The sequence below is a fragment of the Burkholderia sp. 9775_39 genome (assembly GCF_015712225.1).
Lineage (GTDB): Bacteria > Pseudomonadota > Gammaproteobacteria > Burkholderiales > Burkholderiaceae > Burkholderia > Burkholderia cenocepacia.
The window spans coordinates 55,641-112,272 of the sequence record NZ_JACCQC010000005.1; the positions used below are offsets into that span (position 1 = coordinate 55,641).

Consider the following 56,632-nt stretch of genomic DNA (forward strand, 5'->3'; position numbering starts at 1 on the left):
TGGCCGCAGCCTGCTCGCGCAGGCTTTGAACGAGAGTGTCATCCACGTTACGCACCAGAAGATTTGCCATGATTACCTCCATCCAGATTTGCTATCAATGATAGCGTCATGAAGGTAAATTGCAAGCATTGCTATCACCTTCCTGACCGGACGGACCCTGGAGTCGGCGTGAGCCCGTGGCAGCGGACGACAGGAATTCGTCCCCCTTCCGCCGCTGGCCCGACGCATCGAACTGCTGTTGCTCAAGGTAAGCCGGAGCGCGACGATCCGGAAGCCGGCCAAATGGCCAGTCGGGTGGCGTCGACCACGATGAAGGTCCGGCGGCAAGGAACGGAATTTGCGGCGCGACCCGCCGTTGGCGACATCGGCGACCGATACGCGCGTCGCACCGGTTCGCGCTGAAACATCATGTTGCACAACGAGCCGCGACCGTCGCACATCGTTTGATACCATCGAACGACAAGACCGGCGATCGAACGCCGTGCGAAGCGCGCAGAAGACCTTGCATCGACGCGGACCCTCCGTGCCTGAAATCCCGATCCAAGACACGAGACGCTCTTCAGTGGACCTTGTTACGCCTGCCCTGCAAACCCTGTTCTCCCCGACACCCGACAAACTCTACTTCCCGGCATGCCTGGCGGCCGTGGCGATCATCGCGTGGCGCGTCGCCCGGCACGTGCCGTTCTACCGGGCGGCCGTCGACAAATCGCTGTCGATGCGCTACCGCAATCTCGACGGCTTCCGAGGCATCCTGGCCACCTCCGTGGTGTTCCATCACTTCGCGTGCAACCAGGCATTGCTGTCGACCGGCGTCTGGGGCGCCGGCACCGATTTCCTGCGCAATCTCGGGACGATTCCCGTCGCGATGTTCTTCATGGTCACCGGGCTGCTGTTCTGGGAGCGCGCATGCAGAGGCACGCTCGACGTGCGGACCTTCTTCGTCGGGCGCGTGCGACGCCTCGCGCCGCTCTATCTGTTTTATGCGGCCGTCATCGTCATCTGCACGCTTTACTGGTTTCCCCGCAACGCCGTCGGCGCACCGGTGCAGTTGCTGGCCGATCTGCTCAAGACCGTTTCGCTCGGCTGGTTCGGCGCGTTCCCGATCAACGGAGCGGCGCGCACGCCCTATCTGAGCGGCGTCTGGTGGACCCTCGCGTACGAATGGCGGTTCTACGTCGCCGTTCCGTTTCTCGCGTGGTTCGTCGCCACGCGTGCATGGCGCAAGCTGCTCGCGCTCGCGATCGTCCTCGCCTGCGCCGCGCTGTTCGGGCCGCCCGGCGGGATGGCGCTGCTGTTCGCGTTCGGCGCCGTGGCCTACGAGGTGTCGCGGCACCCCGCGATCCGCGCGCGGCTCGCCACGAAGGCGGCGGCGACCGTCGCGCTGCTGATCCTCGCGATGTCGCCGTCGCCAGCCGAACGCTATTCGATCGCAGGCGCGCTGCCGCTGCTTCCGGTGTTCTTCTGCATCGCATGCGGGAACACGTTCTACGGCGTGCTCAAGACCCGCCCGCTCGCGCTGCTCGGCACCGCGAGTTTCAGCATCTACATGATCCACATGGTGATCGTGTACATGATCATTCACGCATTCAACAAGTTCGTGTTCCCGATCAATTCGACCGACGACTCGGGCATCTGGGCGCTCGCGCTCGTCTGCGCGCTGGTTGCCGTCCTGTGTTCGCTGCTCACTTACCGCTACGTCGAGCATCCGTTCATCGCGAAGCGCAACGACGCACGCGCGGCACGCCGCGCGGCCGAACCCGCTCGCGAGCGCCAAACGGTCGCGCCGTGACCGGGCGCGTTCAGAAGCGGTACGAGATGCCGATCTGCAGGACCGGATACCACCGGTAGCGCGACATCATCTGCCGCAGCGAGTCGAGCCCGCTCGCGACCAGTACCTGGCTCTTCGCCGGTCCGGCCGCGGCGGCCAGTTCCGGCGACAGCGTGTACGAACATTTCGGTATCCCGTACGCGACGCCGATGTCGGCGACGAACCCGAGCCCTTTCGACGCCGGCCGATGTCCGTAGCCGATCCCGACATACGGCATCACGGTCGGATAGCGCGCTTCCGCGACCGCGTACATCCCCGGCAGCGCCGGATAGCGCTTGCCGCCGAACACGTAGGTTCCGTTGGTCGGCACCGACACGCCGTGAAGCTCGTCGTCGTTGAAGCGCAGCCCGAGCGTCGCGCGAAAGCCGCTGCCTCGCCACGGGAAGATGTCCGCATAGATGCCGCCCTGGCGCAGCGTCAGGTCGTCCTGATAGCGGTTGCCGGCCACCGTGAAGTCATGCGTCAGATTGATCGCGTTGAAATCCGCGTGCGCGCCCAGCATCGAATTGAAGCTCACGGCCGCGCCGATGCCGACGCCCTGCGTGCCGCCCTGCAGGTAGATTTCCTGCGCGTGCGCGCTCGCGACGAACATCACCGCGACCGCTGCCCATTGGTTCGCTGTCGTTTTCACGGGCGTCTCCCCCGACATGTGCCGGGCGCGACGCGACGCACACGCGACCTTCGTCGCGATGCGCGATGCGAGCCCCGGCACGACACCTTGCAAGCACGCTTGCTGTTCGACGGATCGGGGACGCGTTGCGCGGTGCGCATGACCGATACGACATGCGCTGCGCAAGCGCCGTGGCACACGGCGCGCGCGACCCGATCCGATTCCCCGTCTGTTTCGATGTCGTTACATGCCGCCGATGCGCGGATCGTTCTGGCGAAATGCGTCTGCGCGGGCGACATCGGGGGAACCGCAAAGGGCGTGCCATGCGGCGCGGACCGAAGCGGAAGAAGCGCTACCCATCGGGACGGGGCGTGGCGCGGATCGCAAACGAGGGGAAATGTTTCAGGAACGTATCCGTATTCGGCGAGCGGCACCGAAACACGCGAAAGGCGGCCTCTCGCGCCGATCGCGCGACGCAGGCACGACGAGGCCGGACGGCCGTCAGCGCACGCGGATCGCCGTTGCGATCACTCGTGCGCGGAGGAATACGTTGAAAAAGCGTTGCAAAAGTGCGACCTCGTGCCGGTCGCAAGCGGCGCTGATGCGCGCTCGTGCGTGACGAGGCAGGGTGAATACCGATGCGTGCGCATGCATCTGGTCGGCGTCACGCGCAACGGAGATACGCGGTTACAACCCGTACCCGCCCGAGACGTTCAACTGCTGCCCGGTGATGTAACCCGCCCGGTCCGACGCGAGAAACACCGCCGCGCGCCCCACGTCGTGCGCCTTGCCCCAGCGCTTGAGCGCGAGCATCTTCCGCGTCTCGTCGATCCACGCCGGGTCGAACTGTCCCTGTTCGAGCAGCACCGGAAACATCCCGGCCTCGATCACGCCGACCAGGATCGAATTCGCGCGAATGTCGTAACGCCCTTCCTCGCGCGCCAGCCCCTTGATCAGCGCCTCGTTCGCCGCCTTCGGCGCGACCGACAGCCCGTCGCGATCGGGCCAGCGCAGATGGCCGGCCGAGCCGAGCGTCACGAACGAACCACCGCCCGACGCACGGAAATGCGGCAGGGCGGCTTTCGCGGCGACGAAGAAGCCGATCGTCTCGACGTCGATCGCGCGGCGCCAGTCGTCGTGCGTCATGTCGCCGATATGGCGCTGGTTCACGAATGGCCCCGCCGCCCAGACGACCGTATGCACGCGCCCATGCGCGTCGATCGCCGCTGCGAGCGCGGCATCGACCTGCGCGGGATCGGTCACGTCCACGCAGTGCGTGGTGGCCGCGACGCCCTCGCCGCGAATATCGCGCGCCACGCGCTCGGCGACGTCGGCCTTGCTGCGGTAACCGACCGCGACCGGCACACCGGCGCGCGCGAACTCGAGCGCGACGCCCTGCCCGATGCCGCCGCTGCCACCGAACACGAGTACCGCGCCCGCCGGAAATCCGTTGTCGTTCATGCGTTCATCCCGTTCAGGGTGGTGGCTTCTTCGCTCAGGCCGCCGCCTCGGTCGCCGCGCGCAGCCGGTACTTCAGCACCTTGCCGGCCGCGCTCGTCGGCAATTGCGCGACGAACGTGAAATACCTCGGCACCTTGTAGTTCGCCATGTTGCGGCGCGCCCAGTCGTTCAGTTCGTCGGCATCGACGTGCGCGCCGGGCCGCAGCACGACATAGGCGTGCCCGACTTCGCCGAGCCGCGTGTCGGGCACGCCGACCAGCGCGACCTGCGCGATCGCCGGATGCGCGGCGAGCAGCCGCTCGATCTCCGCCGGATAGCAGTTGAAACCGCCGACGATGAACATGTCCTTGATACGGTCGGTGATCTTCAGATTGCCGTTCGCGTCGACGCAGCCGAGATCGCCCGTATGCAGCCAGCCCGCCGCATCGACGGTCTCGCGCGTGGCGTCCGGCTGGTTGAAGTAGCCGCGCATCACGTTGTAGCCGCGCACCCAGATCTCGCCGGTCTCGTCCGGCCCGAGCGGCTCGCCGCCCGGCCCCGCGATGCGCAGCTCGACGTCCGGCATCGGCCGGCCCGACGTACGGGCGACCGTCTCGGCATCGTCGCCCTGGCGGCACAGCGTCGCGAAGCCGCACGACTCGGTGAGCCCATAGCCGGTCAGCACCGTCTCGAAACCGAGCTCCGCGCGCATCCGCTCGATCAGGCTCGGCGCGATCGCAGCCGCCCCCGTCACCGCGATCCGCAGCGACGACAGATCGCGCGTCGCGCGATCGGGCGCGTCGAGCAGCGCGTAGTACAGCGTCGGCGGGCCGGGCAGCACCGACACGCGGTCGGCGGCGACGCGCCGCAGCACGTCGTCCGGCTGGAACACCAGATGCGGCAGCACGGTCGCGCCGCTCGACAGCGCGGCGAGCCAGCCGGCCTTGTAGCCGAACGTATGGAAGAACGGATTGACGATTAGATAACGGTCGTCCGGGCGCACGCCGGCGATCGCCGCCCACGCCTGCGCGGCACGCAGGTTCTGGCCGTGCGCGGTCATCACGCCTTTCGGGCGCCCCGTCGTGCCGGAGGTGAACATCAGGTCCATCACGGTGTCGGGCGTGACCTGCGCCTCGCGTTCGCGCACCGCAGCAAGCGGCACCGCCGCGCCGCGCGCGAGAAACGCGTTCCAGGTCTCGTCGTGCGCCCCCGAAGGCGGTTCGCCGTCGAACACGACGACGCGCTCGAGCGTCGCCGGCCGATGCGGCGCGAGCATCGCCGGATAGGATTCGCCGAGGAAGGTGCCGCAGCAGAACAGCAGCCGCGCACCGCCGTCGTGCAGGATGCCGCCGACCTCCATCCCCTTCATCCGCGTATTGACCGGCACGAGAACCGCGCCGACGGTATGGATCGCGAGCGCCGCGACGATCCATTGCGGCAGGTTCGGCGCCCAGACCGCGATGCGGTCGCCGGGATCGATGCCGCTCGCGAGCAGCGCGCGGGCCGCATCGATGCGCGCGGCGTCGAGTTCCGCGTAGGTCAGCCGGCCGTGCTCCGACTCGATCGCCGGATGCGCGCCGTGGCGCGCGGCTGCCCGCGCGATCAGCGCGGGCGTGGTCAGGATTTCGTTGTCCATCGTCATAGATCAGGTTGCCGCGCGCGCCGCCGGCGCGCCACGGCTCAGTCGGGAAACACCACGCGCAGCGCATCGCTCGCGGGCCGCGCGCAACAGGCGAGCGTCCAGCCGGCCGCGATCTCGTCGTCGTCGAGCACGTGGTTGCGGTCGAGCGCGACCGCGCCGCGCTCGATCCGGCACATGCACGCGCCGCATTGCCCCATCCGGCACGAATTCGGCGCCGGGACGCCCGCGCGCAGCATCGCGTCGAGCAGCGTTTCGCCGGGCTCGCCGTCGAACGCGAATGCGTCGCCGTCGAGCACCGTCTCGATCGCGGCAGCTGCACCGGACGTCGACGTTGCCGGCGCCGCGTCCACCGGCGCGCCGCCTGCCTGCGCCGGCGCATCGGGCAGCGACGCGAACCGCTCGACGTGCACGCGCGCACGCGGCAGCCCGAGGCCGAGCATCGCGGCCAGCGCGTTCTCCATGAACAGCGCGGGCCCGCAGATGAACGTCTCCTGCTGGCTGAACGGCCGCGCGAGTTCCTCGAGATGGCGCTGTTGCGGAATGCCCTGCACGCTGTCGAGCCAGTGCATCACGCGCAGGCGGCCCGGATGGCGCTGCGCGAGCTGCTGCAGTTCGTCGCGGAAAATCACCGCACGCTCGTCGCGATTCGCATAGATCAGCGTCAGCATCCCGCGGCCGTGCACGAGCGCCGATTTCAGGATCGACAGCACGGGCGTGATGCCGCTGCCGCCCGCGAACAACAGCAAATCGCCGTCGAGCGTGCGCGGCGTGAACACGCCGGCCGGCGGCAGCACGTCGAGCGCGTCGCCCGCCTTCACGCGATCGCACAGCCAGTTCGATGCGCGACCGTCACGCACGCGCTTGACGGTGATCTTCGGCGCCGCATCGATGCCGGGTGCGCTGGACAGCGAATAGCAGCGCGCGACGCTCGCATCCGCGCACGGCACGTTCAGCGTCAGGAACTGCCCCGGCCGGTACGCGAACGCGTCGCGCAACGCGGCCGGCACGTCGAACACGAACGAGCACGCGTCGTCGCTCTCGGCAATCACGTCGGCCACGGTCAGCCGATGGAAGCGTGAATCGCTCATCGCCGGTTCCTTGCGTCACGCGGCCGCATGGGCCACCGGCGCGCCGGGTGTCGTATAGGCGCCGTCGAGATAGACGAGCGGATCGACGTCGCCGCTCATCAGCACCTCGCGGATGCGCCCGATGAACACCGTATGCGTGCCGTATTCGAAGCGGCCGTCCTGCTCGCACACGAGGCTCGCCTGCGAATCGCGCAGATACGGCACGCCGTGCGGCGACGTGTGCCAGTCGCCGGTCGTGAAGCGCGCTTCGCCCTTCAGGCGGCCGCTGCAGTCGATCGCGATGCCTTCGTGGCGCGCGGACAGCACGTTCACGCAGAACAGCGCGCCCGCATCGAGCGGCGGATACAGCGACGCGGTGCGGTTGATGCAGATCAGCAGCGACGGCGGATCGGTCGACAGCGAATCGACCGCCGTCGCGGACATCGAGTAGCGCCGGCCGTCGTGCGCGCTGCTGATGACCGTGACCGAACGCGCGAGGCGACGCATCGCGAGCAGCATGTCGGTGCGCAGCGGATGGGGGGTGAGATCGCTCATGATCGGACTCCGTCAGGTTCTGTCGTGGATGGCCGGGCGGACCGCCCGCCGGCGTCGGCCGCGCGGGCGGCCAGGTGATCGGCGGCGAGATACCCGAAGGTCATCGCCGGACCGAGCGTCGAGCCCGCGCCGGGGTAGCTCGCGCCCATCATCGATGCGCTGGTGTTGCCGATCGCATAGAGGCCGTCGATCGGTTCGCCGTCGGCGCGCAGCACGCGGGCGTGCGCGTCGGTGACGAGCCCGCCCTTCGTGCCGATGTCGCCGGCGTCGATCCGCACCGCATAGAACGGCGGCTGGTCGACCGGCCCCAGGCACGGGTTCGGCTGGTTCCGCGGGTCGCCGTAATACGTGTCGAACGCGTTGTCGCCCTTGCCGAACGCTTCGTCGACACCGGTGATCGCGTAGCGCGCCATGTCGCGCAGCGTGTCGTGCAACCCCGCCGCGTCGACGCCGATCCGCGCGGCCAGCGCGTCGATCGTGTCGGCCTTCACGAGCACGTCGCGAAACGCATCCGGAATCCTCGAATCGGGCATCATCGACGCCGGCATGATCGGCCCGCACGGATACTTGCGGCGAAAGCGCGCGTCGAACACCATCCATGCCGGCACGCTCGCGCCGGTGCGCGCATGATCGCGATACATCGCGGGCACGAATTCGGAATACGGCGCGGCCTCGTTGACGAAGCGCCGGCCGAGGCCGTTGACGATCACGCAGCCCGGCAGGTTGCGTTCGACGAACAGCGCGCGCTGCTTCTCCTCGCCCGCGACGCCGACGGTCGGCGCACCCCACACGTGCTCCATCAGCGCCAGCGCGCCGCCGAGCCGGTGGCCTTCGGCAATCGCATCGCCCGTGTTGGACGGCGGCGTCGCGCTCCACTGCGTCCGGGTCGGCTGCGGCAGGTAACGTTCGCGCATCGGCTGGTTGCGCTCGAAACCGCCCGCGCCGAGGATCACGCCGCGCCGCGCGGCGATCGTCACCGGCTGTCCGAAGCGCTGCACGCGTACGCCCGTCACGCGGCCGTCCACCTCGAGCAGGTCGCGCATCGGCGTCTCGAGCCACACGGGCACGTGACGGTCGAGCAGTGCGCGACGCAGCCCGCCGATCAGCGCATTGCCGAGCGTCAGGCGCCGGTCGCGCCGCGTGCGGCGGCGCATGCCGACATCGAGCCAGTAGCGGCCGAACTGCGCGATCGCGAGCCGCATGAAACCGGGGCCGCGCGAGAACAGCGTATGCGCTTCCTTCGACGTCACCGCGACGCGCCCGCCGATCAGCGTGCCGGGCGACGGCGGCCGCAGCCGCTCGAACTCGTCGCCGAGCAGCCCGCCGTCGAATGGCAGCGGATCGAGCGCGCGATACCCCGGCATCGCGCCCGGCAGCTTCTGGAAATAGTCCGCATACATCGGCAGCGCCTGATAGCGCACGGGCGTCTTCGATTCCAGATAGCGCAGCATCTCCGGCGCGCGGTCGAGATACGCATCGAGCTTGTCGGGCGTCGAGGCGCCGGCCGTGCACGCGTCGAGATAGCGGCGCGCGGCGTCGCGCGAGTCGGTCGCGCCGAGTTCGGCGATATGGTGATTGCACGGCACCCAGATGCCGCCGCCCGATACCGCCGACGTGCCGCCGTACCGCGCCGTCTTCTCGATCACCACGACGGACAGCCCGTGGTCGGCCGCGCGGCACGCGGCGAGCAGCGCGCCCGCGCCCGAGCCGACGACCACCACGTCGAACGCGTATTGCCGTGCTTGCGTGTCGTTCATCCTGGCCCCGTCAGATGAAGAAATCGGTGTTCTCGCGGCCGAGCATCACCGCGCCGAGGTTCTGGCCGAAGCGGTCCACGTTGTTCGCGTAGTGCGCGCGGGCCGCATGCAGGTCGAGGAAGCGGCGCACCAGCGGATTGCGGTGATAGATGCCGTTGCCGCCCGCATAGCGCAGCAGCGCGTTCGCGGCCTGCGCGCAGCGTTCGGCGACCTGCGCGGACTGGTAGCGGAAATGCACGCGGCGCTCGATCGACACCGCCGGGCCGCCGGTCACCGACGCCATCAGTTCCGCGAAATTGCGCTGGAGCAACACCTTCATCTCGTCGATCGCCACCGCCGCGTTCGCGCATGCGTGCTGCGCGCCCGGATCGTCGGTCGTCTTCGCGCCGCTGTTGGCGGACACGCGCGTCGCCGCATAGCCGGTGAAATCGTCGAGCGCACCCTGCAGCGCGCCGATGCACGACGTGCACACCGCACGCACGAAAATCTGCGCGAACGGCAGCTTGAACAGCGGCGCGTCGTTGACCGCCAGCCCGGGGCTCGTGCCCATCATCCCGTCGATCGCCTTGTGCGTGCGGTACGCAGGCACGAACGCGTCGTCGACGACGATGTCGTGGCTGCCCGTCGCGCGCAGGCCGAGCACGTCCCAGTCCTGCTCGATCCGGTAGTCGGCTTTCGGCAGCAGGAAGGTGCGGTATTCGGGCGGCTGGCCGGCCTCGGCCGGCGGCACCAGCGCGCCGAGGAACACCCATTCGCACAGTTCGCTGCCGCTCGAGAACTTCCAGTGGCCCGACAGCCGGAAGCCGCCGTCCACCGGCGTCACGCGGCCGACCGGCATGTAGGTCGACGCGATCAGCGTCGCCGGATCGTTGCCCCACACGTCCTGCTGCGCGCGTTCGTCGAACAGCGCGAGCTGCCAGTTGTGCACGCCGACGACGCCGTACACCCACGCGGTCGACATGCAGCCGCGCGCGAGCGCCATCTGGATCTCGAAGAAGGTCTGCGGATCGAGCTCGTAGCCGCCGTAACGCTTCGGCTGCAGCACCTTGAAGAAGCCGGCGGCCTGCATGTCGGCGATCGTCTCGGCCGGGATGCGGCCCTGCGCTTGCGCGTGCGCGGCGCGGCCGGCCAGCGTCGGCGCCAGCGCCTCGGCCCGGGCGATCAGCGTGGCGGCCAATGCGTTCGAATCGTTGTCGCGATGCACGAATGTCTCCTGTGGAACGGGGGCGGCGCCGCGGCGCCCGCCCCGCTCCCGTTCAAAGTTGTTCGGCGCGGCCTGGCCGCGGGCGATGCTCGCCACCACCGATGGTCGGCTTCGCGCGAGCGCGCCGCATCGTCCGACCGGACGACGGGCGCGGCCCGGTGCATCACGCGCAGGCCCGTTCCTTCTCGCGATTGAAGAACGGGATCACGTGCTCGCCGATGTTGCGGATCGTCTCCATCTGCGCTTCGTGCGGCACCGTACCCATCTGGCACAGGAACAACACTTCGTCGACGCCGGCTGCCTGCAGGCGGCCGACATAGCCGATGCAGTCGTCCACCGTGCCGTACGCGTGGTTCGGGTTCATCATCGCGAGCGCCGGGTCGGCGAAGTTCACGACGACTTCCTCCGACGCGAAGCGCGAGCGGATCACCATCTCGCCGGTGTCGGCCTGCACGAGGTCGTCGCCCCACTTCGCCGGGTCCGGCCGCTCGCCGCCCGTGTACCAGTACGCGAGCGATTCCATGAAGTAGCGCTGGCCGCGGATGCCGATCTTGCGGGCCGCCTGGCCGTCCGCCATCACGACCGTCGGGCACAGCGCGGCGAGGTGCTGCGTCGGGCGGAAGCCGACCTGGTCTTCCGGCTTGCGGTTCGCCCATGCGTCGCGGTACACCGCGTTCTTCTTCGCGACTTCGTCGGGGCCGCCGAAGCCGAGCACCAGCGCGCCCATCCCGCGCTGGCCGGCGCGCAGCAGCGCGTCGGTGTTGGTGCATGCGAGGTACATCGGCGGGTGCGGGTCCTGGAACGGCTTCGGGTGGATCGGGCGCTTCGGAATCTTGATGTACTGGCCGTCGTGCTCGATCTCGTCCTGCACGAACATCTTCGGCACGAGGTACATCGATTCGTCGATCATCGGCTGCAGCGCGTCGAGGTCGTAGCCGAACGCGCCGGCTTCCTGCTGGCTGCCGCCCTTGCCGACGCCGAAATGCACGCGGCCACCCGACAGGATGTCGAGCAGCGCGACCCGCTCGGCCACCTTGATCGGGTGATTCATCGCCGGCGGCAGGCACACGACGCCGTGGCCGAGGCCGATGCGCGTCGTGCGGCCGGCCAGGTACGCGAGGAAGGTTTCCGGCGCGCTCATGTGCGCATAGTTGGTCAGCGACGTGTGTTCCACGCACCAGATCGTGTCGAAACCGACCTGCTCGGCGAGCAGCGCCTGTTCGACCGTTTCCTTGAACACCCGGTGGTCGCCCTCGCGCGACGCGTCGGTGGTCTGGGCTTCGTAGATGAGGGAAAACTTCATTGCGTGCGTCTCCATGTCTGTTGGACGAATCGGGGTCGCGCAGGCCGCCCGCACGATACGGACGAATAGCGACGGTCCACGAATGGGAGTGTCGGCGCGCCGGCTGGCGCGGGCATCATCTGTTCGGAGTAGCCGGACGCCCGCGGCGACAGAGGGGTTTCACGGTCATCCGATCGGACTGCGTGAGCGCGCGAGCGGCGCGCTAGCATCGGACGACGGCGCACTGCACGCCGCCCACATCAAGACAAGGGAGAACCGGGATGAAGGTATCGATGCTGCTGTATCCGGTCGACGACATCGACACGGCGTTGCCGCTGTTCGTCGACGGGCTCGGCCTGAACGTGAAGTTTCGCGACGGCGACCGTTATTGCGCGCTCGACGGCGGCCCGCTGACGATCGCGCTGGTCGCGGGCGACGAGCAGATCGTCGAGCGCGCGGCGCTCACGCTGCGCGTCGACGAGGACGACGACCTGTATGCGGCGATGGCGCGGGTCGTGAAGGCCGGCGCATCGGTGCGCGTGCCCGTGCAGGCCGGACCGCACGAATACCGCGCGGTGCTGGAGGACAGGAACGGCGCGTTGCTGGTGATTTCGCAGAAACGGCCGGCATGACGATGCACGGCGCGGCCGCCGGATGCACGCGCGCCGGATGCCGAGCGGGCGTAGCCGGCGTCACGCGTCCGCGCCCGACGCGCGCAGATCGCTGGTTTCCAGCAGCTCGAGCAACGTGCCGGCCGGCTGGCTGAGCCGCTTCGCGGCCAGCGCGATGAATTCGACGTCGGGCAGCGCGGGCAGCCCGTCGCCGTTCACGGGCGGCGCCAGGCCGCGCGCGGACAGGTACTGCGACGTCGCGGTCAGCCCGAGCCCCGCGCGCGCGGCCGCGATGCAGCCCGGCTGGCTGCTGCTCGAACACACGACTTCCCAGCCGATGCCCTTTTCCGCGAGCGCGTTCAGCACCACCGCGCGCGTGACGCTCGGCTCGGCCACCAGCACGAGCGGCAGCGGGCGCTCCAGATCGACGACGGTGCCCGGCCGCGCGACCCATTCGAGCCGCGCGCGCAGCAGCGGCGTGCCGCGCCGTTCGCCGAGCCGCCGCTTGCCGATCATCAGGTCGAGCGCGCCCGCGTCCATCAGTGCGTAGAGCCGGCTCGTCATGCCGGTGGTGATTTCCAGCGCGACATCGGGATGCGCGGCGCGGAACCCGGCCAGCACCTCCGGCAGCGCGACGAGCGCGAGATCGTCCGACGCGCCGAGCCGCACGCGCCCCTGCAGCCGCGGCTTGCGAAATTGCGATTCGGCGCGGTTCAGCGCCTGCAGGATCACGTTCGCGTGCACGAGCAGCGCCTCGCCGTCGGCCGTCATCGCGATCGAATGGGTATCGCGCACGAACAGCCGGCGGCCGACGCTCTCTTCGAGGCGACGGATGTGTTCGCTGACGCTCGACTGGTTGAGCCCGAGCTGCCGGCCCGCTTCGGTGAAGCTGCGGCAGTTCGTGACGGTCGCGAACGTCTTGAGCCAGACGGGATTGAGCATCCCGCATTGTCATCGTCATTTCCGATGACAGTCAATGCCTTGAGGCGGCTTCCCGATGACCAGCGGAATCGGTACCATCGAGCGCTCGACGTCCGGCACGCGCCGCGCGACCGCGCAGCGGCGCCGCCCGCCGGACTTTCGCCCACCGATTTCGCCATGTCCCGGGAACCCACACACTCCGCGCTGCTCTGGATCGTCGCCGCTGCGTTCTTCATGCAGTCGCTCGACACGACGATCGTCAACACCGCGCTGCCGTCGATCGCCCAAAGCCTGCAGGCGTCGCCGCTCGCGATGCAGCCCGTCGTGGTCGTCTACACGCTGACGATGGCGATGCTCACGCCGGCGTCCGGCTGGCTCGCCGACCGGTTCGGCACGCGCCGCGTGTTCTCGGTCGCGATCCTCGTGTTCGTGCTCGCGTCGATCGGCTGCGCGGCGTCGCATACGCTCGGCCAGTTGGTCGTCGCGCGCGCCGTGCAGGGCATCGGCGGCTCGATGCTGCTGCCGATCGGGCGGCTCGCCGTGCTGCGTCGCGTGCCGGGCGAACAGTACGTCGCGGCGATCGCGTTCGTGTCGATCGCCGGCCAGCTCGGCCCGATCGTCGGGCCGACGCTCGGCGGCTGGCTCACGCAGGCGATTTCGTGGCACTGGGTGTTCATCGTCAACGTGCCGGTCGGCGTGGTCGGCTTCATCGCCGTGCAGCGCTACCTGCCGCACGACCAGGCGACGCAGCCGCCGCCGTTCGACTTCGTCGGCTGCGCGCTGCTGTCGGCCGCGATGATCGCGCTGTCGCTCGCGATCGACCCGCCGATGTCCGCGCACCGCGCCGCGTGGGCGGCCGCGCTCGCGGTGCTCGGGCTGGCAAGCGCGCTCGCGTACCTGCCGCACGCGCGGCGACGCGCGCAGCCGCTGTTCCGGCTCGGGCTGTTCCGCGAGCCGAACTTCGGGTCCGGGCTGCTCGGCAACCTGCTGTGCCGGATCGGCACGAGTTCGGTGCCGTTCATGCTGCCGCTGTTGATGCAGGTGCAGCTCGGCTATACGCCGCTGCAGTCGGGGCTGATGATGCTGCCGGCCGCGATCGCGGGCGTCGTCGCGAAACGGTGGATCGCGCCGCTCGTGAAGCGCTTCGGCTATGCGACGTTTCTGGTCGTGAATACGGGGATCGTCGGCTGCGCGATCGCGGGGTTCGCGCTGGTGTCGGCGCGGCCCGCGCCGGTGCTGGAAGGCGTGCTGCTGATCGTGTTCGGCGCGGCGAATTCGATGCAGTTCGCGGCGATGAACGGCGTGACGCTCAAGGGGCTGTCGCATGCCGACGCCGGCAGCGGCAACAGCCTGTTCACGATGATGCAGATGCTCGCGATGGGTCTGGGCGTCTCGATCGGCGGCGGGCTCGTCAACCTGTTCGCCGCCTATCGCGGCTCGATGGCGCACGGGTTCATGCTGTCGTTCGCGTGCATGGGCGCCGTGACGCTGCTGTCGTCCGTCGTGTTCCGGCGGATCGATACGGCCGCGCCGCCGGCCCATGCGGCGGCGCGCCCTTCCGCGTGATCGCGGCCGTCAGTTCACCAGGCGGCGCTCGACGACGCGCTTGAGCACCCAGCGGATCGACGAACCGTCGGCCGGCGGCTGCGCGACGCGATATTCGTCGACTTCGAGCGTGTACAGGTAGCCGGGCTGGTACGCAAAGCCGTCGATACCCGCGTACCACAGGCTCCACGGCTCGCCCGGGCTGCTGCGCACCTGCAGGCACTCCATCGGCGCGACACCCGTGCAGCGCGCGGACTGCGGCGCGACGTAGACGGTCCGGGTCACGGGCTTGCCGTCGGCCGGGCGGGCCGCGGCCGGCGCGGTGGCCGCCGCATCGGTCTGGCATCCGGCGAGGAGCGTGCTGCCGGCAAGGATGGCCGCGCCAAGCAGCGTTCGGGAGGGGCGAATCATCTGATGTTCCTCTGGGAGCGTTGGAGGGCCGATTAGACGAGCCGCCCGGCGCGAAAGTTCACAAATACCTTACAAAACCGGTTCGACCACCCTCATTTATGGGATGTCGCGCGCGCGCCGATACGTTACCGTGTTCCGGTTCCGCTCTGCGCAGTCGCCGGCGGTCCGCACGTGCACGCCGAGCGCATCGCGACCCGGCGGCCGCAACAGGAGACAACCCGAATGACCACGGCGACCGCGGCCCTGCCGCCGCATCTTGCCCAGTCGAAACTGACGCTCGAGCAGTTCGACGCCTTGCTCACGAAGATCTACGAAGGCCCGCTCGAGGACGTCCCGTGGGGCGGCGCGCTCGAACAGATCCGCGTGCATCTGCACGCGAACTACGCGACGATGATCCTGCGCTGGCCCGCCAGCGGCCATGCGGGGCTGATGATCAATGCGTCGGAAAACAGCGCGCCGCTGCCGGGCGTCGCGTCGTACAACAGCTACTACTACGCGCTCGACCCGTTCGTGAACCTGCCGACCGATCGCGTCGTCACGGTCGACGAGTTGCTCGGCGCCGGCGTCTGGCGCAACAGCGCGATGTATGCCGAATTCCTGAAGCCGCTCGACGTCGGCCATCTGATGGGCGCCGACCTGCGCACGCACGACGGCGTCGAGTGCCGCTTTCGCGTGTGCCGTTCGCATCGCGACCACGCATTCTCGGCGACCGACAAGGCCGTGTGCAACGCGCTGCTGCCGCACCTGAAGCGCGCGGTGCGGCTGCACGCGAAGTTCGGGATGGTCGAATCCGAGCGCACGCTGTATGCGAGCACGATCGACCGCATGCTCGTCGGCACCGCGATCCTCGACGAGCGCGGCGCGATCATGAAGACCAATTCCGTCGCCGACGAGATCTTCGCCGAATGCGACGGCCTGCGCGTGCGCGGCGGCGCGCTCGAAGCGTCGTATCCGCTGGAGGACCGCAAGCTGCAGAAGCTGATCCGCCAGGTGCTCGCGGAACGCACGGGCAGCACGCCGTCGGTCGCGCACGCGATCGCGGTGCCGCGCCCGTCCGGCAAGCCGCGGCTCGGCGTGCTGATCCGCGCGGTGCCGCTCAGCGAGTGGTCGGAGGACAATCCGCGCCGGCCGGCGTGCGCGATCTTCATCCGCGATGCCGAGCGCAAGTCGCAGGCGTCGCACGAGATCGTGCGCAAGCTGTTCGACCTGACGCCGGCCGAGACCGCGCTGGCGCTCGCGCTCGTCAACGGACAGACGCTCGAGGAAGCGGCCGACGAGCTGGCGATCAGCAAGAACACCGCGCGCTCGCATCTGCGTGCGATCTTTTCGAAGACAGGTGTCACGCGGCAGGCGACGCTGGTGCGGCTGTTGTTGAACAGCGTGCTGTCGCTGGGGTGAAGCGTTCGCCGCAATGCCGCCACCGCCGAATCCGCCTAGTCCGTTTCAACGTCGAAGCATCGGCGCAGCCCGCCTAACCTGTCCGTCCGACCCGCGCTTCAGGAGACAGGAATGGAACGCTTCGCAGGACAAGTCGCCGTCGTGACCGGCGCGGCGACCGGCATCGGACGCCAGGCCGCGCTGTGCTTCGCCGAAGCCGGCGCGCAGGTCGCGCTGCTGGACACCGCCGTGGCGGCCGCGGAAGACACCGCGCACGAGATCGAGCGCCTCGGCGCGAAGGCGATCGTGCTGCGCACCGACGTGTCGCGCGACGCCGACGTGCGCCATGCGATCGACATGACGGTCGACACCTTCGACCGCCTCGACCTCGCGTTCAACAACGCGGGCATCGCGCCGCGCGGCGCACCGGCCGCCGAATTCGACGAGGACGAATGGGACCGCACGATCGCGGTCAACCTGAAAGGCGTGTGGCTGTGCATCCGGCACGAATGCCGGCACATGCTGCAATCGGGCGGCGGCGCGATCGTCAACACGTCGTCGATCATGGGGCTCGTCAGCGGCCCCGGGCTCGCCGCGTATTCGGCGTCGAAAAGCGGTGTCGTCGGCCTCACGAAAGCGGTGGCGCTCGACTATGCGAGCCGCGGCATTCGCGTGAACGCCGTGTGCCCCGGCGGCATCGCGAACACGGCGATCACCGACCGGCCGGACAACCGCGCCGACATGGCGCGGCTGATGCAGGCCACGCCGATGGCACGGCTCGGCGAGCCGCGCGACGTCGCGGAAACGGTGATGTGGCTGTGCTCGCCCGCCGCACGCTTCGTGACCGGCCAGGCGATCGCCGTCGACGGCGGCTTCACCGTGTGGTGATCGTGTACCATCGGCGCTTCCCGATACGCTTTGGCGCGCTGCCTTCGTCCGCCCGGCCACGCCCGCGCGGTTCGCGCAGCGCGTTTCCTTCGCATGACCTCATCCGCTTCGTCCGACGACACCGCGCTGCGCCCGCTGCCGATCGATACGCTGACCGTGCCGGCCGCGCTCGACGGACGCACGGGCACCAACCGCTCGGGCAGCGCGCATCCGCAGATCGCCGCGACCCATGACCTCGACGCCGTGCGCGCCTGGCTCGCACGCTTCGTCGATACGCCGACCACCTTCCAGAACTACCGCAAGGAAGCCGAGCGCCTGCTGTTGTGGGCCGTGATCGCGTGCGGCAAGCCGCTGTCGTCGCTCACGCACGAGGATCTCGTCGTGTACCGGCAATTCCTGCTCGCGCCCGCGCCGGCCGAGCTGTGGTGCGCGAACGGCGGCCGCAAGCATCCGCGCGACGATCCGCGCTGGCGGCCGTTTTACGGGCCGCTGTCGGCAGCCAGCCAGCGGCAGGCGCTGGTGATCCTGAACGTGATGTTCTCGTGGCTCGTGCAGGCCGGCTATCTGGCCGGCAATCCGCTCGCGTTGTCGCGGCAGCGGCAGCGCCGGCCCGCGCCGCGCGTCACGCGCCATCTCGGGCAGCCGCTGTGGCAAGCGGTGAAGGATGCGATCGCCGCGATGCCGCGCGACGATGCACGCGCCCGCTTCCATGCGGATCGCGCGCGCTGGCTGTTCACGTTGCTGTATCTCGGCGGGCTGCGCATCACCGAAGCGGCCGATACGACGATGGGCCGGTTCTTCTGCCGCCGCGATGCGGACGGGCACGAACGCTGGTGGCTCGACGTGACGGGCAAAGGCGGCCGGCAGCGGCTCGTGCCGGCCACCGACGAGATGATGACCGAGCTGGCGCGCTACCGGCGTGCGCACGGCCTGCCCGCGCTGCCGGTCGACGGCGAGCCGACGCCGCTCGTGCTGCCGGTCGGCCAGGCGCGCAAGCCGCTCACGCGTGCGGCACTGCACCGGATCGTGAAGCAGGTGTTCCGGCACGCGGCCGACCGGCTGCGCGCGAGCGGCGAAGCCGGCGAGCACGCGGCGCGCGTGCTCGAACAGGCGTCCGCGCACTGGCTGCGTCACAGCGCGGGCTCGCACATGGCCGACGGCCGCGTCGATCTGCGGCTCGTGCGCGACAACCTCGGCCATGTGTCGCTCACGACGACGAGCCAGTATCTTCACGCGGACGACGACTGGCGCCATCGCGAGACGCAAGCGAAGCACCGGATCGGGTGGGACTAGACTGCGTTCCGCCGCTCGACGGACGAGGTCGATCCCGCCGAGATCCGCCGTGGCTGCGGCACTTTGCATGGCCGCTTGCTCCGGCGCGTCGATCCCGCCGCGCGACACGTCGACACGCTTGCCGTGTCAGTACACCGCCACCCAGTGCCCGGGCACCCACGCCCAGTGATTGCCGGCCCACCGGTAATGCCCCCTGGCCCAGCGATAGCCGGGTGCGGGCGGCGGCGGGGCCACCTCGGCGACGGGCGCGGGCTGCGGCGGCCGCACGGGCTCGACCACGCACGCGGACATCAGCACGGCGCTCGCGCTCACCAGCATGGCGAGCGAAACAGACCGGATCTTCATTGTCGATGCTCCCTGTTGTGTCATCGGTTGTCGGCCGATCGCGGCGACACGACGCGTCACGCGGCTGCGCGAATCAGGCCGCTCATCGGCCGTGTCGCACCGCTTTCCGCGAACAGCGCGGATGCGGTGCGGCGCGGGTCGAGCCGCAGGCTGTCGGCGGCGGCGCCCGCGATCAGCGCATCGAGCGACGCAGTCGGCTTCAGGTCGCGCCCTTCGTACAGGTCGCCCGGCCGCAGCCCCGGCCAGTCGGCGATCACGCGGCCGCCTGCCACCGCGCCGCCCGCGAGCATCGCGACCGACGCCTGCCCGTGATCGGTGCCGCCCGTGCCGTTCACCGCGGCCGTGCGGCCGAATTCGGTCGCGACCAGCACCGTGGTCTGCTGCCACGCGGGCCCGAGGCCGTCGCGCAACGCGGCGAGCATCGTGTCGAGCGCCTTCAACTGATTCGTGAGCCGCGCGTTCTGCGCGCTATGGGTATCCCAGCCGCCCGTCTCGATCATCGCGATCCGCGGGCCGTCGTCGCGCGCGAGAAACGTCGCGGCGAGCTTGCCGACGCCGGCCGGGTCCTGTCGCGCATGGGCGTCGCCGGCGAGGCCGCGTGCTTCCATCGCGGATTGCCACAACGGGCCGAGCTGCGCATCGGCTTCGTAGAGCGCCGACACGCGCGTGAGCAGATCGTCCGGCGCGGCCGGCAAACCGGATGGCGCATACGACGCGGCCTGCACCGCGCCGCGCAGCGCGAGCGGTACGGTCGGCGCGAACGCGATTGCGTTGTCGCGCGTCGCCGGCAGCAGCGCGGCGAGCCGGTTCAGCCAGCCGTCCTTGACCTGGTACGGCGCCCGGCCGCCCGTTTCGAGCACGTTCTGGCCGTCGAAATGCGAGCGGTCGCGATACGGCGACGCGATCGCATGGACGAACAGCGCCTGACCGTCGCGGTACATCTGCGCGGTTTGCGCGAGCGACGGATGCAGCGCGAACGTGCCGTCGAGCCGCGTCGCGGCCGTCGTGTCGATCGCGAGCGGGCCGCGCAGCGACGCATACGCGGGCTCCGCATACGGGACGACGATGTTCAGGCCGTCGGCCGCGCCGCGCTGGATCACGAACACGAAGCGCCGGTCGGTCTCGACATTCGCGAACGCGAGCCGCGGCGCGACGAGCATCGCGCCCGCGCCGGCCGCGGCCACACTGAGGAATCGTCGGCGGGACAGTGCCATGGTCATCTCCGTTGGAAATCGGGCGAAACGAGCAGCAGTGCGAGCGACGTCGTCGCGCTTTCGGCGCGCGCGAGCGCGGTCGCGGTCGGCGCGCTCAGCGAACCGGCGAGCAGCGTGTTGCCGAGCGTGCGCGGATCGAGCCGGTCGCCCGTGCGTGCGGCCAGACGCTGCGCGATCTCGACGCGGCGCACCAGCGCATCGGGCGCGGCCCAGCTCGCGGCGACGTCGTCGTAGCCGGCCGGTGAACCCGGCCGCCACACCGGCTGGCCGAGCTGGGCGAGCAGCGGCGCGGCCTTGAGATCACCGGTGTCGCGCCAGCCGAGCCCGCGCAGCGACGACACGGCCCACTCCCACGGCGTCTTGAACTTGCGGTTGACCGGCGACCACGCGTCGGGCGCGTCGACGAGCGCGCGATAGACGGTCGGCAGGTCGCCGCCGCTCGCATCGAAGACGCGCGCGAGCCGCTCGGTCAACGCGGGCGGCGGATTGTCGGCGACGACATGACGGGCGAGCTGGAACGCGATGTGTCGGCCGGTCGCCGACGATCGCGCGAGGTCGCGCAGGATCGCGCGCGCCTGCGCTTCACCCGGTTGATCGTAGGTGCGCCCCATCACCGTGCGCGTGCCGGGTTCGTGCAGATTCGGCCGGAACACGAATGCGCCCGGCGCCGCATCGCCCGGTTGCGCCCCGCGCCCGCCGGCGATGCTCCAGCCGGTCAGCGCGCGGGCGAATTCCGTCACGTCGGCTTGCGTGTAGCCGGTGCGCACGCCGAGCGTGTGCAGCTCCATGATTTCGCGTGCGAGGTTCTCGTTGAGCCCGCGCTTCGCGGACGGATCGCGTGCCTGCGCACGCAGTGCGGCCGGGCTGTCGGGACCGACCGAGCGCGCCTGGTCGAGGAACACCTGCATCGCGGGATGCTGCTCGACGGCGACGAGCATGTCCTCGAAACGGCCGAGCACGTGCGGACGGATCGCGTCGCGTTCGAATGCGCCCGCGTACGCGGCCACCTGCCCCTTGTCGACCGACACCGCGAAATGATTCGCCCAGAAATGCACGAGACGCTCGACGAACGGCGTGGACGTGTTCAGCGCGCTGTTCATGCGCGCGGCGACGGCGCCGCGATACGCGTCGTAGCCGTCGCGGCGGATCGACTGCGCGGTGGCGCGCTTCGCGGCCGCGTCGTCGCCCGTCGTCGCGTTGCGGGTGTTCGCGAAGCGCGTGGCGAGCGTGACCGCGTCCGGCTCGCCGGCCCATGCGGCGGGTCGCGCATCGTAGCGGTCGAACTGGGCGAGCAATGCGGCCTTCGGGTCGGCGGGCGGGGCTTCGTCGGCGCGCGCGCCGAGACCGAAGCGGTTCAGCGCGATCGCGGCCGGCGTGGCGTCGTTCGGGTGGTCCATGACGGGCTCTCTTGCGGTGCGTATTCACGTTCAACGCAAGCACGCCGGGAAATCCGTCGCGGGGCGGGAAAATATTTTTTGCTGTGGAAGCGCCGGGCGGAAATCGCGCAACACGGCGGCGTGGATCGTCGACGGACAACGACCGCGCGATTCGCCGGAACCGGCGCACGCATGACGCACGAGCGGCGCGCAGATCGCGCGCCGCCCACGCGCGGCTTACTCGCTCGTCGACGCGTCCGGTTTCTTCTGCAGCCTCGGCGGCAAACGCCAGTTGCCGCTGTGCTGCAACCCGTCGACGAACTTCGCGCGCTCGTCGGGCGTCAGCGTCGCCGCGAAATCGACGACGCTGCGCTCGACCTGCGCACGCATCGCGGTGTCGGCCGCGCGCGTGCGGTCGAGCGCCGCATCGATCGCCGCGCGATCGAGTTGCGGCGCGGCGAGCAGGTCCAGCACGGTGATCCGGCCGTCGCGCCCTTCGCGCGCGAAATCGCGACCGCTCTTGCGAGCCGCCTTCAGCGCCGCGGCGAACTCGCGCTGCCGCGCATCGGGCAAGCCGTCCGCCGCGAAACGCAACGCGGTGCGCGATGCGGGCGCGCCCGCCGCGTGCCCGTCGCGGTGAGTCGAGAACCATTGATACGCGCCGCCGCCGATCGCGCCGAGCATGAACACGTTCAGCACGACCGAGCCGACGAGGGTGAATTTCCAGCCGCGTTCGGTCATTCGTCACTCCCGTCCACGCTCGGACCGCCGAACGTCGTCGTCAGATAGCCCGGCTCGTGCTGCGCCGGCGACGCGCTGCCGAGCATCAGCATCGACACGGCCACCGCCCCCGCGAGCGCGCCGGCCAGGCCGACGCCCGCGAACGCCGCGCCCGACCACCATACGGCGCCGCGCCGGCGGGCGCGCTGCGGCGCGGGCGCCGTCGCGACGATGCGCTCGACGAGCGCCGGCGCCGGAGGCGCGACCGTGTCGTACGCGAGCCACGCATCGAGGTCGGCCGCATCGTCGAGCGCCAGCAGCGCGTCGCGCGGGTTCGCGTGCGCCCACGCCTCGGCGGCCGCGCGCTCGCCGGCCGGCCAGCGCCGCGCGTCCGAGCCGTACGCGGCGACGATGGTACGAAATCGTTCGGGTGTCATCGCTTGTCCTCGCTAGGTGGGTCGCCGGCCAGTTGCGCGCGCAGGTTGCGCCGCGCACGGGCGAGCAGGCTTTCCAGCGCATCGACGGTGATGCCCATCAGGTTGGCCGCTTCCACGTTCGACATGTCCTGATAGTACTGGAGCACCAGCGCTTCCCGCTGCCTCGGCGGCAACGCGGCCAGCGCCTGCCGCACGCGCGCATCGCGCGAACGCAGTTCCGCATGCGCGGCCGGCTCCGGTTGCGTGTCGGGCACGTCGGGCAGCGTATCGACGGGCGCCTCGCGCCGGCCGCGCAACCGGTCGTAGCACAGGTTCAGCACGACGCGATGCAGCCACGTGTCGAAGCGCGCTTCGCCTTCGCGCCAGCGCGGCGCCTGGTTCCAGATTCGCAGGAACGTCTCCTGTGCGACGTCCTCGGCTTCGCTCCGGTCGCCGAGCATGCGCGTCGCCAACGCGAGCAGCCGCGGCAGCTTGCGCGCGACGAGCACGCGCACCGCCGACGCATCGCGCGCGCCGACACGTGCGACGAGTTCCGCGTCCGGATCGCGGTCGCCGCGATCGCTCAACGCCGCCTGCTCCGTCGCGCGGCGCGTGCGCGCCGCACTGTCACGGCGGCGGGACCCGCCGCCCGGCTGAAGCTCATCGTCGTGCTCTCCTTGCATGCGTCGGGCCATCGCCGGACGGCGCCATGCCGACGGTGCGTCGACGCCGCGCGCGTCGCGCCCGGCATCGCACACGGTGCCGGCCGAGCCGGGTTCATCGACATCCGGTTCGCGCCGCATGTCGATCCTCGCAGCCCGCCACGCGAGCGTGGGCCGGCGCGCTCAATATACGACGACCGGCGCGGGCCGGTAATACACCGGACGGGCCGGCACCACGACGCAGCCGGCCAGCACGATCGCCGCGGCCGCCAGTATCACGATGATTCGAAAAGGCATCGCTTCGACTCATGATGTTGCGTGAAATATCCGCTGCGCCGGCATCGCGTGCCGCGCGGCGGCCTGCACGTCAGGCCCAGTGGCCCGGCACCCAGCGCCAGGCCGGGCCGCGCGCGGCCCAGTGTCCGGGCACCCAGTGGTAACCGACCCGCACCACTTGCCAGTGGCCCGGAATCCACACGTAGCGGCCCTGCCGCCAGTGCCAGTGGCCCTGATCCCATACGTAACCGGCACGCGGCGCCGGCATGACTTCGACGCGCGGCGGCGGCGGCGCGTAAGGCGCGACGATGACGGCCTGCGCGAATACGGCGGACGTCGCGAGCGCAGCCAGGCATCCGACGGCCAATCGCAATGGAACGGAAAGTTTCATGAAAGACTCCGAAATAACGGGCATCGACCGGAAGCGGTCGTTCATGCGTTAAACGGAGCGGACGGGGGAAATCCGTCGCGGTATCGGCAAATAAATTTCGGAGAAACTGAACGGGCGCGGGAGCGGACCGGCGGCCACGACGCGCGCCTCTGCACATCGGCGGCCGCAGGCGCAGGGTCGCGGCACTGTCACAACGCGGCAAAACTGCCCTTCGACAATGCATGCGACCGGGATCCCGCTCGTTTCCGGCCCACGCCCCGGCCGTGCTCGCGCATGGCCGCGCGGTTCCGCGTCTCGCGCCCCATCAACGAAAAACACCGACCATGTCGAACCAGGACACTCTCCCTGACCAGCCGAACGAGCCGGCCGCCTCCGTGTCGCGTCGCGGCTTCCTGAAACTCGCCGGCGTCTCCGGCCTCGCCACCGCCGCCGGCGGGCTCGCGGCGGCCCGCGCCGCCGCGTCGAACCCGGACGGCACGCCCGAGCAGGTTCACCTGACGTGGGGCAACGACCCGACGTCCGAAGTCGTGATCTCGTGGGCGTCGCTCGCACCGGCCGTCAATCCGCGCGCACGCATCGTCGCCGACGGCGAGCCGGCGCGCACCGTGCATGGCGTCCAGCGCCTGTACACCGACGGCCTGAACGGCGAGACCGTGTTCGCGTACCACGCGCGCGTGCACGGGCTGAAGCCGGATACGCGCTACCGCTACGAGATCACGGCCGACAACGACGGCAATGCGGCACAGCCGTTCTCCGCGCACTTTTCGACCGCGCCGCGCGGCCGGGCGCCGTTCCGTTTCACGAGCTACGGCGATCTCGCGACGCCCAACGGCGCGTGGGTGCTGTCGTCGCCGCAAAGCCGCTTCGCGGTGCAGGCCGTCGAGCAGTTCCAGCCGCTGTTCCACCTGCTGAACGGCGACCTCTGCTACGCGAACCTGAACCCCGCGCACCAGCCCGAGGTGTGGCGCGATTTCGGCAACAACAACCAGACGTCGGCCGCGAATCGCCCGTGGATGCCATGCCCCGGCAATCACGAGATCGAGTTCAACAACGGTCCGCAGGGGCTCGACTCGTATCTCGCCCGCTATACGCTGCCGGAGAACGGCACGCATTTCCCCGGCCGCTGGTACAGCTTCCGTGTGAGCTCCGTGCTGTTCGTGTCGCTCGACGCCGACGACGTCGTGTACCAGGACGCCGCCGCGTTCGTCGGCGGCCCCGCGCCGCTCGTGCCGGCCGCGAGCACCGGCCGCCCGCCGATCGAGCCCGGCACGTCGTTCTACGTGCGCGGCTACAGCAACGGCGAGCAGACGCGCTGGCTCGAACGTACGCTGCGTCACGCCGCGCATGACGACGATATCGACTGGATCGTCGTGCAGATGCACCAGGACGCGCTCAGTTCGTCGAAGACGGGCAACGGGTCCGACAAGGGCATTCGCGAAGCGTGGCTGCCGCTGTTCGATCGTTACGGCGTCGATCTCGTGCTGTGCGGCCACGATCACGACTACGAGCGCAGCTATCCGGTGCGCGGCTGCAATCACCGCGCGGGCGTCGACGCGAAAACCGGCGAAGTGGTCGAAACGCTGCAGCCGCGCCCGGTCGGCTCGAACGATCCGAACCGGACGACGTTCGACACGAGCCACGGCACGATCCACCTGATCCTCGGCGGCGGCGGCACCAGCGCGCCGCTCGACGTGTACGGCGAAAACCCGTCGACCGGCTTTGCGCAGGCGAAGGTGTTCACGAAGCCGAACCGGCCGGTGCCCGGCACCGCGCCGAACACGTTCGTGCGCCAGCCGGCCGATGCGCTCGAGGATGCGATCTGGTCCGCACGCCGCGACACGGGCACCGGCTACGGGATCGCGGTGTTCGACCACGATCCGGGCAAGCCGGGCGGCCACACGACGATCACGATGCGCTACTACCACGCGCCGGGCGCCGACCAGCACCCGACCGCGCAGTACGAGCTGTTCGAGACGATCGAACTGAGCAAGAAGCGGCGCGAGCGGTGACCGGACGGGCGCCCGCTGCGTCGGGCGTCTGACGCTTCGATCGCCCGGCTCGTTGCGCACGCAACGTGACGGGGCGATCAGGATGCCGCGATTCGCGAAGTACCGGTCGAACATCGCGCGCGGCATCGCCACGTTTTGCTGCGTGCGCACGTCGAACCCGGACGGGTTGTGGAACAGCCAGTCGCCCGTGTCGCGGTTGGTGCCGAACACGAGGACCCGATGCCCGCCGCGCGACGGCGGCTCGAAACCGTCGTGCCGGATGACAAGGCGGCCCTCTCTTGGTGGTTTCGTGAAGCCGGCACGCGGACGTCGACACGGTGAGCTTCGCCGACCCGGCGGACCCCGGCGGCAATTCCTCGAGTACTCGGCCGAATTCGACCTGAAGCGCATCGTGCTAGAGTGCGGCGGCAAGAATCCGGCGCTCGTGCTGCCCGATGCGCCCGATCTCGACGCGGTCGCGCAGCCGATCGTCGACGGCGCGTTCCGGAGCATGGCGGGCACTGCCCGCGCCGTCGCGTCATCCGAAATCGAATTGGCATGTTGAAACAGGCAGCAAGCATGAAACGCAAGAACAAGGCAACGCTCATCGGGCTCGGTGCGGTGCTGTTATGGGCCTCGGTGGTCGCGCTCGTTCGCGGCGTCAGCGAAAGCCTCGGCGCGACCGGCGGCGCGGCGATGATCTATACGGTGGCGTCCGTGCTTCTGCTGTTCTCGATCGGCTTCCCCGACCTGAGCCGATTCCCGAAAAACTACCTGCTGTGGGGCGGGCTGCTGTTCGTGTCGTACGAGCTGTGCCTGTCGCTGTCGATCGGTTATGCGAGCAACGGTCGGCAGGCGATCGAAGTCGCAATGGTCAACTATCTGTGGCCGAGTCTCACGCTGGTCGCCGCCATCGCGTTCAACCAGCAGCGCGCGAATCTGCTGGTCGTGCCCGGCGTCCTGCTGTCGATGCTCGGCATCGGCCGGGTGCTCGGCGGCGACCAGGGGCTCGATCCGGCCGGCATGCTGCGCAACGTCGCGGACAATCCGCTCAGCTACGGGCTGGCGTTCGTCGGCGCGCTGATCTGGGCCGGCTATTGCACGGTCACCGCGCGCATCGCCGACGGCAAGAACGGCGTCACGCCGTTCTTCATGCTGGTCGCCGCGGTGCTCTGGATCAAGTTCGCGATCGAAGGCGGCGGCGGCATGACGTTCAGTTTGCACGCGGTCGGGTATCTCGTGCTGGCGGCGTCGGCGCTCGGCTTCGGCTATGCGGCCTGGAACACCGGCATCATGCACGGCAACGTGACGGTCATCGTCGGCGCGTCGTATTTCACGCCGGTGCTCGCCGCCGCCGTCGCCGCCACGCTGCTGCACGCGCCGCTGTCGGCCGAGTTCTGGCAAGGCGCGTCGATGGTGTGCGGCGGCTCGATCCTGTGCTGGCTCGCGACGCGCAGCCGCCGTGACAAGGCCAGGCCCGTGCGGATCGTCAACGAGGCCGACGGTAGCTGCCACGGGTGACGAGGCCCGGTGCCATCGTCAACTTTGCGATTCCAGCGCGATCCGCACGGCCAGCCCGGCCAGCACCGTCCCCATCAGCCAGCGCTGAACCGCCGTCCAGAGCGGCCGCCCCGCGAGAAAACCCGCGATCGAACCCGCCGCGCACGCGATCAGCGCGTTGACGCTGACGCTCACCGCGATCTGCACGCAGCCGAGCGCCAGCGATTGCGCGAACACGCTGCCGTGCCCCGGCACGATGAACTGCGGCAGCAACGACAGATACATCACCGCGATCTTCGGGTTCGCGAGGTTCGTGACGAAGCCCATCGTGAACAGCCTCGCGCGGCTGTCGTGCGGCAACTGCCGGACCTGGAACGCGGAGCGCCCGCCCGGCTTCAGCGCCTGCCACGCCAGGTACGCCAGATACAGCGCGCCGGCAACGCGCAGCGCATCGTACGCATACGGCACGGCCATCACCAGCGCGGTGATGCCCACGGCCGCGCACACCATGTAGAACACGAATCCCAGCGCGACGCCGCCGAGCGACACCAGGCCGGCGCGGCGGCCCTGGCAGATCGAGCGCGAAACCAGATAGATCATGTTCGGCCCGGGCGTCAGCACCATGCCGAGCGACACGAGTCCGAACGCAAACAGGGTGGGCAAGGCTGGCAAGGCGCACTCCTTCAGGGCAACGATCACGATGTCAGAACAATATATTGCATGTTGACCTTTGCCATCGTGAATAAACTGCAAGCGCCCCATGAGCGCCGTTCATCGTGCCCGCTGCTCGCTATCTGCCCTTTTTCGCACGGGTACGGACCGTCTTTTCCGCCTTCGCACGTTGCGCATCGACGAGCCGCACGAACGCGTCGGTGACCGCGTTGCCGGCGGTATTCCACGCCAGTCGCACGGAGCGATGCAGCCGTGGCGACAGCGCCAGCACGCGCCCGCCGAACGGCGTGTACGTGAGCGTGATGCGCGGCACGATCGACACGCCCATGCCGGCCTCCGCCATCGACAGGATCGTGCGCATCTCGACCACGTTGAATGCGGCCCGAAGCGGCGCGCCGCCGCGCGCGAAGTAATCCGCGATCACCGGCCCGCATCCCGCCTTCGAGAAAATGAACGGCGCCGCGGCCAGTTGCCGGGCCGACACGCTCTTGCGGCCGGCGAACATGTCGTCGGCCGCCACCGCGACGAAATCCTCGTCGAGCAGCGGCAGGTGGTGCGCGAACGTCTTCGTGCCGGCCACCACGCCGACGTCGGCCGTGCCGTCGTCGAGCCACCCTTCGACTTCGCTGTCCGTGCCTTCGAGCAGCACCGCCGATACGCCCGGGTGCATCTCCTTCAACGCCTCGATGGCGGGAACGACGAACGCCAGCGACACGCTCGGCAGCGACGCAACCACCAGCTTCCCTTCGAGCTTGCCGCGCGACAGGCTGAACTGCTGGCGCAGCATCTGCGCTTCCCGCACCACGCTCTGGACATACGGCCACAGGCGTTCGCCGGCCGCCGTCAGCACGACCGGCTGCCGGTCGCGCCAGAGCAGCTTGACCTGCGTGAGATCCTCCAGCTCCGTCAGCGCATGGCTGATCGCGGATTGACTGCGGCTGAGCCGGTCTGCCGCGGCCGTCAGCGAGCCGAGTTCGACCACGGCAGCGAGGGCCTGCAACTGGGCGAGCGTCATCGGATTTCCTCGTTCGAAGGTATGTATGCCGCGCATGAGACGGCCGATTCACTTGAATTATATTGAACCGGTGCGACGGTCATGCAGCCGACACGCGCACCGCGCCATCCGCGAGCCGAATGCCGGATGCAACGCTCGGGTAAGATGCGTGATCGAACCGCCGCGTCGATGCAGGCGCATCACGCTGCACGACGGGCCGGGCCGCACAACCGGCCGATCAGGTTCGCACCGATCCCGAACACCTTGCGTGCACGATGCACGCGACCGCCACGGGCGCCGTCGACGACGCTCGCTGCCGGCTACGCCGCGACATGCCATTCCATGATGCATTTCAATCTGACTGAAGGGGTGCTGGTGTCCAGCCTGCAGGGGCTCACGGCGTTCGAACTGGCCGGCATCGCCGTCGCGCTGCTGCTCGGCGGGATGGCCAAGGGCATCACCGGCATCGGCGTGCCGCTGATCGCGATGCCGATCCTCAGCCAGTTCCTGCCGATCCGGCATGCGGTGCTGCTGCTGTCGATGCCGATCATCCTCGGCAACATCCCGCAGGCGCTGGAAGGTGGCCAGGTGCTCGCGACGGCACGCAAGATCGCGGCCCCGATCGCCGGCACCGTGATCGGCAATGTCGTCGGCGTGGCGATCCTGCTGTCCCTCAATCCCGGTCACGCACAGGCCGCCTCCGGCGCGCTGCTGATCGTGGCCGCGACACTGATGCTCGCGGCACCGAAGCTCGACCTGCCGCAAGCGTGGCAAAAGCCCGTCGGTTTCGCGCTCGGCTTCGGTGCGGCGCTGATGGAAAGCATCGCATCGGTGCCCGGCCCGCTGCTCGCCACCTACCTGATTTCGTCGGGCGCGACCGGGCGCGTATTCACGAAGCAGATCGCGATCATCCTCGTGGTGTCGATCGTCACGCTGATCACGACGTTCAGCGGCGCGGCGCACGCGAGCGGCGCCGACCTCGCGATCTCGGCGGTCGCCAGCCTGCCGGCGATTGCCGGCATGTGGCTGGTTCGCCCGCTGCGGGACAAGATGTCGCCCCGGATCTTCAGGACGGTCGTCCTGCTGTTCGTGCTCGTCGCGGCGGCGCAGATGATCTGGAAGTCGGGCGTATTTCGGCACGGCGGATCGGCCACGGCCCAGACGGGTGGCGTGCACGCGACCAAGCCGTCGATCGCGCATGCGTTCTGAAAGCTGCCACGCGTAGTATGCGCAGACCACCCGGCGTATCGCTCCGACCGACAGCGCGGACGATACGCGGCCGGCTTTGCTGCGCGTACGCTGATACCGATGTCAGCATGGCCATGTCGCCAGAGGCAAGAAATGGAAACGTATGTATTGCTGGGCTGCGGATTGGGCCTTGGCCTGTTGATCGCGATCTGGGGCATCTGGTCGCTCCGCTGACGCGCGGCGGCCCCGTCCGCGCGCAAGGAATCCGTCTGGAGCAGGACGCGAAACCGTCGTGTCGATGAACGGTTCCGGTCGATTTGATTCGCAGTCCGATTCAGCCTGCCATCGCCCGCCTCCGAGCCGTCGGCCATCGCCGCCGCCCGGCACGCAGCCCGTCCGGCCCCGCGCCCTGCTCCATTCCCGAAGACGCGTTAGACTAGTCGGATGGAACAATGCCGTTATTGCCAGAGAATCCGCGATGAATGGGATTGCCACGGCGACGAATGCCGCCGGGCAATCGCCAAGGCGCTGCGCCGGCAGCGCGCCGGCCTGCCGATGGTCCCCGACCGCATCCGCAACGAGCTGCCGTCCGGCGCGCCGACCCAGCAGGTGATCGCCGTCCTGTCCCGCCAGCGCCTGCGCGCGCGGCGCGGCAACGAAGAACGCCGCGAGCGCAAGGAAATCGACGACGACGGGGTCTGATCCGGCAGCCCCGCCGCTTCGACGCGCGATATTCGGCGGCCCTTGCCGCCGCGCGCATGTCCGTGCGCGCCCCCCTGTTCACGCTCCCGCCCATTGCTTGCAATCCCCGCAATACCGAATGGGGACGGAAGACGTTCGTCTCGAAATTATTACCTCGAGCGCAACGATCTTTCACTCAAACTCGCGTTTACCCTAGGTGAAGCGACGCCTACGATGTAATCAACCGCTGACGACATGGTGTCGAACGCGGAAAGCCAACAAACATCGGAGGTCATCATGAAATCGCTCGTTTCCGCAGTCGTTGCCGCCGCCGCCCTGTCCGCGTCGTTCGGCGCATTCGCCCAAAGCACCGTGACCCGCGCCCAGGTGCGCAACGAACTGGTCCAGCTCGAAAACGCGGGCTACAAGCCCAGCCAGTCGAGCCCGTACTACCCGGCCGACATCCAGGCCGCGCAAGCCCGCGTGCACGGCATCGACAACAGCGGCGCCGGCTCGCAACCGACCGCGACCGTCGAGGGCGGCGCACCGGTCGTCCGCGCGCAGAACCCGCGCGACTCGGTCTACTTCGGCCACTAAGCCTGCCGCTGCGCGCCTCGCACCTGCAGCCCGCCCATGCGACGAGCCCGTCCCGCGACGGGCTCGTCGCGTTTCGGCCCGCGGTCAGCGGCTGCCGCCGGATGCGACGCGGCCAGTCTCGTCGGGTGCGCCGCTGCGCACCAGATCCTGGTAGCGCACGCACACGCACTGCGGGGACGCCTTCGCCGCGTACATCGCCGCGTCGGCCTTGACGAGCAACTCCTCGGCCGACGCGCCATCCGCCGGAAACTCGCTGACGCCGATGCTCGCGCCGACGGCCATGCGCCCTTCGTCGAACTCGAGCGCCTCGGCCATCACGATCTGGATGCGCGACGCGACATCGCCGATCACCGCCGGCGAATGCACATCCGACATCAGCACGATGAATTCGTCGCCGCCCAGCCGCGCCACCATGTCGCCGCTGCGCAGCACCTGGCTCAACCGCTTCGCGACTGCAACGAGCGTACGGTCGCCAACCGAATGCCCGTGCTGGTCGTTGATCTGCTTGAAGCGGTCGAGATCGACGAACATCACCGCCAGCCCCTCGCGCACCGCGGCCGCATGCCGGATCGCGGCATCGAGATGCTCCATGAACAGCAGGCGGTTCGGCAGGCCCGTCAGCGGATCGTGGCCGGCGAGGTGCGTGAGCTCCTGCTGCTTCGCGCGCAGCATCGCGACCTGTGTGCGAATCTCGACGCGCATGCTGTCGAAACAGCGCGCGAGCACGCCGATCTCGTCGGCCCGCGCAACCGGCAGCCGTTCGGCGGCCGGATCGTCGAACACGTGCGTGGCGGCGCGCGCGAGCGTCTGCAACGGCCGCGTGATCGCCCGCGCGAACAGGATCGCGAGGATGACCGCCAGCAGGCTCGATACGAGCACCATCCTGACGATCCGTTCGCCCAGCATGCCGGCCGGCGCGAGCACGTCGGCGAGCGGCCGGCCCATCCCCAGCACGACGAAGCGGTTGCCTTCGTCGTGCCCGAACGGCGTGCGGACGAACGCGAACATCTGGCCGGGCGCCGCATCGGGCTGCGCAAGGCCATTGAGCGTCACGTTCATGCGTCCGCTGTCGAACAGCGCGCGCGTGACGGCAAAGCGATCCTGCATCAGCACGCGCCGGCCGCGATCGAAGCCGAACGTCTGTTCCGGATCGGGATGCACGAGAAAATCGCCCCACTCGTTCGCGAGATAGACCGCATAGTCGTCCGGCAAATCGCGTTCGAGCCGGTCGAACACGCGCGACAACTCGACGTCGACGACGAGCGCGCCGACCGTCTGGCCCGCTGCGTCGACCACCGGCGTGCCCACGCGCAGGATCGGCAGCCCCTCCGCCGCGTGCGAGCCCGTCTCGTGATTGACCACGATCGGCGACAGGTAGATGTGGCCAGGCGCCGTCGCGAGCGTATCGAATACATAGGAGAACTGCCCTTTCTCCTGGAATTCGCGTTCGGGCAGCACGACGATGCCGCGCGCATCGCGATCGAGGCGAATGCGTTCGATCCCGAAATGCCCGCGCGCGATCAGACGGATCTGCAGGTATTCCGCGTGATTCCGCATGAAGCTGTAATACACCTGTTCGAGCCGCATGCGGCGCGCGTCGTCCGGATGGTCGGCGCCCGCGACGAACGCGGACGACGGCAACTGCGCGAGCACGAGCGCATCGTCGGCGACGTCGGCGAGCGCGGTCGTGAAGCGCTGCCCGAGCAGTTGCGTCGACATCAGCAGACTGTGCTGCGCCTCCTGCACGAGCATCGCGCGGTTGGCGCGATACGCGTAGTAGCCGGTCGTGCCGGACGCGATCACGCCAATGCACGCGAACAGCACCGACAGCTTCGACGTGAGCCCGAGCCGGATCATTTTCCGAACCGCTCCGGCCGGTCGCCCGACACGATGCGGCCCCACATCGATTCGCGGCGCGCGATGTCCTCCACGGGCTGAAGCCATACGAGATGCTCGTGCCCGGTGTCGAGGCCGCGCGGCGGCTCGAGCGTGTTCGCGAGCCCCTGGCGCTCGGTCAGCAGCGCGCCGATCGCCGGTTCGAGCATGTAGTTGATCCACGCGAACGCGAGCTCGGGACGCAGCGCGCCGCGCGTGACGGCCCAGCAGTCGAGCCACGCGAGCGCGCCTTCGTCCGGGATCACGTAGCCGACGTCCGCGCCGGCGCGGCGCAACTGCTCGACCTGCTGCGTGCCGTAGTTGCCGAACATCAGCGCCGCGCGATGCTGGACGAACAGCGCGGTCGCCTCTTCCGGAAGCGTGTAGTAGGTCAGCAGGTTGCGGCGCAGGTCGATCAGCTTGCGCGCGACGGCAAGCGTCTGCGCGGGCGACAGACGGAACGGATCGGGATAGCCGAGCGCCAGCGCCGTGAACGAGAAATTGTGCTGCGCGCTGTTGAAGTCGAGCACCTTGCCGCGATAGCGCGGATTCCACAGTTCGCGCATCGAGCGCGGCGCGGCCGGCACCTGCTTGCGGTCGTAGATCAGCCCCATCGACGAATAGGTGAACGGGACTGCGTAGGACGCGCCGTCCTGCACGAGGCCGCCGATCATCGCGAGCTGCTGGAAATTCGGCAACTGCCGCCGCCGGTTCGGGATGCGCGACAGGTCGACCGGCGCGAGCAGGTGCTCATGCGCATAGCGCTGGATCTCGGCCGTGTTCGCGGCCAGCACGTCGTACGGCGGCGGCGATGCGCTGTGCAACCGCGTCCACAACGCTTCGTCGGAATCGACCAGCGTCACTTCCACACGCACATGAAACTGCGCCTCGAATGCGCTGACGATATCGCTGTCCGCATAACCGGGCCACGCCAGCACGCGCAGCACGTTGTCGTTGACGGTTTCGGGAGAGGCGGCGACGGCCGGCGGGACGGGCGCCAGTAAGCCTACCGTCAATATGACAAGCAGCGTACGCACGGCGCGGCGCGCGCGCGTGCCTGCGCCGATTCCCCTGATCAATCGGACCCCGCGTGAATCGCCCGGCTGCATTCGACTGTCCTTTTTCGAGTCGATGCGATATCCCGCAACGAGACCATAAAACGCAGGGTCACGCAATCGGAACAAGCCGCACACGGCGCATATTCATTGGCCTTGCGGCTGAATGCGACGCAGTTACCGGGGCCTGCATCGCGGCGCGAATGCACGCATGCGCGGATACGCGAAGACGAACGTCAGCGCCAGGCCTGCGTGAATTCCGCGATCACGCGCGACAGGTGCGCGCGCATCGCGTCGCGCGCACCGTCCGCGTCGCGCGCCATGATCGCCGCGAAGATCCGCTGGTGATCTTCCTGCGACGCTTCGCGCAGCGCGGTCGAGTGAAAGTGCTCCTCGATCTTGTCCCACAGCGGATCGCTGCGCGCGCAATCCCACATCGCCGTGACCATGTGCAGCAGCACCGTGTTGCCGGTCGATTCCGCGATTCGCAAGTGGAACTGGCGATCGGCCGCGTCGTAGGCGGCCTTGTCGTTCATCTGCTCGCGCATCGTCGTCAACGAGAAAAACAGGCGGTCGAGATCGGCATCCTTGCGTTCGGTCGCCGCGAGCGCCGCGACTTCCGCCTCGATCAGCCCGCGCGCGCGCAGCGTCTCGATCGGCCCGGGGCCGCGCGGGACTTCGAACGTCACCGGCCGCGCGGCATCGGCCGCCGACACGTAGATGCCCGAGCCGATCCGCACCTCGACGATCCCCTGCACCTCGAGCGCGATGATCGCCTCGCGCACCTGCGTGCGGCTTACGCCGAACTGGTCGGCCAGGCTGCGTTCCGACGGCAGCCGCGCACCGGCTTCGAACGCGCCGGCGGCCACCATCGCGTGAATCTGCCGCGCAAGGCCGATATAGGAGCGGTCCGCGGCATCGGTGTCGCGGCTGGCGGGCAGGCTGGAAAGATCGGTCATCGGAAGGCTCGCAACAGGCTGGCGGGCGCCGCTGCGGCGCCGGATCGTCAAAATGGTACACCAATTTGGCGACACCCCGGCTCGCCCGTTGGCCGGCCTCGCCTGACGCTTTCGGAAACGTCACGCAGGCCGACGCTTGCCAGAACAACTGGTAAACCACTATCCCTCAAAACTGGCATACCAATCATAATCCGCACACCGACGACGGCCGGCACGCTGCCGCCCCGCTCGTCCAACGCATGAACCGCCAGCCAGGAGCCGCTCTAGTGAAGATGTCTTTCCGTTGGTACGGCGAGTCCGATCCGGTCTCGCTGCAATACATCCGCCAGATCCCCGGCGTCACGCACATCGTGTCCGCGATCTACGACGAACCGGTGGGCGAAGTCTGGCCCGCGCACAAGATCGAAGCGCTGAAGGCGACGATCGAACGCGCCGGCCTGCAGTTCGACGTCGTCGAATCGGTGCCGGTGCACGAGGACATCAAGCTCGGCAAGCCGGGCCGCGACCGCCTGATCGACCACTACCGGCAGACCATCCGCCATCTCGGCGCGGCCGGGATCCGCGTCGTCTGCTACAACTTCATGCCCGTGTTCGACTGGACGCGCACCGAGCTGTCGAAGACGCTCGACGACGGCTCGACCTGCCTCGCGTTCAGCACCGATGCGGTCGACCGGATCGATCCGAACGACGGCATCGCGCTGCCCGGCTGGGATTCCAGCTACCGGCCCGAACAGTTGCAGGCGCTGCTCGCCGACTACCGCGACGTCGACGAGAACGCGCTGTGGGCCAACCTCGAATACTTCCTGAAGGCGATCATTCCGGTCGCCGAGGAAGCCGGCGTGAAGATGGCGATCCACCCCGACGATCCGCCGCGCCCGATCTTCGGGTTGCCGCGCATCGTGAAGAACCGCGACGATCTCGCGCGGATCGTGCGCCTCGTCGACTCACCCGCGAACGGGTTGACGCTGTGCTCGGGCTCGCTCGGCGCCGGCCCCGAAAACGACGTCGAAGCGCTCGTGCGCGAGTTCGGCGCGATGGGCCGCATCCATTTCGCGCACATCCGCAACGTGAAGGTCGACGCGAACGGCGATTTCGAGGAAACCGCGCATCTGTCGAGCTGCGGCTCGCTCGACATCGCCGCGATCGTGAAGGCGTACCACGACACCGGTTTCACCGGCTACGTGCGCCCCGACCACGGCCGCATGATCTGGGGCGAGACGGGCAAGCCCGGCTACGGCCTCTACGACCGCGCGCTCGGCGCGGTCTACCTGAACGGCCTGTGGGAAGCGCTGGCGAAGTTCGACCGCGCGCCGCAAGCGTCGCAGTAATTCGCCTTTCGAGGCGGCCGGCGCAGCGGATCGCCGGTCGCCCGCCACGACATTCCGCGCGGAGACACCGCCATGCCACGCATCCGATGGGCCATGATCCTGATGTGCTTTCTGGCCAACGTCATCAACTTCATCGACCGCGCGAACCTCGCGATCGCGGCGCCCAGCATCCGTGCCGACCTCGGGCTCGACGCGGTCGGCATGGGGCTCGTGCTGAGCGCGTTCTTCTGGACCTATGCGTTCCTGCAGTTACCGGCCGGCTGGTTCATCGACAAGGTCGGCGTGCGCGTGAGCCTCGCGCTGGCCGTCGGCTGGTGGTCGGTGTTCACCGTCGCGACCGGCGCCGCGCGCGGCCTCGCGCAACTGGTCGGCGTGCGGCTGATGCTCGGCGTCGGCGAAGCGGCCGCGATCCCGTCGTTCGCGAAGGTCGCGTTCAACTGGTTCCCGCGCAGCGAGCGCGGCCTCGCCAGCAGCATCTTCGACAGCGGCTCGCGCGTCGGCTCCGCGCTGTCGCTGCCGCTCGTCGCGTGGCTGATCTCGCTCGTCGGCTGGCGCGGGTCGTTCGTGATCACGGGCGGCATCGGCATCGTGTGGGCGCTGGCGTGGTGGTTCGTCTATCGCGACCCGGAACGCTATCGCGCGATCGCGCCGGACGCCGTCGATGCGCTGCTCGCGCAACGCGGCGCGCCGACGGTTGCGGCCGCAACCGACGGCCCGACGGTGTCGTGGCTCGACCTGTTCCGCTACCGCACCGTGTGGGGGATGATGATCGGCCTGTTCTGCCTGAACTTCGCGATCTATTTCTTCATCACGTGGTTCCCGAGCTACCTGCTGCAGTCGCGCGGCTTCTCGCTCGCGTCGCTCGGCACGTGGGGCATGCTGCCCGCGCTGCTCGCGATTCCCGGCGGCTGGCTCGGCGGCTACGTGTCGGACAGCCTGTTCCGCCGCGGCTGGAGCGCCACCGCCGCGCGCAAGACCTGTCTCGTGCTCGGCATGCTGCTGTCGTCGTCGATCGCGCTGTCCGCGTTCGTCGAAAACGTGTGGGCCTGCCTCGGCCTGTTCGCACTCGCATATGCCAGCCTGTCGTTCGCCGGCGCCAACGTATGGACGCTCGTCGGCGAAGTCGCGCCGACGCCCGCGCACGTCGCGTCGCTCGGCGGCATCCAGAACTTCGCGGGCAATCTCGCGGGCATCTTCATCACGACCTTCACCGGCGTGATGCTGTCGATCACGAAAGGCTCGTTCGTGGTGCCGCTCGCGGTGGCCGGCGCGCTGTGCGTGGTCGGGGCGTTGTCGTACCTGTTCGTGGTCGGCAAGGTCGAGCCGTTGCCGCCGCTGCGTCGCGGCGGCAGCGGGCGGAATGTCGAGCCGAACGCGGCGTGACGCGGCGGGACGGCGCGGCCGAAACACCCGCGCTTTCCTTTTCGGGCCGCGCATCGGACAATGAGCCGCGCCCGCCGGCGCGGCGCCGCTCCGGCCCGCGTGCGGCGACGCAGCGCTCCGCCCACGCCGATGAAACGCTACGAAACCCTCGCCCATACGATCGCCGACGACATCCGCAACGGCAACCTCGCCGTCGGCACGCGCCTGCCGTCGTTGCGACAGATCATCGCGCAGCATGGCGTGAGCCAGTCGACGGTATTTCGCGCGTATTACCTGCTCGAACAGTGGGGGCTGATCCGCGCGCGCGAACGCTCGGGCTACTACGTCGCGCCGGGCGCGCAGCCGGCTGCGAGCCCGGCGACGAAACGCCGTACGCGCCGCACCGACGCAACCCGCAAGGTCGACATCAGCAATCTCGTGTTCTCCGTGCTCGATGCGGCCACGCAGCCCGGCATCGTGCCGCTCGGTTCCGCGTTCCCGGCGCCGCAGCTGTTTCCGCTGCCGCGTCTGGCGAAGTCGCTCGCGCAGGCCACGCGGCTCGTGAGCCCGTGGAGCACGGTCGTCGACCTGCCGCCCGGCAACGAGGCGCTGCGCCAGCAGATCGTGCGGCGCTATCTCGCCACCGGCATCTCGCAGCCGATCGACGAACTCGTCGTCACGAACGGCGCACTCGAAGCGCTGAACCTGTGCCTGATGGCCGTCACGCGGCCGGGCGACGTCGTCGCCGTCGAAGCGCCCGGTTTCTACGCGGCGCTGCAGGCGATCGAGCGGCTCGACCTGCGCGCGGTCGAGATTCCCGTCGATCCGCGCACCGGCCTCGACCTCGCCGCGCTCGCGAACGCGCTCGACCGGCACGACATCCGCGCGTGCTGGTTCATGACCAATTTCCAGAATCCGACCGGCGTCACGCTGACCGTCGACAAAAAGCGCGCGCTCGTCGAATTGCTCGCGGCGCGCAACGTGCCGCTGATCGAGGACGACGTCTACGGCGAACTGCATTTCGGCCCGGACTATCCGCTGCCCGCGCGCGCATTCGACCGTCACGGCCTCGTGATGCACTGCAGCTCGTTCTCGAAGACGCTCGCGCCCGGCTACCGGATCGGCTGGGCCGCCGCCGGCCGGTTCGCGGAGAAAGTGCAGCGGCTCAAGCTGATGACGACGCTGTCGGCCAGCATTCCCGCGCAGGCCGGCATCGCGAACTATCTCGAGCACGGCGGCTACGACCGGCACCTGCGCGTGCTGCGCGGCGCGCTGCACGCGCAGCTCGACCGGATGGACGACGCGCTGCGGCGCTGGCTGCCGGCCGACGTCGAGTGGGTGCGGCCGGAAGGCGGGTATTTCCTGTGGCTCGCGTTTCCCGACGCGATCGACGCGATGGCGCTGCATCGCGAGGCGATCGCACGCGGCATCAGCTTCGCGCCGGGTCCGCTGTTTTCGGCCGCGCACGGCTTCGAGCGCTGCGTGCGCGTGAACTTCGGCCATCCGTGGAGCCGCGACATCGAGCGCGCGATCCGCGTGCTCGGCGAACTGGTCGCGCAGCCGTCGGTCCGCAAGGCCGGCTGAGCGCGCAGGGAGCGCGCCGCGCTGCCGGTGTCGCGGCCATGCAGCCGATCCGCGCGCGGGTTACATTGCAGGTCCTGCCGCCCCTTCACGATTGCCCATGAGCCCACTGCCTTACCTCGATCACGACGCGCTGCTGACACTGACGGCCGAAGCGGCGCACGTCACGCAGCCGTGCACGTGCACCAAGACCTCGCTCGCCGGCTGGACGACCCTGCCGCTGTCGCTGCCGGACACGCAACTGCTCGAAGTGGCCACGCTCATGCCGCCGGGCGATGCCGAGCCGACCTACGCGGAATATCATCCGGCCGGCACGCACTATGCATCGGACGACGCGCCGATCGCGCCGCGCCATTTCCCGTACAACCGCTGCACCGTCAGCCGCTGCCGCCCGTGCGGCCGCCTGTTCCTGCGCTACCAGGAAGGCGGCGGCTACTTCATCGACCAGCGCATCCGCGCGCTCGATCCGGCGCTCGTCGTCGACGCATGACCGCGCTCACGGGCATGCACGCATGCCCGGCCTGCGCCGGCGCCCCGCCGGCCATCTGCTGCGCCTTTTCCGTCCCGATCTGCTGCTTGTCCCGCCGCACCGCGTTCCCTACGCTGTCTTCCGTTGCCTGACATCCGTCGCAACGCCCTGCCGCGCCGCGCGCCCTGCGCCGCGGCGCCTCTCGCGTATCACGTCATGTATCGATATACCGATTTCGACCGGGCGCTCGTGCGCAGCCGCGCCGCCCAGTTCCGCGACCAGCTCGAACGCTGGCAGCAAGGCACCCTCGGCGAGGATGCGTTCCGGCCGCTGCGCCTGCAGAACGGCTGGTACGTGCAGCGCCACGCGCCGATGCTGCGCGTCGCGGTGCCGTACGGCGAGCTGTCCAGCGCGCAGCTTCGCGTGCTTGCGCGGATCGCGCGCGATTACGACGTGCCCGACGACGCCACCTACCGCGCCGCGTGCGACGCGCAGGCCTTGCTCGGCACGTTGCGCCTGCCGACCCGCAGCGCGCACTTCACGACCCGCACCAACGTGCAGTTCAACTGGATTCCGCTCGCGAAGGCGGCCGACGTGATGGATCTGCTCGCGACCGTCGACATGCACGGCATCCAGACCAGCGGCAACTGCATCCGCAACATTTCGTGCGACGAACGCGCGGGCGTCGCGCCGGACGAGATCGCGGATCCGCGCCCGTTCGCCGAGGTGATGCGTCAATGGACGACGCTGCACCCCGAATTCGCGTTCCTGCCGCGCAAGTTCAAGATCGCGATCACCGGTGCGACCGAGGACCGCGCGGCGACCGACTGGCACGACGTCGGGCTGAAGCTCGTGCGCGACGACGCGGGCGCGCTCGGCTTTCGGGTGAGCGTCGGCGGCGGGATGGGCCGCACGCCGATGATCGCGACGCTGCTGCGCGCGTTCCTGCCGTGGCAGCACGTGATGAACTACATCGAGGCGATCGTCCGCGTGTACAACCGCTACGGGCGGCGCGACAACAAGTACAAGGCGCGGATCAAGATCCTCGTGAAGACCGAAGGGCAACGCTACATCGACGACGTCGAGGAAGAGTTCCGCCAGATCGTCGACCTCGACGGCGGCCCGCACACGATCCCGCAGGCCGAATTCGAGCGCGTCGCCGCGTCGTTCGTGCCGCCGCGGTTGAAGCCGCGCACGCTCGACCTCGCCGACGCGAATGCGCGCGTCGCCGCGCAGGCGAGCCGTCATCCGGCGTTCGCGCGCTGGCTCGCCCGCAACGTCGCCGACCACCGCGACCCGGCGCTGCGCATCGTCACGCTGTCGTTCAAGCGCCGCCTGCAGGCACCGGGCGATGCGTCGCCGGAGCAGCTCGACGCGCTCGCCGAGCTCGCCGACCGCTTCTCGGCCGGCGAGGCCCGCGTCACGCACACGCAGAACGTCGTGCTGCCGTGGGTGCACGTCGACGACCTGTTCCTGCTGTGGGAAAACGCCCGCGCGATCGGGCTCGCGAGCGCGAACGTCGGGCTGCTGACCGACATGATCGCGTGCCCGGGCGGCGATTTCTGCGCGCTCGCGAACGCGCGCTCGATTCCGGTCGCCGACGCGATCGCCGAGCGCTTCGACGATCTCGACCTGCTGCACGACGTCGGCGACATCGACCTGCACATCAGCGGCTGCATCAACTCGTGCGGCCATCATCACAGCGGCCACCTCGGCATCCTCGGCGTCGACAAGGACGGCGCGGAGTGGTACCAGGTCACGCTCGGCGGCTCGGACGGCTCGAGCGCGAGCGGCCCCGCGCGGCCGGGCAAGGTGATCGGCCCGTCGTTTTCGGCGGACGAGATCGTCGATGTCGTCGACGCGATCATCAACGCCTATCTCGACGCGCGCATCGACGCGAACGGTCGCGGCGAACGATTCGTCGACACGGTGCGCCGCATCGGCACGGAACCGTTCAAGGCCGCCGCGAACGCCGCACGTCATCAGGAAGAGCCGGCATGAAGCACGAGACCTCGAACCCATCCGCACGCATCCGGCTGCTGACGCCGGCCGAGCACGCAGACGACACGCAGCAGCACGACGCGACGACACTGACGATCGGCAACGACGAGGAACTGCCGCCGCTGGCCGCACGCATCGCGCATGCCACGCGCATCGACCTGCAGTTTCCGTCGTTCACCGACGGCCGCGCATACAGCCAGGCCTACCTGCTGCGCAAGCGCTACGGCTTCGCCGGCGACCTGCGCGCGACCGGCGACGTACTGGTCGACCAGTTGCTGCTGATGGAACGCACGGGGTTTTCGAGCGCGGTGCTCGGCGACGCCGCCGATCTCGCGGTCGCACGGCGACAGCTCGACCGGTTTCCGGGCTTCTATCAGCGCGATGCGCGAACGGTCATGCCGCCGCGGGACGCGGCGGCGCAGCCCGGAAAATGAAACGGGCGGCTCGCTGGCCGCCCGTCCGATGAACCGGAAGCAAACCGGCCGGTGCCTGCCGTCACGCGGGCGCCGGCCGATGTTCAGCGCGCCGCCACCGGCTTGCCGAACCCGCCGAGGATCTTCTTCTCGAGCGCGATGTAATCGCGGCCGAAGTGATGATCGCCCTGCGTCCTGATCACGTCGGCGCCCGTGTTCGCGAGCGCCGGACACATCGTGTCCGTCTCTTCCGCACCGTAGAAGCACTGCACGAGCGTCGGCGGTACCTTCGCGATTTCCGGCGCGACCTTCAGCGCCTTGTCGCTCGCGGGCATGCCGAGCCAGCCCGTCACGCGGATCTGGAAATCGGCCGACGGCGCGAAGCCGAGCAGCGACACCACCGCGACCTTGTCGCGCAGGTCGGCCGGCAGCCGGTTGTACGCGAACGGCATCACGTCCGCGCCGAACGAGTAGCCGACCAGCGCCACGCGGCCGGCATGCCAGCGTGCCATGTAGGTGCGCATCACGCGGGCCAGATCGCGGCTCACCTGCGCGGGCGGCTTCTCGCTCCAGAAATAACGCAGGCTGTCGATGCCGACCACCGACACGCCGTCGCGCTGCAGCGCCTCGGCGATCGTCTTGTCGAGATCGCGCCAGCCGCCGTCGCCCGAAATCACGATCGCGAGCCGGTCGCTGCCACCCTTGGCCGGCAGCTCGACGAGCGGCAGGTCGGAGACGTCGAGCTCGTCGTTGCTGCCGGTGGTGTCGCGCAGGTGCGGCGTGACGAGCGACACGAGCTTCGCGGTGTCGCCCGCGGCAGCCGTTTCGACGAAGCCCGGCATCGCGCGTCGCACGATCGTCGGATCGGGCGGGCACGGCTTGAAGCGCGGATCGAGCTTCGCGGCCGGACCGACCGCGACGACGCCGGCGATCGTGTTCTCCGGCGCCATCGCGAGGATCTGCTTGGCGATCGCGCCGCCCTGACCCACGCCCGCGACGATCGGCGTGAAATAGCGCGACGACTGCGCGAGACGTTCGAGCTGATGGCTGACCGCCTCGGCGTCGCCGTCGAGGTGGTGGCAAGTCTCCTGCTTCGCGGCGAGATTCGCCGCGTAACGCGCGGAATCGACGCCGACCGTCATCGCCCCGGCTTTCGCGAGCGCGTCGGCCGCCTGCTGATCGGCGGCCCGCCAGCCGCCCTCACGCGAGAACAGCACGACGAACCCGCGCAGCGGCCCGCTCGGCCTGGTCACGGTCACGGGCCCGTAGCGGCCGCCGGACACGGTTTCGGCTTTCACCGCGGCCGGCTGCGTGGCGCACGCGGCGCCGGCCAGCATCATTCCCGCGCAGGCGGCTGCCGCCCGCGCGATACCCTTCTTCGACATCATGAACGCCGACCTCCAGCCAGCAATGACAGATCCGCCAGCGTGACGAACACGCCGACCGAGCCCGAGGCCGCGAGATAACGCGGCTCCCAGTGCGGTTCGAACTTGCTCTTGAAAGCGCGCAAGCCGCGGAAGTTGTAGAAGCGGCCGCCGAAGCGCCAGACCATCAGGCCGAGCCGGTGGAACGGCGACGGCATCTTCGCCGCCCCCATCCCCGAGAACGGCGCGATACCCAGGCTCAGCTTGCGGAACCCCGCTTCCTTCAGATGCAGCGCGAGCTGCGTAAACAGATACTCCATCGCGTACGGCGAAGCCTCCGGCAGATGGCGCATCACGCCGACCGTCGCCTCGGTGTTGAGGTCGGTCGTCATGAACGTGACGAACGCGATCGGCTTGTCGGCCTGCCGCACCAGCATCACCGACTGCGTCGCGAGATAGCCGTCGTGGAACGCGGCCACCGAGAAGCTCTTTTCGCGCGCATCGCGGCTGTCGAGCCAGCCGTCCGAGATGCCGCGCAGCGCCGGCAGCGCGGCCGGCACGTCGCCCGGCGCGATCACCTCGACCGTCAGCGCATCCTTGTCGCCGCGCCGCAGCGCATAGCGCAGATGCGAACGGTTCGATCCCTTCAGGTCGAACTGGTCGAGCGCGATGTGCGCTTCCTCGCCCAGCTTCATCAGCGTGAGCCCCGCGTCGAGATACAGCGGCAGCGCGTTCGCGCGCACCTGGTAGAACGCCGCGCGGCCGCTGTGCGCATGCGCGAGCGCAATGAACTTGCTGATCAGCGCCGGCCACTCTTCACGCGGCCCGACCGGGTCGTGCAGCGCGGCCCACGTGCGGCCGTTCTTCGCGTACATCAGGAACGCGCGCCGCGACTCCGAGAACAGGAACGACTTGTCGCCCATCAACGCCAGGCCCGCATCGCTGCATTCCTGCGCGCGGATGATCTGCTCCGCGTCGACCAGATCCTGCTCCGCGGGCTTCACGAATCGGCCGGGCGCCGGGCGCAGCAATTGCCACAGCGCGAACAGCGCAACGAACACGCCGGACGCGAGCGTCGCGCGCAGCGCCCGCGGCGCACGCGCGTCGAACGAGAAATGCGACCACAGCTCGCGCGTGTAAGGCACGTCGCGGAACGCGAAGAACAGCACCCACACGGCCAGCATCAGCACCATCGCGACCGACACGAACCAGCTGACGGTGAAGCGCTCGGCCAGCAGCGACGAATGACGATTGAAGCGGCGGCGGCTGACGAGCAAAAGCACGAGCAGCGTGCCGAGCACGCCGGCCTCGACGAACGCGAGGCCCTTGGCCAGCGACAGCGCGAGGCTCGCGAGCGTCAACGCGAAGGTCATCCACCACGCACCGTCGAGCCGGCGCAACAGCCCGCGCGCGACGAACAGCAGCGCGACGCCGAGCACGCTGCAGATCACCTGCGAGCCTTCGAGCACCCACAGCGGCACGATGTGGCGCAGGATCGCGATCCGGTGCCAGAACGCGGGCGTCGCGCTCGAGATCACCAGCATCCCGCCGACCGCGAACGTCACGAGGCTCAGGAACACCGGCGCGAGCTGCGACACGCGCACGGCCTGCCGCGTCACGAGCCGGCGCCGCAGCGCGCGGCCCTCGAAGCCGGCCAGCAGGCCGGCCGACAGCACGAGCGGCACGCCGAAATAGATCGCGCGATACGCGATCAGCGCGGCGACCATCGCGTGCGCGGGCACTTCGCGACCGAGCGTGAAGACCATCGCCGCCTCGAACACGCCGATCCCGCCCGGCGTATGGCCGATCATCCCGAGCAGCAACGCGGCCGCATAAACGGTAATGAAGGTCGGGAAGCCGACCGGCGCTGCCGGCAGCAACACCCACAGCGTCAGGCCCGCGGCCACCACGTCGAGCACCGCATAGACGACCTGCGCGACGAGATCGCGCCGCGCCGGCACGTCGAACGACAGCCATTTGAAGCGCGTGACGACCGGGCGCGCGGTGTTGCCGCACAGCGCGACCAGCGCGGCGAGCGCGACGAGCAACGCGGCGCCCGTCCACGTGAGCACGCCGGGCCCGACGTGCAGCATCGCGGCGAGCGCCTCCGGCACGCAGACCATGCCGACCGCCGTCATCAACACCATCGCGAGCGCCAGCGTGCCGCTGGTGAACACCGTCATCCGCCCGATCTGGGCCGGCGTGACGCCCGACACACCGTACACGCGCGCACGCACCGCGCCGCCCGTCAACGCGCCGAAGCCGGTCGCATTGCCGAGCGCGGAACCGGCAATCGCGCCGATCCACAGCGCGACGCGCGGCACCTTGGCCGCGACATAGCGCAGGCCGACCGCATCGCGGGCGACGAGCGCGAGATAGCTGAGGGCCGTCGCGGCCAGCGACGCGCCCCACTCGGCGACGGACATGTGACGCAACTGGCGGATCACCGACCGGTAGTCGACGGATTCCGACAGATGCTGGAAAACCACGATCAGCAGCAGGCCGATGCCGAGCGCGAGCAGCGGCGACAGCACGCGCTCGTTGCGGATCAGCGCCCGGGCACGGGCGATCACCGCCGCGGCACGGCCGGGCGAACCAGAGTGGCGGGAAGACATAACGTGTTCAGTGGTGGTGCATAGCGTGTCGCGGCGCGGGTTGGCCGGCGGCGACGTATCTGGTTGTTCTGCATGGGCGGCCGGCCGAAGACGGGCTCGTGGCGCCTGGATCAGAACTTACGAGTATACGGAATTAATATTACAGAATCTTTCACGTCGGCTTTGTGCGGATTTGTGGTGTCTCTCGCATCAAAACGCATAAAGAAACCGTGCGTCCTACGAACGCAAGGTGCGCATCATACCGGGAACCGGGGCGGTTTTTTCATCGGATGAATGACTTGCGATGCATTTGGGAGGAATCTGCCGGCACGACGCCAGCCGAAGAGGACGAAAGCGTCGTGTCGCGAGGCTTTCCCGGAATGGGGGCAGATTGATTCGGACCTCCGCGTGCGCGCAGAAACGTCCGGCCTCCCTTACTTCGCCCGCTCGTGCTCCCCCAACCCGATCGCCTTGTAATCGTAAGTCGGATAGAACTCCGTCCGGTACACCCCCCACGCCGTATCCTCCAGCACGCGATTGACCTCGCGCAGCCGCGCCGCCGGCAATCGCAGCACGACGATCTGCCCGATTCCCATCGTCACCGTCCAGCTCACCACCTCGACGCCCGGCGGCGGAAACGCCTTGTAGAACCCCTGCTTCGCAAGCTGCGCATTCAGCTCGGCGAGCGGCCGCGATTCGTCGTGTTTCAGGAAAACGGTCAGCAGGACCGCGTTGTCGGGCGTCGCGACGGCCGATCCTGCCGGCACCGTCGACGTCTGGCCGACGGCCGGTGCGCTGGAAATCGCGGCGGCCGCCAACGCTGCGGCAATCACGCCGGTTCGAATCGAAAAATGCGGAAATCCGGTCATCACGCAACTCCATGGCGTCGTGGCGGGAGTCGCCATCATGCGCCGGCGAATCGATCGCTGCAGTGAGCCGCGCCGATGCGACTACGCCGCGCCCGCGCCAGCGCGCTCGCGCAGCACGTCGATGAACGCGCGCAGCTTGGCCGGCACGTGCTTGCGATTCACGTAATACAGCCACATCGGCGGCAGCGTGCGGCACGTACCGGGCAGCACCTCGACGAGCGTGCCGTCGCGCAGGTCCTGCTCGATCCGCTCGCGCATGAACGCGAACGCAATGCCGACGCCCGCACGCGCCGCATCGATCACCGCATCGGCATCGTTCGTCACGAATACGCCGTCCGGGTCGAGATCGACGTCGCGTCGCCCGTCGTGCAGCAGCCATTTGTGCAACCGCCCGCTTTCCGTAAACCGGAAACGGATGCACGCGTGACGCTCGAGCTGCGCAATCGACGCCGGCGCACCGTGCCGCGCCAGATAACCGGGCGACGCGACCAGCGCACACGTCAACGCAGGCGCGATCCGCACGCCGATCATGCCCGGCTGCAGCCGGTCGGCGAGGCGAATGCCCGCATCGAATCCCTCCTTTGCGATGTCGACGAGTTCGTTCTCGTAGCGGATTTCGAGCCGGACTTTCGGATAGCGCTCACGAAAGGGGGCGAGCACCGGCGCGATCACGAGCAAGCGCGCGAGCGGCAGCGCGGTCACGCGCAACAGCCCGCTCGGCTCGCTGCGCGCATCCTTCAGCGCGTCACGCGCCTGCATGACCTGCCGGTACGCGGGCTCGGTCTGCCGCCAGTAACGCTGGCCGGCTTCCGTGAGACTCACGCCGCGCGTGCTGCGGTTGAACAGCTTCACGTTGAGCTCGCCCTCGAGCTGCCCGATCGACAGGCTGACGGCGGCCGGCGTCAGGCCCAGCGCGGCGGCGGCCCGCGTGAAGTTGCCGGCCGTCGCGACGGTCATGAACACGTGCAGGCCGGCCATCGGATCGCGTCTGCTCATCGCTTGCCCATCATTAAAAAAACTTGAAACTGCTTCGAGTGGAATGCGGATTCTCCCATATACCGCCACTGCCTACACTGGCGCTGTCGTCCTGTCGGAGCCCTTCGCATGAACCCGCTCACCGCCGCGCTGCCGCTCGCCGTCGCCCGCCGCACGATCGACGCGGCCCTCGCGCATGCCGCGTCGCTGCAGGTAGCCGGCGTCGCGATCGCCATCGTCGATGCCGGCGCGAACCTGCTCGCGTTCGTGCGCACCGACGACTGCTTTCTCGGCGCGACCGATCTCGCGCAGCGCAGAGCGCTGACGGCGGTCCGCTTCCGCGCGTCGACCGGCGCGCTCGGCGCGATGTCGGGCGACGGCCCGCTGCGCGGCATCGAACACAGTCACGGCGGGCTCGTCACGTTCGGCGGCGGCGAGCCGCTCGTCGACGGCGACGGACGCTGCGTCGGCGCGATCGGCATCTCGGGCGGCAGCGTCGACGAAGACACCGCGATCGCGCAGCACTGCCGCGACCTTTTTCAGGCAACGTTCCACTCCACAAGGTAAGCACATGACACGGAAACGCATCCTCATCACCGGCGCGGGCACCGGCTTCGGCCGCGAAGTCGCGCTGCGGCTCGCCGAGCGCGGTCACGACGTGACGGCCGGCGTACGCGCCACGGCCGAGATCGACGACGTCGCGGCCGCCGCCGCGCAACGCGGCACCACGCTGCGCGCGATCAGGCTCGACGTCACGTCGGCCCACGACCGCGCGCGCGCGGCCGAGCTCGACATCGACGTGCTCGTGAACAACGCGGGGGTCGGCGAAGCCGGCGCGCTGGTCGACCTGCCGGTCGAGATCGTCCGCGAGCTGTTCGACGTGAACGTGTTCGGGCCGCTCGAGCTCACGCAGCAGATCGCGCGCGGGATGCTCGCGCGCCGGCACGGCAAGATCGTGTTCGTGTCGTCGATCGCGGGCCTGATCACGGGGCCGTTCACGGGTGCGTACTGCGCGTCGAAGCACGCGATCGAATCGGTGGCCGAAGCGATGCACGCGGAACTCGCGCCGCACGGCATCCGCGTCGCGGTCGTGAATCCCGGCCCGTACCGCACGGGCTTCAACGACCGGATGATGGAAACGACGCGGCGCTGGCACGATCCGGCCGTGCATACCGTGACGCCCGAGCGGCTGACGTTCCCGCTCGAACAGCACGACCCGGAGGAAATGATCGCGAAGATGGTCGACGTGATCGACGGCGACGGCGGCGCGTTCCGCAACCTGCTGCCGGCGGCGTCGGAAGCGTTCGTGCGCGCCGAGCAGGCGCGTGCTTGGGAACGGCAGCAGTAAGCGCCGCCGGCGAAGCGGCGGACCGACCGTCCGCCGCTCGCGCGATTCTCAGTACACGTCGCGCATGTAGCGCCGCGCCTTCGAAAGCCGCGCGACGTAGTCGTTCGCGGCGTCCTCCGACATGCCGCCGTGCCGGGCGACGATCGCCTTCAACGCCGCATCGACGTCCTTGGCCATCCGCGCGGCGTCGCCGCACACGTAGAAGTGCGCGCCTTCCTCCAGCCAGGCGAACAGCTCGGCGCCCTGCTCGCGCATCCGGTCCTGCACGTAAACCTTGTCGGCCTGGTCACGCGAAAACGCGAGATCGAGCCGCGTCAGGAAGCCGCTGTCGTGCATCGCCCCCAGCTCGTCGCCGTAGTAGAAATCGGTCTGCGCGTGCTGCTCGCCGAAGAACAGCCAGTTGCGTCCGCGCGCGCCGCGTGCCCGCCGCTCGTGCAGGAAGCCGCGGAACGGCGCGACGCCGGTGCCCGGGCCGACCATCACGATCGGCACGTCGCCGTTCACCGGCGGCCGGAAGTGCGCGGACTTCTGCACGAACACCGGCACGCGGCCGTCGTCCGCGCGATCGGCGAGGAACGTCGACGCGACGCCTTTGCGCGCGCGCCGGCCGTTGTGATAGCGCACGGCCGACACGGTCAGGTGAATCTCGCCCTCGTGCGCGCTCGGGCTCGACGCGATCGAATAGAGGCGCGGCTGCATGCGCTTGAGCATGCCGACCAGCTCGGCGCCCGACAGCTCGATCGGATATTCGTGCAGCACGTCCGCCAGCTGCTGCCCCCACAGCCATTGCTTGAGGTCGCCCTTGCGATCCTCGCCGAGCAGCGACTTCAGCGCGCCGTTCGCGCTGCGCGACGCGATGAAGGCCAGCGTGTCCGGATGCGGGCGCGTGATGTCGAAGTGGCGTGCGAGCGCATCGCCGAGCCGGACATCGCCGACGCCCGGCACCGACACGGGCGCATCGGCCTTCAGCGCGGTGACGGACAGCAGTTCGTCGACCAGTTCCGGGCAGTTGGTGGGCCACACGCCGAGCGCGTCGCCGGCTTCGTATTCGAGGTTCGCGCCCTGGGTCGACAGCGATACATAGCGCGTGTCTTTTGCCGCGCCCGGCCGGTTCAGCCGCAGATTCGCGACGAGCTTCGACGGCGCCGGATGCACTTTCGTCGGCAACAGCCCCGACGGGCTCAATCCGCCGGACGGCACCGCGTGCAGCGCGGCATCGGCCTCCTTGATCCGCGCGACGACGCGCTCGAGCCACTGATCGGCATCGTGCTGGAATTCGACGTCGCAATCGACGCGTGCGCACAGGCGCGCCGCGCCGAGTTCCGCGAGCCGTGCGTCGAGCCGGCGGCCGTGGCCGCAGAACCGGTCGTAGTTGCGGTCGCCGAACGCGAGCACCGCGAAATGCACGCCGTCGAGGCGCGCGGCGCTGCCGGCCTGCAACGCATCCCAGAATTCGCTGCCGTTGTCGGGCGCGTCTCCGTCGCCGAACGTGCTCGTCATCAGCAGCACGTATTGCGCGCCGGCCAGCGACGCGACCGGATAGTCGGACATGCACGCGGTGCGGATCTCGAAGCCCGCGTTCATCAGCTTCGTCGCGTAATCCTCGGTCAACGATTCGATGTTGCCGGTCTGCGACGCCCACAACAACGTGACCTTCGGGCGCGGGCGCACGATCCGTACGCCGCCCGCCGCGGCGGCGTCGGCCGGCAGCGCGGGCGCCGCGCCGGTCTGCGCACCGGCAGGCAGCGCGCGGCTGAACAGGCCCGCGAGCATGCCGTCGAGCCAGAGCCGCACGGGCGGCGTCAACGGCGCGCCGGCCGGCAGCACGGGTACGCTGCCTTCGCGACGGCCAGCGCTCGCCTTCAGCCCGCTGACGAGGCCCGCCACGTACAGCCGCTCGGTGTCGGTCAGCGGCGGCGGGGCGAGATCGGCGACGCCGAGCGCGGCCGCGAAAGTGTCGATGTCTGCCATGTCGGATTCCTGTGAAGCAGTCGCGTGCATCATCGCCGGCGCGGGCCGCGCGTCGTCGGCGCCTGCATCGGGTTGCGCGGTGTCGTCGTCGACCGGCGCGAACGCATCGGCTTCGACCCGCGTCAGCGCGACCGCGCAGTATTTCAGTTCGGGTTGCTGCGATTCGGGGTCGATCGCGTCGTTCGTCACCGCGTTGATGCACAGGTCGTCGCCGTATACGTCGTTCCAGTGCATCGGCGCGAAACAGTTGCCGCGCCGCACGCGCTCGGTCACGACGGCCGGCAGCACCGCGCGGCCGCGCGCCGAACGGATCTCGACGCTGTCCTTCGCGGCGATGCCGAGCGCGCTCGCATCGTCCGGGTGCAGTTCGACGAACGGGCGCGGGTTGAGCTTGTTCAGCATCGCGACCTTGCCGGTCTTCGTCATCGTGTGCCACTGATGCTGCAGCCGCCCGGTGTTCAGCACGATCGGGAACGTGTCGTCCGGCAGCTCCGCCGGATCGACGTGCGGCCGCGCGAAAAAGCGCGCCTTGCCCGACGGCGTCGGGAACGCGATGCGCGGGGCGTCGCCGCCGTCGGCTGCGGCGCGCAGCGGCTGGTTCACGCCGTCGTTCAGGTAGCGGATCGGGTGCCGCGCGCGCGCGGTGCCCGGCGCGACCGGCCACTGCACGGGCCCGTCGCGCAGCGCCGCGTGGCTCGCGCCGCGCAGGTCGTAGCCGGTCGCGGGGTTCGAGAAACGGACGATCTCGTCGAACACATCGGCCGCGGACGCATAGTCGAACGCGTCGCCGAACCCCATCGCGCGCGCGACTTCCGCGACGATGCGCCAGTCGGGCAGCGCGTCGCCGGGCGGCGCGACCGCCGCGCGCATCAGCGTCATGTTGCGCTCGGAGTTGATCATCACGCCGTCGCCCTCGGCCCACAGCGCACCGGGCAGCAGGATATCCGCGTAGCGGTTGGTCTCGGTGTCGAGGAACGCGTCCTGCGCGATCACGAGCTCCGCGGCCTGCAACCCGGCGATCACGGTGCGCCGGTTCGGCACGGTCGCGACCGGGTTCGTGCAGACGATCCAGCACGCCTTGATGTCGCCGGCCGCCATCCGTTCGAACAGGTCGACCGTGCCGTTGCCGGTGTCCTTGCGCAGCGTGCCGGCCGGCACGCGCCACAGGGTCTCGACGAAGCGGCGGTCGTCGTCGGACGCCACCGAGCGCTGCCCCGGCAGCCCCGGCCCCATGTAGCCCATCTCGCGCCCGCCCATCGCGTTCGGCTGGCCGGTCAGCGAGAACGGCCCGCTGCCCGGGCGGCAGATCCTGCCGGTCGCGAGATGCAGATTGCAGATCGCGTTGGTGTTCCACACGCCGTGGGTGCTCTGGTTGAGCCCCATCGTCCAGCAGCTCGTCCATTCCGGCGCGTCGCCGATCCATTGCGCGGCCGTGCGGATGTCGGCTTCCGCCAGCCCGGTGATCCCGGCGACACGGTCGGGCGTGTAGTCGGCGAGGAACGCGGGCATCGCGTCCCAGCCTTCGGTGTACGCGTCGATGAACGCGGCGTCGGTGCGGCCGTTCGCATGCAGCAGATGCAACAGCCCGTTGACCAGCGCGAGATCGGTGCCCGGCCGGATCTGCAGGAACAGGTCGGCCTTGTCGGCGGTGCCGGTGCGGCGAGGATCGACGACGATCAGCTTCGCGCCGGCCTTCACGCGATCCATCATCCGCAGGAACAGGATCGGGTGACAGTCGGCCATGTTCGCGCCGATCACGAAGAACAGGTTCGCGCGATCGAAATCCTGGTACGACCCGGGCGGGCCGTCCGCGCCGAGCGACTGCTTGTAGCCGGTGCTCGCGCTCGCCATGCACAGGCGCGAGTTCGACTCGATGTTGTTGGTGCCGACGAAGCCCTTCGCGAGCTTGTTGACGAGGTATTGCGCCTCGATCGACAGCTGCCCCGACACGTAGAACGACAGCGCATCGGGCCCGTGCGCATCGAGCACCGCGCGCAGCCGGCGCGCGGTCTCGGCGATCGCGTCGCGCGCCGGCAGCGGCACGAGGTCGTCCTCGCGCGCGCGGCGCACGAACGCGCGATCGAGCCGCCCCGAGCGGCGCAGCGCGACGTGCGCCGACGAACCTTTCGTGCACAGCCGCCCGAAGTTGGTCGGATGGTCGGCGTCGCCGGACACCTTGACGACTTCGCCCTCCTCGACGTGCAGCACCATGCCGCAGCCGACACCGCAGTACGGGCACACGCTCTTGACGGGGGTCGCGGTCATGGGCGCTCCGGGACGGTCAGGCCGCGACCCACACGAAGCCGTCCTCGACCCGCGACGGATACGCGTTCACCGACTGCTCGGGCGCTTCCAGGCATTCGCCGGTACGCAGGTCGAAGTGCTGCTTGTACAGCGGCGACGCGACCACGACGCGCTCGCCGAGGCTGCCGATCAGCCCGCGCGACATCACGGCGGCCTGCGATACGGGATCGACGTTGTCGATCGCGAACACGCCGCCGTCGGCATGCGCGACGTGAAACACCGCGATCTGCTCGCCGTTGACGAGCGCGCACACGCCGGTGTTCGGCACGATGTCGTCGAGCGGGCATACACGGGTCCAGGACAGCGGAAGGCGATCGTTCATGATGGGCTCCTTGCAAGGTGGCGGATGTCGGTCACGCGGTGGCGGTTTCGGTCGCGGCTCGGGTCGCCGCCGCGGCGACGACGGGGATCGGCACGGGCTTGCCGCCCGCGCGCTCGCCGGGCGTCGCGGGCCGGATCTGGCCGCGCGTCTCGACGAACTCGATGGTCGTATCCGGCGCGTCGCTGTTCACGAAGTGGCGGAAGCGCTTGCGCGTGTCGGGATCGGTGACGGCCTTCTTCCACTCGCACTCGTAGGTATCGATCACGTGCTGCATGTCGGCTTCGAGTTCGCCGGCGATCGCGAGCTTGTCGTGCACGACGACGTCGACCAGGTAGTCGAGGCCGCCTTCGAGGTTGTCGCGCCAGACACTGGTGCGTTGCAGCCGGTCGGCCGTGCGCACGTAGAACATCAGGAAGCGGTCGATGTAGCGGACCAGCGTCGCACGATCGAGGTCGGACGCGAGCAGCTCCGCGTGGCGCGGCTTCATCCCGCCGTTGCCGCACACGTACAGGTTCCAGCCTTTCTCGGTCGCGATGACGCCGACGTCCTTGCCCTGCGCTTCCGCGCACTCGCGCGTGCAGCCGGACACGCCGAACTTGATCTTGTGCGGCGCGCGCAGCCCCTTGTAGCGGTTCTCCAGATCGATCGCGAGGCCGACCGAATCGTCGACGCCGTAGCGGCACCACGTCGACCCGACGCACGATTTCACGGTGCGCAGCGCCTTGCCGTACGCGTGACCCGATTCGAAGCCGGCCGCGATCAGCTCCTCCCAGATCGACGGCAGTTGCTCGACGCGCGCACCGAACAGGTCGACGCGCTGGCCGCCGGTGATCTTCGTGTACAGGCCGTATTTCTTCGCGACCTGGCCGACCGCGATCAGCCCTTCCGGCGTGACTTCGCCGCCCGGCATGCGCGGCACGACCGAATACGTGCCGTCGCGCTGGATGTTCGCAAGGTAGTAGTCGTTCGAATCCTGCAGCCCCGCGTGCTCCTTCTTCAGCACGAACTCGTTGAAGCACGACGCGAGGATGCCCGCGACGGCCGGCTTGCACACGTCGCAGCCGAGCCCGCGGCCGTGCTTGTGCAGCAGTGCGTCGAACGTCGTGATGCGCTCGACGCGAATCAGGTGGAACAGCTCCTGGCGCGAATACGGAAAGTGCTCGCACAGATGGTTGTTGACCGCGAGGCCCTGCTTCTTCATCTCGGCCTTCATGATCTGCGTGACGAGCGGCACGCAGCCGCCGCACGACGTGCCGGCGCCCGTGCACGTCTTCAGCGCGCCGAGGCTCGTCGCGCCGTCGGCCACCGCCGCGCAGATCTGCGACTTCGACACGTTGTTGCACGAGCAGATTTGCGCGCCTTCCGGCAGCGCATCGACGCCGATCGCCGGCTTCGCGGCGCCGTCCGACGACGGCAGGATCAGGAATTCCGGCGATTCGGGCAACTCGATGCGGTTCAGCATCATCTGCAGCAGCGTGCCGTACTCGGCCGCATCGCCGACCATCACCGCGCCGTGCAGGAACTTGCCGCAGTCGGACACCACCAGCTTCTTGTAGACCTGGCGGCGCTCGTCCGCGTACTGGTAGGTGCGGCTGCCGGCCGTCGTGCCGTGCGCGTCGCCGATGCTCGCGACGTCCACGCCCATCAGCTTCAGCTTGGTGCTCATGTCGGCGCCCGCGAACGCGGCCGCCGTCGCTTCGTCGGCGTCGCCCGCGAGTTGCCTCGCGACCACACGCGCCATGTCGTAGCCCGGCGCGACGAGGCCGTACACGATGCCGTTCCAGGCCGCGCATTCGCCGATCGCGTAGATGTCGGCGTCGCTCGTGCGGCACGCGTCGTCGATCGCGACGCCGCCGCGCGGGCCGATGTCGAGCCCGCACGCGCGGGCCAGTTCGTCGCGGGGCCGGATACCGGCCGAGAACACGATCATGTCGGTGTCGAGATGCGTGCCGTCGGCGAACGCCATCCGGTGCGTGCCTTCGTCGCCGTCGACGATTTCGAGCGTGTTCTTGCCGGTATGCACGGTCACGCCGAGCGCCTCGATCTTCGCGCGCAGCATCCGGCCGCCGCCGTCGTCGACCTGCACGGCCATCAGGCGCGGCGCGAATTCGACGACGTGCGTGTCGAGCCCCATGTCGCGCAGCGCCTTCGCGCATTCGAGGCCGAGCAGGCCGCCGCCGACCACGACGCCGCGCTTCGCGTGCGCGCCGCACGCCTGCATCGCCTCGAGGTCCTCGATCGTCCGGTACACGAAGCAGCCGGCGCGATCGCGGCCCGGCACCGGCGGCACGAACGGACGCGAGCCCGTGGCGAGCACCAGCTTGTCGTACGCGAGCGTTTCGCCCGATGCGAGCGTGACCGTATGCGCGGCGCGGTCGATCGACGCGACCT

Annotated in this window: 50 protein-coding genes (2 of these 50 only partly in view); 20 read left to right on the top strand and 30 right to left on the bottom strand. The window is 69.3% G+C overall.

What is annotated here, in order from left to right; genetic code table 11:
* Window positions 1–70, bottom strand: partial view of a DNA-binding protein gene (locus H0X90_RS08615; protein WP_006481537.1) — the beginning only. It extends 167 nt beyond the left edge of the window; the window shows 70 of its 237 coding nt (coding positions 1–70); its start codon is at window positions 68–70; its stop codon lies beyond the left edge, outside the window.
* Between the two features lie 492 nt (window positions 71–562).
* Here H0X90_RS08615 and H0X90_RS08620 point away from each other — a divergent pair, with 492 nt between their 5' ends.
* Complete coding sequence (locus tag H0X90_RS08620) at window positions 563–1,789, top strand: acyltransferase (protein WP_034202283.1); 1,227 nt, start codon at window positions 563–565, stop codon at window positions 1,787–1,789.
* Window positions 1,790–1,799: 10 nt separating this feature from the next.
* On the opposite strand, the gene H0X90_RS08625 is transcribed toward H0X90_RS08620, so the two are convergent.
* The 8 genes from H0X90_RS08625 to H0X90_RS08660 all read right to left on the bottom strand — a co-directional run bounded on the left by H0X90_RS08625 (window position 1,800) and on the right by H0X90_RS08660 (window position 11,406).
* Window positions 1,800–2,477, bottom strand: a complete 678-nt coding sequence (locus H0X90_RS08625) for a hypothetical protein (protein WP_077189436.1) — start codon at window positions 2,475–2,477, stop codon at window positions 1,800–1,802.
* A gap of 648 nt (window positions 2,478–3,125) precedes the next feature.
* Window positions 3,126–3,899: an SDR family NAD(P)-dependent oxidoreductase gene (locus H0X90_RS08630; RefSeq protein WP_077189415.1), complete on the bottom strand. Its 774-nt coding sequence runs from the start codon at window positions 3,897–3,899 to the stop codon at window positions 3,126–3,128.
* Between the two features lie 34 nt (window positions 3,900–3,933).
* Window positions 3,934–5,520 (bottom strand): FadD3 family acyl-CoA ligase, encoded by a 1,587-nt coding sequence (locus tag H0X90_RS08635; protein ID WP_077189414.1) that lies wholly within the window; start codon window positions 5,518–5,520, stop codon window positions 3,934–3,936.
* Window positions 5,521–5,558: 38 nt separating this feature from the next.
* Window positions 5,559–6,608: a ferredoxin--NADP reductase gene (locus H0X90_RS08640; RefSeq protein WP_077189413.1), complete on the bottom strand. Its 1,050-nt coding sequence runs from the start codon at window positions 6,606–6,608 to the stop codon at window positions 5,559–5,561.
* 15 nt (window positions 6,609–6,623) lie between these two features.
* Complete coding sequence (locus H0X90_RS08645) at window positions 6,624–7,142, bottom strand: flavin reductase family protein (protein WP_077189412.1); 519 nt, start codon at window positions 7,140–7,142, stop codon at window positions 6,624–6,626.
* Window positions 7,139–8,899 carry an FAD-dependent oxidoreductase gene (locus H0X90_RS08650; RefSeq protein ID WP_048988167.1) on the bottom strand — a complete coding sequence of 587 codons (1,761 nt, stop codon included), beginning with the start codon at window positions 8,897–8,899 and terminating at the stop codon, window positions 7,139–7,141. The genes H0X90_RS08645 and H0X90_RS08650 overlap by 4 nt, the downstream gene beginning before the upstream one ends.
* 10 nt (window positions 8,900–8,909) lie before the next feature.
* Window positions 8,910–10,103, bottom strand: a complete 1,194-nt coding sequence (locus tag H0X90_RS08655) for an acyl-CoA dehydrogenase family protein (RefSeq protein WP_059720819.1) — start codon at window positions 10,101–10,103, stop codon at window positions 8,910–8,912.
* A gap of 163 nt (window positions 10,104–10,266) precedes the next feature.
* Window positions 10,267–11,406 carry an LLM class flavin-dependent oxidoreductase gene (locus tag H0X90_RS08660; RefSeq protein WP_006493091.1) on the bottom strand — a complete coding sequence of 380 codons (1,140 nt, stop codon included), beginning with the start codon at window positions 11,404–11,406 and terminating at the stop codon, window positions 10,267–10,269.
* A 260-nt stretch (window positions 11,407–11,666) separates the two neighbouring features.
* Between H0X90_RS08660 and H0X90_RS08665 the strand changes: the two genes are divergently transcribed.
* Window positions 11,667–12,017, top strand: coding sequence for a VOC family protein (locus H0X90_RS08665; protein ID WP_077189411.1), 351 nt, complete (start codon window positions 11,667–11,669; stop codon window positions 12,015–12,017).
* A gap of 60 nt (window positions 12,018–12,077) precedes the next feature.
* On the opposite strand, the gene H0X90_RS08670 is transcribed toward H0X90_RS08665, so the two are convergent.
* Window positions 12,078–12,938: a LysR family transcriptional regulator gene (locus H0X90_RS08670; protein ID WP_006483122.1), complete on the bottom strand. Its 861-nt coding sequence runs from the start codon at window positions 12,936–12,938 to the stop codon at window positions 12,078–12,080.
* A gap of 156 nt (window positions 12,939–13,094) precedes the next feature.
* Between H0X90_RS08670 and H0X90_RS08675 the strand changes: the two genes are divergently transcribed.
* Complete coding sequence (locus H0X90_RS08675) at window positions 13,095–14,483, top strand: DHA2 family efflux MFS transporter permease subunit (RefSeq protein WP_058903598.1); 1,389 nt, start codon at window positions 13,095–13,097, stop codon at window positions 14,481–14,483.
* A gap of 9 nt (window positions 14,484–14,492) precedes the next feature.
* Here H0X90_RS08675 and H0X90_RS08680 read toward each other — a convergent pair whose 3' ends face one another.
* The gene (locus tag H0X90_RS08680) at window positions 14,493–14,873 is read right to left on the bottom strand and encodes a DUF4377 domain-containing protein (protein ID WP_077189410.1); all 381 of its coding nucleotides are present in this window, start codon (window positions 14,871–14,873) and stop codon (window positions 14,493–14,495) included.
* A 222-nt stretch (window positions 14,874–15,095) separates the two neighbouring features.
* On the opposite strand from H0X90_RS08680, the gene H0X90_RS08685 reads away from it, so the two are divergent.
* The 3 genes from H0X90_RS08685 (at window position 15,096) to H0X90_RS08695 (ending at window position 18,431) form a co-directional block, all read left to right on the top strand.
* On the top strand, window positions 15,096–16,271 hold the full coding sequence (locus H0X90_RS08685; RefSeq protein ID WP_006483696.1) for a LuxR family transcriptional regulator: 1,176 nt from the start codon (window positions 15,096–15,098) through the stop codon (window positions 16,269–16,271).
* Window positions 16,272–16,382: 111 nt separating this feature from the next.
* Window positions 16,383–17,138: an SDR family NAD(P)-dependent oxidoreductase gene (locus H0X90_RS08690; protein ID WP_077189409.1), complete on the top strand. Its 756-nt coding sequence runs from the start codon at window positions 16,383–16,385 to the stop codon at window positions 17,136–17,138.
* Between the two features lie 93 nt (window positions 17,139–17,231).
* The gene (locus H0X90_RS08695) at window positions 17,232–18,431 is read left to right on the top strand and encodes a tyrosine-type recombinase/integrase (protein ID WP_077189408.1); all 1,200 of its coding nucleotides are present in this window, start codon (window positions 17,232–17,234) and stop codon (window positions 18,429–18,431) included.
* 126 nt (window positions 18,432–18,557) lie between these two features.
* On the opposite strand, the gene H0X90_RS08700 is transcribed toward H0X90_RS08695, so the two are convergent.
* The 7 genes from H0X90_RS08700 to H0X90_RS08730 all read right to left on the bottom strand — a co-directional run bounded on the left by H0X90_RS08700 (window position 18,558) and on the right by H0X90_RS08730 (window position 23,831).
* A complete protein-coding gene (locus H0X90_RS08700; protein WP_006483699.1) occupies window positions 18,558–18,776 on the bottom strand; it encodes a YXWGXW repeat-containing protein in 219 nt (72 codons plus the stop codon).
* 56 nt (window positions 18,777–18,832) lie between these two features.
* On the bottom strand, window positions 18,833–19,996 hold the full coding sequence (locus tag H0X90_RS08705; protein WP_171984138.1) for a DUF1501 domain-containing protein: 1,164 nt from the start codon (window positions 19,994–19,996) through the stop codon (window positions 18,833–18,835).
* Entirely contained in the window at window positions 19,993–21,387 is a 1,395-nt protein-coding gene (locus H0X90_RS08710; protein WP_077189406.1) for a DUF1800 family protein, read from the bottom strand. Before H0X90_RS08710 ends, H0X90_RS08705 begins: the two co-directional genes overlap by 4 nt.
* A gap of 216 nt (window positions 21,388–21,603) precedes the next feature.
* Window positions 21,604–22,107, bottom strand: a complete 504-nt coding sequence (locus tag H0X90_RS08715; RefSeq protein WP_006483702.1) for a periplasmic heavy metal sensor — start codon at window positions 22,105–22,107, stop codon at window positions 21,604–21,606.
* A complete protein-coding gene (locus H0X90_RS08720; protein ID WP_062885567.1) occupies window positions 22,104–22,523 on the bottom strand; it encodes a hypothetical protein in 420 nt (139 codons plus the stop codon). The genes H0X90_RS08715 and H0X90_RS08720 overlap by 4 nt, the downstream gene beginning before the upstream one ends.
* Window positions 22,520–23,305, bottom strand: a complete 786-nt coding sequence (locus tag H0X90_RS08725; RefSeq protein WP_077056834.1) for an RNA polymerase sigma factor — start codon at window positions 23,303–23,305, stop codon at window positions 22,520–22,522. Before H0X90_RS08725 ends, H0X90_RS08720 begins: the two co-directional genes overlap by 4 nt.
* Before the next feature lie 226 nt (window positions 23,306–23,531).
* Complete coding sequence (locus tag H0X90_RS08730; protein WP_006493271.1) at window positions 23,532–23,831, bottom strand: YXWGXW repeat-containing protein; 300 nt, start codon at window positions 23,829–23,831, stop codon at window positions 23,532–23,534.
* A gap of 323 nt (window positions 23,832–24,154) precedes the next feature.
* Here H0X90_RS08730 and H0X90_RS08735 point away from each other — a divergent pair, with 323 nt between their 5' ends.
* The 3 genes from H0X90_RS08735 (at window position 24,155) to yddG (ending at window position 27,340) form a co-directional block, all read left to right on the top strand.
* Window positions 24,155–25,840 (top strand): metallophosphoesterase family protein, encoded by a 1,686-nt coding sequence (locus tag H0X90_RS08735; protein WP_077189405.1) that lies wholly within the window; start codon window positions 24,155–24,157, stop codon window positions 25,838–25,840.
* A 289-nt stretch (window positions 25,841–26,129) separates the two neighbouring features.
* A complete protein-coding gene (locus H0X90_RS08740) occupies window positions 26,130–26,384 on the top strand; it encodes an aldehyde dehydrogenase family protein (RefSeq protein WP_196438138.1) in 255 nt (84 codons plus the stop codon).
* A gap of 14 nt (window positions 26,385–26,398) precedes the next feature.
* Complete coding sequence (gene yddG / locus H0X90_RS08745; RefSeq protein WP_139352369.1) at window positions 26,399–27,340, top strand: aromatic amino acid DMT transporter YddG; 942 nt, start codon at window positions 26,399–26,401, stop codon at window positions 27,338–27,340.
* 18 nt (window positions 27,341–27,358) lie between these two features.
* On the opposite strand, the gene H0X90_RS08750 is transcribed toward yddG, so the two are convergent.
* Both H0X90_RS08750 and H0X90_RS08755 read right to left on the bottom strand, forming a co-directional pair.
* Entirely contained in the window at window positions 27,359–27,991 is a 633-nt protein-coding gene (locus H0X90_RS08750; RefSeq protein ID WP_077189403.1) for a LysE family translocator, read from the bottom strand.
* Between the two features lie 118 nt (window positions 27,992–28,109).
* A complete protein-coding gene (locus H0X90_RS08755; RefSeq protein ID WP_059720814.1) occupies window positions 28,110–29,006 on the bottom strand; it encodes a LysR family transcriptional regulator in 897 nt (298 codons plus the stop codon).
* A gap of 321 nt (window positions 29,007–29,327) precedes the next feature.
* On the opposite strand from H0X90_RS08755, the gene H0X90_RS08760 reads away from it, so the two are divergent.
* The 3 genes from H0X90_RS08760 (at window position 29,328) to H0X90_RS08770 (ending at window position 31,451) form a co-directional block, all read left to right on the top strand.
* Window positions 29,328–30,194 (top strand): sulfite exporter TauE/SafE family protein, encoded by an 867-nt coding sequence (locus H0X90_RS08760; RefSeq protein WP_171984137.1) that lies wholly within the window; start codon window positions 29,328–29,330, stop codon window positions 30,192–30,194.
* A 423-nt stretch (window positions 30,195–30,617) separates the two neighbouring features.
* Complete coding sequence (locus H0X90_RS08765; RefSeq protein WP_006478949.1) at window positions 30,618–30,875, top strand: hypothetical protein; 258 nt, start codon at window positions 30,618–30,620, stop codon at window positions 30,873–30,875.
* Window positions 30,876–31,151: 276 nt separating this feature from the next.
* A complete protein-coding gene (locus H0X90_RS08770) occupies window positions 31,152–31,451 on the top strand; it encodes a DUF4148 domain-containing protein (protein ID WP_077189435.1) in 300 nt (99 codons plus the stop codon).
* 84 nt (window positions 31,452–31,535) lie between these two features.
* On the opposite strand, the gene H0X90_RS08775 is transcribed toward H0X90_RS08770, so the two are convergent.
* The 3 genes from H0X90_RS08775 to H0X90_RS08785 form a co-directional block, all read right to left on the bottom strand.
* On the bottom strand, window positions 31,536–33,308 hold the full coding sequence (locus H0X90_RS08775) for a GGDEF domain-containing protein (protein WP_077189401.1): 1,773 nt from the start codon (window positions 33,306–33,308) through the stop codon (window positions 31,536–31,538).
* Window positions 33,305–34,435, bottom strand: a complete 1,131-nt coding sequence (locus H0X90_RS08780; RefSeq protein ID WP_077189400.1) for a PotD/PotF family extracellular solute-binding protein — start codon at window positions 34,433–34,435, stop codon at window positions 33,305–33,307. Before H0X90_RS08780 ends, H0X90_RS08775 begins: the two co-directional genes overlap by 4 nt.
* Window positions 34,436–34,617: 182 nt before the next feature.
* Window positions 34,618–35,340 carry a FadR/GntR family transcriptional regulator gene (locus H0X90_RS08785; RefSeq protein WP_006486005.1) on the bottom strand — a complete coding sequence of 241 codons (723 nt, stop codon included), beginning with the start codon at window positions 35,338–35,340 and terminating at the stop codon, window positions 34,618–34,620.
* Between the two features lie 266 nt (window positions 35,341–35,606).
* Here H0X90_RS08785 and uxuA point away from each other — a divergent pair, with 266 nt between their 5' ends.
* The 6 genes from uxuA (at window position 35,607) to H0X90_RS08815 (ending at window position 42,515) form a co-directional block, all read left to right on the top strand.
* A complete protein-coding gene (gene uxuA / locus H0X90_RS08790; RefSeq protein WP_006486021.1) occupies window positions 35,607–36,668 on the top strand; it encodes a mannonate dehydratase in 1,062 nt (353 codons plus the stop codon).
* A gap of 72 nt (window positions 36,669–36,740) precedes the next feature.
* Complete coding sequence (locus H0X90_RS08795; RefSeq protein WP_006485998.1) at window positions 36,741–38,051, top strand: MFS transporter; 1,311 nt, start codon at window positions 36,741–36,743, stop codon at window positions 38,049–38,051.
* Window positions 38,052–38,180: 129 nt separating this feature from the next.
* Window positions 38,181–39,614, top strand: coding sequence for a PLP-dependent aminotransferase family protein (locus tag H0X90_RS08800; RefSeq protein WP_006486002.1), 1,434 nt, complete (start codon window positions 38,181–38,183; stop codon window positions 39,612–39,614).
* 97 nt (window positions 39,615–39,711) lie between these two features.
* On the top strand, window positions 39,712–40,101 hold the full coding sequence (locus H0X90_RS08805; RefSeq protein ID WP_006486014.1) for a hypothetical protein: 390 nt from the start codon (window positions 39,712–39,714) through the stop codon (window positions 40,099–40,101).
* 195 nt (window positions 40,102–40,296) lie between these two features.
* Window positions 40,297–42,081 (top strand): nitrite/sulfite reductase, encoded by a 1,785-nt coding sequence (locus H0X90_RS08810; RefSeq protein WP_048988134.1) that lies wholly within the window; start codon window positions 40,297–40,299, stop codon window positions 42,079–42,081.
* Complete coding sequence (locus H0X90_RS08815; protein ID WP_006486022.1) at window positions 42,078–42,515, top strand: DUF934 domain-containing protein; 438 nt, start codon at window positions 42,078–42,080, stop codon at window positions 42,513–42,515. Before H0X90_RS08810 ends, H0X90_RS08815 begins: the two co-directional genes overlap by 4 nt.
* Before the next feature lie 83 nt (window positions 42,516–42,598).
* On the opposite strand, the gene H0X90_RS08820 is transcribed toward H0X90_RS08815, so the two are convergent.
* From H0X90_RS08820 to H0X90_RS08835, 4 genes are all read right to left on the bottom strand, one after another.
* The gene (locus H0X90_RS08820) at window positions 42,599–43,882 is read right to left on the bottom strand and encodes a virulence factor family protein (RefSeq protein WP_077189399.1); all 1,284 of its coding nucleotides are present in this window, start codon (window positions 43,880–43,882) and stop codon (window positions 42,599–42,601) included.
* The gene (mprF, locus tag H0X90_RS08825) at window positions 43,879–46,473 is read right to left on the bottom strand and encodes a bifunctional lysylphosphatidylglycerol flippase/synthetase MprF (RefSeq protein ID WP_048988129.1); all 2,595 of its coding nucleotides are present in this window, start codon (window positions 46,471–46,473) and stop codon (window positions 43,879–43,881) included. The genes H0X90_RS08820 and mprF overlap by 4 nt, the downstream gene beginning before the upstream one ends.
* Window positions 46,474–46,886: 413 nt before the next feature.
* Window positions 46,887–47,321 (bottom strand): hypothetical protein, encoded by a 435-nt coding sequence (locus H0X90_RS08830; RefSeq protein ID WP_006486003.1) that lies wholly within the window; start codon window positions 47,319–47,321, stop codon window positions 46,887–46,889.
* Window positions 47,322–47,402: 81 nt separating this feature from the next.
* On the bottom strand, window positions 47,403–48,317 hold the full coding sequence (locus H0X90_RS08835; RefSeq protein WP_059720807.1) for a LysR family transcriptional regulator: 915 nt from the start codon (window positions 48,315–48,317) through the stop codon (window positions 47,403–47,405).
* A 108-nt stretch (window positions 48,318–48,425) separates the two neighbouring features.
* On the opposite strand from H0X90_RS08835, the gene H0X90_RS08840 reads away from it, so the two are divergent.
* Together H0X90_RS08840 and H0X90_RS08845 are read left to right on the top strand one after the other, a co-directional pair.
* Window positions 48,426–48,863, top strand: coding sequence for a heme-binding protein (locus tag H0X90_RS08840; RefSeq protein WP_077189398.1), 438 nt, complete (start codon window positions 48,426–48,428; stop codon window positions 48,861–48,863).
* A gap of 4 nt (window positions 48,864–48,867) precedes the next feature.
* A complete protein-coding gene (locus tag H0X90_RS08845) occupies window positions 48,868–49,644 on the top strand; it encodes an SDR family oxidoreductase (protein ID WP_077189397.1) in 777 nt (258 codons plus the stop codon).
* A 48-nt stretch (window positions 49,645–49,692) separates the two neighbouring features.
* Here the strand turns inward: H0X90_RS08845 and H0X90_RS08850 are convergent, their stop codons facing one another.
* The 3 genes in view from H0X90_RS08850 to nirB are tightly spaced (at most 31 nt apart) and all read right to left on the bottom strand, a layout consistent with a single transcriptional unit that may run on beyond the window.
* Window positions 49,693–53,880: a bifunctional nitrate reductase/sulfite reductase flavoprotein subunit alpha gene (locus H0X90_RS08850; protein WP_077189396.1), complete on the bottom strand. Its 4,188-nt coding sequence runs from the start codon at window positions 53,878–53,880 to the stop codon at window positions 49,693–49,695.
* Between the two features lie 16 nt (window positions 53,881–53,896).
* A complete protein-coding gene (gene nirD, locus H0X90_RS08855; protein WP_006488749.1) occupies window positions 53,897–54,241 on the bottom strand; it encodes a nitrite reductase small subunit NirD in 345 nt (114 codons plus the stop codon).
* Window positions 54,242–54,272: 31 nt separating this feature from the next.
* Window positions 54,273–56,632: the 3' portion of a nitrite reductase large subunit NirB gene (gene nirB / locus H0X90_RS08860; protein WP_077189395.1), read on the bottom strand. It continues 238 nt past the right edge of the window; the window shows 2,360 of its 2,598 coding nt (coding positions 239–2,598); the start codon falls outside the window, past its right edge; the stop codon is at window positions 54,273–54,275.

What these genes read in the sequence shown, in the direction of transcription:
- H0X90_RS08625 (WP_077189436.1), bottom strand. Translation starts at nt 2,477, where the DNA reads ATGTCGGGGGAGACGCCCGTGAAAACGACAGCGAACCAATGGGCAGCG.
- H0X90_RS08630 (WP_077189415.1), bottom strand. Translation starts at nt 3,899, where the DNA reads ATGAACGACAACGGATTTCCGGCGGGCGCGGTACTCGTGTTCGGTGGC.
- H0X90_RS08635 (WP_077189414.1), bottom strand. Translation starts at nt 5,520, where the DNA reads ATGACGATGGACAACGAAATCCTGACCACGCCCGCGCTGATCGCGCGG.
- H0X90_RS08640 (WP_077189413.1), bottom strand. Translation starts at nt 6,608, where the DNA reads ATGAGCGATTCACGCTTCCATCGGCTGACCGTGGCCGACGTGATTGCC.
- H0X90_RS08645 (WP_077189412.1), bottom strand. Translation starts at nt 7,142, where the DNA reads ATGAGCGATCTCACCCCCCATCCGCTGCGCACCGACATGCTGCTCGCG.
- H0X90_RS08650 (WP_048988167.1), bottom strand. Translation starts at nt 8,899, where the DNA reads ATGAACGACACGCAAGCACGGCAATACGCGTTCGACGTGGTGGTCGTC.
- H0X90_RS08660 (WP_006493091.1), bottom strand. Translation starts at nt 11,406, where the DNA reads ATGAAGTTTTCCCTCATCTACGAAGCCCAGACCACCGACGCGTCGCGC.
- H0X90_RS08665 (WP_077189411.1), top strand. Translation starts at nt 11,667, where the DNA reads ATGAAGGTATCGATGCTGCTGTATCCGGTCGACGACATCGACACGGCG.
- H0X90_RS08670 (WP_006483122.1), bottom strand. Translation starts at nt 12,938, where the DNA reads ATGCTCAATCCCGTCTGGCTCAAGACGTTCGCGACCGTCACGAACTGC.
- H0X90_RS08675 (WP_058903598.1), top strand. Translation starts at nt 13,095, where the DNA reads ATGTCCCGGGAACCCACACACTCCGCGCTGCTCTGGATCGTCGCCGCT.
- H0X90_RS08680 (WP_077189410.1), bottom strand. Translation starts at nt 14,873, where the DNA reads ATGATTCGCCCCTCCCGAACGCTGCTTGGCGCGGCCATCCTTGCCGGC.
- H0X90_RS08685 (WP_006483696.1), top strand. Translation starts at nt 15,096, where the DNA reads ATGACCACGGCGACCGCGGCCCTGCCGCCGCATCTTGCCCAGTCGAAA.
- H0X90_RS08690 (WP_077189409.1), top strand. Translation starts at nt 16,383, where the DNA reads ATGGAACGCTTCGCAGGACAAGTCGCCGTCGTGACCGGCGCGGCGACC.
- H0X90_RS08695 (WP_077189408.1), top strand. Translation starts at nt 17,232, where the DNA reads ATGACCTCATCCGCTTCGTCCGACGACACCGCGCTGCGCCCGCTGCCG.
- H0X90_RS08700 (WP_006483699.1), bottom strand. Translation starts at nt 18,776, where the DNA reads ATGAAGATCCGGTCTGTTTCGCTCGCCATGCTGGTGAGCGCGAGCGCC.
- H0X90_RS08705 (WP_171984138.1), bottom strand. Translation starts at nt 19,996, where the DNA reads ATGACCATGGCACTGTCCCGCCGACGATTCCTCAGTGTGGCCGCGGCC.
- H0X90_RS08710 (WP_077189406.1), bottom strand. Translation starts at nt 21,387, where the DNA reads ATGGACCACCCGAACGACGCCACGCCGGCCGCGATCGCGCTGAACCGC.
- H0X90_RS08715 (WP_006483702.1), bottom strand. Translation starts at nt 22,107, where the DNA reads ATGACCGAACGCGGCTGGAAATTCACCCTCGTCGGCTCGGTCGTGCTG.
- H0X90_RS08720 (WP_062885567.1), bottom strand. Translation starts at nt 22,523, where the DNA reads ATGACACCCGAACGATTTCGTACCATCGTCGCCGCGTACGGCTCGGAC.
- H0X90_RS08725 (WP_077056834.1), bottom strand. Translation starts at nt 23,305, where the DNA reads ATGCGGCGCGAACCGGATGTCGATGAACCCGGCTCGGCCGGCACCGTG.
- H0X90_RS08730 (WP_006493271.1), bottom strand. Translation starts at nt 23,831, where the DNA reads ATGAAACTTTCCGTTCCATTGCGATTGGCCGTCGGATGCCTGGCTGCG.
- H0X90_RS08735 (WP_077189405.1), top strand. Translation starts at nt 24,155, where the DNA reads ATGTCGAACCAGGACACTCTCCCTGACCAGCCGAACGAGCCGGCCGCC.
- yddG (WP_139352369.1), top strand. Translation starts at nt 26,399, where the DNA reads ATGAAACGCAAGAACAAGGCAACGCTCATCGGGCTCGGTGCGGTGCTG.
- H0X90_RS08755 (WP_059720814.1), bottom strand. Translation starts at nt 29,006, where the DNA reads ATGACGCTCGCCCAGTTGCAGGCCCTCGCTGCCGTGGTCGAACTCGGC.
- H0X90_RS08760 (WP_171984137.1), top strand. Translation starts at nt 29,328, where the DNA reads ATGATGCATTTCAATCTGACTGAAGGGGTGCTGGTGTCCAGCCTGCAG.
- H0X90_RS08765 (WP_006478949.1), top strand. Translation starts at nt 30,618, where the DNA reads ATGGAACAATGCCGTTATTGCCAGAGAATCCGCGATGAATGGGATTGC.
- H0X90_RS08770 (WP_077189435.1), top strand. Translation starts at nt 31,152, where the DNA reads ATGAAATCGCTCGTTTCCGCAGTCGTTGCCGCCGCCGCCCTGTCCGCG.
- H0X90_RS08775 (WP_077189401.1), bottom strand. Translation starts at nt 33,308, where the DNA reads ATGATCCGGCTCGGGCTCACGTCGAAGCTGTCGGTGCTGTTCGCGTGC.
- H0X90_RS08780 (WP_077189400.1), bottom strand. Translation starts at nt 34,435, where the DNA reads ATGCAGCCGGGCGATTCACGCGGGGTCCGATTGATCAGGGGAATCGGC.
- H0X90_RS08785 (WP_006486005.1), bottom strand. Translation starts at nt 35,340, where the DNA reads ATGACCGATCTTTCCAGCCTGCCCGCCAGCCGCGACACCGATGCCGCG.
- H0X90_RS08795 (WP_006485998.1), top strand. Translation starts at nt 36,741, where the DNA reads ATGCCACGCATCCGATGGGCCATGATCCTGATGTGCTTTCTGGCCAAC.
- H0X90_RS08800 (WP_006486002.1), top strand. Translation starts at nt 38,181, where the DNA reads ATGAAACGCTACGAAACCCTCGCCCATACGATCGCCGACGACATCCGC.
- H0X90_RS08805 (WP_006486014.1), top strand. Translation starts at nt 39,712, where the DNA reads ATGAGCCCACTGCCTTACCTCGATCACGACGCGCTGCTGACACTGACG.
- H0X90_RS08810 (WP_048988134.1), top strand. Translation starts at nt 40,297, where the DNA reads ATGTATCGATATACCGATTTCGACCGGGCGCTCGTGCGCAGCCGCGCC.
- H0X90_RS08815 (WP_006486022.1), top strand. Translation starts at nt 42,078, where the DNA reads ATGAAGCACGAGACCTCGAACCCATCCGCACGCATCCGGCTGCTGACG.
- H0X90_RS08820 (WP_077189399.1), bottom strand. Translation starts at nt 43,882, where the DNA reads ATGATGTCGAAGAAGGGTATCGCGCGGGCGGCAGCCGCCTGCGCGGGA.
- mprF (WP_048988129.1), bottom strand. Translation starts at nt 46,473, where the DNA reads ATGTCTTCCCGCCACTCTGGTTCGCCCGGCCGTGCCGCGGCGGTGATC.
- H0X90_RS08830 (WP_006486003.1), bottom strand. Translation starts at nt 47,321, where the DNA reads ATGACCGGATTTCCGCATTTTTCGATTCGAACCGGCGTGATTGCCGCA.
- H0X90_RS08835 (WP_059720807.1), bottom strand. Translation starts at nt 48,317, where the DNA reads ATGAGCAGACGCGATCCGATGGCCGGCCTGCACGTGTTCATGACCGTC.
- H0X90_RS08840 (WP_077189398.1), top strand. Translation starts at nt 48,426, where the DNA reads ATGAACCCGCTCACCGCCGCGCTGCCGCTCGCCGTCGCCCGCCGCACG.
- H0X90_RS08845 (WP_077189397.1), top strand. Translation starts at nt 48,868, where the DNA reads ATGACACGGAAACGCATCCTCATCACCGGCGCGGGCACCGGCTTCGGC.
- H0X90_RS08850 (WP_077189396.1), bottom strand. Translation starts at nt 53,880, where the DNA reads ATGACCGCGACCCCCGTCAAGAGCGTGTGCCCGTACTGCGGTGTCGGC.
- nirD (WP_006488749.1), bottom strand. Translation starts at nt 54,241, where the DNA reads ATGAACGATCGCCTTCCGCTGTCCTGGACCCGTGTATGCCCGCTCGAC.